Below are 47,921 nucleotides of genomic sequence, written 5' to 3'. Positions count from 1 at the left end.
GTCAAGGTCATCGGCCGGCTCCCCGGCGAGGCATCGTGCCTGTCGCTCGTGTGGGCCGTGCTCGACCGTGCCTCACGCGGCTGGCGCGGCCTCACCTACACACCCGCCATCACCCGCCACCTCACCGAGCTCCGCCATCAGCTCGACAGCTCCGCCGACACCATCGACGACCAGCCCGGCCAAGCCGTCACACCCGCCGCGTAACATGACCATCGGAGCCTGCGCCCCAGCCGCTGCTACACCAAACCTGGGACGCCACCGTCGCCGAGTAGCTATCTGAGAACACTTCTCAGTATAGTGAGAATCGTTCTTGATTCGTCACCGGCAGACCGCCGGCAGGACACCGATGAGGAGCCCGGCGTGCGACGAGGTTCGACGGATGTGATGACCCGAGGGGCGAGGCGCCGCCGCGGCGTCACGACGCTCGCCGCCGCCCTCGCGGTCACCACCCTGCTCGTCGCCGCGGTGGCATGCGGCTCCGATGGGGGTGGTGCCACCTCGGCGTCGAGCGGGCGACCTCGGTTGGTGGTGAGCTTTCCCGTGCTCGGTTCGGTCGTCTCCGACCTCGTCGGCGACCAGGCCGAGGTCACGGTCCTGATGGGACCGGGAATCGATCCACACGACTACCGCCCGTCCGCTCGGGACGCCTCCGAGCTCGACTCGGCCGATCTCATCGTGATCAACGGCCTCGGCCTCGAAGAGAGTCTCGACGACGCGATCGCCGTGGCCGAGGCCCGGGACGTCCCGGTGTTCCGGGCCACCGACCACATCGATGTGCGCCCGTTCGACGAGGGTGAGATCGCCTCGGGGGAGGAAGACGAGGAGCACGCACCTGGTGCGCCTGATCCGCATGTCTGGCTCGACCCAGTGGCGATCAAGCAGGTCGTTGCCGCACTGGCCGAGACCGTTCGGACCGATGTTGGGCTCGACCTCGGCGCCCGGGCTGCAGCGCTCGAACAGCGGCTCGGCGACCTCGATACGGAGATCCGCTCGATCCTCGAGGTGGTGCCCCCGGACCAGCGACTGCTGGTCACCGGACACGAGTCGATGGGGTACTTCGCCCGCCGGTACGGCTTCGAACTCGTCGGGGCGGTGATCCCTTCCGGTGGCACGCAGGCGGCACCCACCGCCGCGGGTCTCGCCCAGCTCACCGAGCTCATCCGCCGGCTGGGGGTCCGGGCGGTCTTCACCGAGACCGGCACCCCGCCGGACGTCGCTCGGACCGTGGCCTCGGAGACCGGCACGAAGCTGGTGGAGCTGCCGACGCACACCTTGCCACCGGACGGTTCTTACTTCACGATGATGCGTGAGATCGCCCACCGGGTGGCATCCGGTCTCACTGATGGGCCGAGCGGACCGTGAGCTGGTTCGTCGATCCGTTCACCAGCAACGAGTTCATGCAGCGCGCGTTGCTGGCCGGGGTGCTGGTGGCCGTGGCCTGCGCGGTGGTCGGCACCTTCGTCGTGTTACGAGGGCTGGCATTCATCGGTGACGCCCTGGCCCACGGGGTGCTCCCCGGTGTGGCAGCCGCTCTGCTGCTCGGATGGCCGGGCCTGATCGGGGCGCTCGCGGGAGCCATCGCCATGATCGCCGGGGTCAGTGTGGTGACCCGCCACTCACGCCTCTCGTCGGACACCGCGATCGGTCTGCTGTTCGTCGGGATGCTCGCCCTGGGGGTGGTGATGGTGTCGCACAGCCGGACCTTCACCGGGGACATCGTGAACATCCTCTTCGGGGAGGTCTTCGGCGTGGCGGTGGCCGACCTGTGGGTGCAGGCGGCCGCCACCGGCGCGGTCGTGGTGGTGGCGCTGGTGTGCGCTCGCCCCTTCTTGCTGCTCAGCTTCGACCCCGACCAGGCCGAGGTCTCCGGGTTCCGCTCCAGCCGGTACCACCACGTGATGCTGGGGCTCATCGCGGTGACGGTGGTGGTGTCGTTCCAGACCGTGGGCACCTTGCTGGTGTTCGGCATGCTGCTGGCGCCGGCCGGCACCGGGGCGCTGCTCGCCCATCGCATCGGGCCGATGGTGGCGTGGGCCACCGCGATCGGGGTCGGCTCCGTGTACGCCGGGCTGCTGGTGAGCTACCACTGGGACGTCGCCGGCGGGGCCGCGGTGGTGCTGTGCGCGGTCGGCACCTTCTTCGCGGTGCTGGCCGCCACCGGTGTGAGAGGGGCGTGGCTGGCGCGCCCGAGGGCCCGGCCGGCGACGACCGTGGCGGCAGGCGGATCATGACCGCCGTCCCGGCCACCCCGGCGGTCGAGGCCCACGGGCTCACCATCGGCTACGGGGCCACCCCGGTCATCGACGGGCTCGACCTGCGAGTCGCCCCTGGCGAGCTACTGGCACTGGTGGGCACGAACGGTTCTGGCAAGTCGACCTTGCTCAAGACCCTCGTGGGCTTGATCGAACCGCTCGCCGGGCAACTCCGTGTGCTGGGCGCCCCTCCTGGCCAGCAGCCGGCCCGCCTGGCGTACCTCAGCCAGTTCCACCCGAACGCGTTCGTCCTGCCCCTGCGGGTTCGGGATGTGGTGCGCATGGGTCGGTTCGCGAACCACGGCCTCCTCGGCCGGATGGGGCGTACCGACGAGGACCTGGTCGACGAGGCGTTGGATCGAATGGGGATCGCGGCCTTGGCAGGTCGTCCTCTGCGTGATCTCTCGGGCGGACAGCAGCAGCGCACCTATTTGGCGCAGGTGCTCGCCCGCCGGGCCGACCTGCTGGTCCTCGACGAGCCCACGGCGGGTGTCGACGCGGCGGGCCGCCGGGCGTACGACCAGGCACTCGACGAGGAGCTGGGGCGAGGGGCAGCGGTGGTGGTGGCCACCCACGAGGTCGCCGAGGCTGCCCGCGCCGATCGGGTACTGCTGCTCGCCGGCCGGGTGGTGGCGGCCGGCCCACCCGCGGAGGTCCTCGACGCGGACCGGCTCCTCGAGACCTTCGGCGTCGGCCTGCAGCGCCTTGGCGTGGACCTCGTGGCCACCGAGCACCCGCACGCGCACCGCCCGTCCGACGGGCACGGGCCGCCCGAGCACCGCCGCTAGGAGAGCGCCACGGGTAGGATTGGAGATTCCCCTGTCCCGGCTCGTCTCCGTCCAGGAGCCAGATGACCGTTCATCCCGATCTCGAGGCTGAGCAGGCGTACATCGACCACGCGTACGAGTGCCTCGAAGCCACCCGCCAGGCCGCTTCCCGGATGACGACCATGGTCGAGGTGGGCCGCGGGGGCACTGAGCAGGCCCGCTTCGAGCGCGACGTGATCTGGGACACGATGGTCCACCGGCTCGCGCAACTGGATCTGGGCGAGGCCGCGCTGTGCTTCGGCCGCATCGACTTCGAGCCCGGGGCCCGCAACGGCGACTCGGGCACCTACCACATCGGTCGCATCGCGGTGGCCGACGCCGACCAGGAGCCGGTCATCGTCGACTGGCGGGCCCCCGTGGCAGAGCCCTTCTACCGGGCCACCGGCCGGGAGCCGATGGGGTTGCGGCGCAGGCGCCACTTCGCCACCCGGGGCCGCAAGCTGCTCGGCATCGAGGACGAGCTGTTCGGTGACGCGCTCGACGCGCTGGGCCTGGCCGAGGACCGGGGCGGGGGTGAGGCCCGGATCAGCGGCTACGGCGCGCTCATCTCGGCGCTCGAGACCGCCCGCACCGGGCGCCTCTCCGACATCGTCGCCACCATCCAGGGCGAGCAGGACGAGGTGATCCGGGCCGAGATGCCAGGGGTGCTGGTGGTGCAGGGCGGTCCCGGCACGGGCAAGACGGTGGTGGCGCTGCACCGGGCCGCCTACCTCCTGTACACCTACCGCTTCCCGCTGGAGGGCCAGGGGGTGCTCGTGATCGGGCCGAACCGCCTGTTCCTCGGCTACATCGAGCAGGTCCTGCCTTCGCTCGGTGAGGCCGGGGTCGAGCTGGCGGTGCTCGCCGATCTGGTGCCCGACGTGCGCATCAACGCCTACGACACCGGTGTGGCCGCCCGGGTCAAGGGCGACCTGCGAGCAGCCACGCTGCTGGCACGGGCCATCCGCGATCGGGAACGCCCCTTGCGCGACGACCTGATCGTGCCCTACGGGGTGCAGCGTCTGGTGCTCGACCGGAGAACCAGCCGCCGGATCGTCGACGAGGCCCGCCGCCGCTACCGGCGCCACAACCCGGCGCGCCGGTTCGTGGAGGCCGAGGTCTTCGCGGCGCTGGCGGCCAGTGGCCGGGGCAACCTGCCCGTGGCCGAGGTTCGCGAGCGTGTCCGCCACGAGCCGCGGGTCCGGGAGGCTCTCGAGTGGATGTGGCCGGTGCTCACCCCTCCCCAGTTGCTCCACGACCTGTTCGGGTCGAAGGCCCTGCTGCGCAGCGCCGGCCGGGGCCTGCTCACCGACGAGGAGATCGACGCGCTGCACCGCGAGCGCTCCGATCGGATCGAGCACGTCGTGTTCACCCACGACGACGCGCCGTTGCTCGACGAGGCCCGTGAGCTGCTCGGCCCCCGCCCCCGCCGGAAGCGGGCGGGTGAGGCGCCCACCGACGACGAGATCCGCACGTACGGCCACATCGTCGTCGACGAGGCGCAGGACCTCTCGCCGATGCAGTTGCGCATGCTGTCGCGGCGCTCGCTGAACGGTTCGATGACCATCGTGGGCGACATCGCGCAGGCCACCGGGCAGTGGGCGCACGCCAGCTGGGACGAGGTCCTCGAGCACCTGCCGGCCAAGCATCCGGCCCGCCGGGCCGAGCTCACGCTCGGATACCGACTGCCCGCGCCGAACATGGCCCTCGCCGCGCGGGTGCTGCGCGAGGCCGCGCCCGAACTGCAGCCACCTCGGTCCATCCGCGAGGACGGCTCCCCACCTCGCATCATCCGATCCGGCTCGCCCGCCTCGCTGCTGGGCGACGTCGTCGACGCCACTCGCGAGGAGCTCGATGCCGTCGATCCCGGACAGGTGGCGGTGATCTGCCCGTCGTCACTGGTCGAGCAGGTGAGCGACGCCCTCGATGCGGCCGGCCTGGAGCACGGTCGCGCCACCCGGCACGGGTTCGACCAGCAGATCACGGTGGTGCCGGTGAGCCTGGTCAAAGGTCTCGAGCTCGATGCCACCGTGGTGGTGGAGCCCGCCGCGATCGTGGACGAGGAGGCGCAAGGTCCGCGGGCGTTGTACGTCGCGCTCACCCGGGCCACCAAGCGTCTGGCGCTCGTGCACCATCGCGCCCTGCCTTCCACACTGAGGGAGTAGGGAGTGAGGTGGCGAGGGTGAGCTCCCCGGCGCTCACCACCCGACCACTCGGCGCCCAACCCGTGGCGGTCGCCGGCGTGGACAAGTCGTTCGGCTCGACACCGGTGCTGCGCGGCGCGTCCCTCGAGGTCCAGCCGGGCCGCATGGTGGCCCTGCTCGGGCCGAGCGGGTGCGGCAAGACCACCCTGCTGCGGATCATCGCCGGGTTGGAGACCGCCGACGCCGGGACGGTCCGGGTGGGTGATCAGGTGTTGACCGGCCCAGGGGTCCACGTCCCTCCGGAGCGGCGCCGCATCGGCATGGTCTTCCAGGACTGGGCGCTGTTCCCGCACCTGTCGGTGGCTCGCAACGTGGCCTACGGGTTGCCCCGCGGCCCCAGGCGCGAGCGCGACCAGCGGGTCGCCGCGGCGCTGGAGATGGTCGGCCTCGGCGGGTTGGGGGACCGCCAGCCCGGCACCCTCTCGGGAGGGCAGCAGCAGCGGGTGGCACTGGCCCGGGCCATCGCGCCCGAGCCGCAGGTGCTGCTGCTCGACGAACCGTTCTCCAACCTGGACACCGCGCTGCGGGTCCAGGTCCGCACGGAGGTCCATCACCTGCTGGTCGAGCTGGGCATCACGACAGTGTTCGTCACCCACGACCAGGAGGAGGCCTTCGTGCTCGGCGACGAGGTGGCGGTCATGTACGGGGGGGTGATCGTGCAGCAGGCGACGCCGGCGGACCTCTACCGGGCGCCGGCCACCCGGTGGGTGGCCGGGTTCGTCGGTGAGGCCAACCTGGTTCCCGGTCAGGCCAGGGGCTCGCGGGCCGAGACCTCCTTCGGGCCCGTGCCGCTGCGCGAGGCGGCGTCGGGTCCGGTCGACGTCCTGGTTCGCCCGGAGGAGCTGCGGGTCGACCCGGGGGAGGAGGGGGAGGCGGCGCGGTCGCTCGCCCGGGTGGAGCTGGTCGAGTTCTACGGGCACGACACGGTGTACGTGCTCCGGCTGGAGGGTGGGCTCACCCTGCGCTGCCGCCAGGGATCGGCGCCCCGCTTCGCGCGAGGTGATCAGGTGGTGGTCCGCTACGACGGCCCGGCGACCATCGCTTATCCGGCGCACGCAGATCCATCGGGTCCCTGATCCGCCCTGGCAGGTTGTTAGGTGGGCTTTACACCTGCCCAAAGGGTCATCTACCCTTACCGTCCATGCGACTCGTCCCCATCTGGTTCTCCCGGAGAGCGGGCCGACGGCGGGCGACCCGGCCGGCCGCGCTGCTCGCGCTGGTGCTGCTCGCGGTCCCGCTGGCCGGTGCCGCCTGCTCCAGCGGCGGTGACCGCCCGAAGCTCGTCGTGTACTCCGGTCGCACCGAGGAGCTCATCCAGCCGTTGCTCGACCGCTTCCGTGACGAGACCGGTATCGCCGTCGAGGTCAAGTACGGCGACTCGGCCGACCTGGCTCTGCTGATCGACCAGGAGGGGGACCGGTCCCCGGCCGACGTGTTCATCTCGCAGAGCCCCGGGGCCACCGGCTTCCTCGCCGGAGCCGATCGACTTCGACCCCTCCCCGAGGAGGTCACCTCCCAGGTGGCGCCCGCGTACCGGGCAGCCGACGGCACCTGGGTCGGCCTGTCGGGGCGGGTCCGGACCCTCGTCTACAACAAGAACCTGGTCGACCCGGCCACCCTGCCGCGGTCGGTGCTCGACCTCACCGACCCCGCCTACAAGGGCAAGGTGGCGGTCGCACCGCAGAACGGCTCCTTCCAGGACTTCGTGAGTGCGATGCGGGTGCAGCTCGGTGACGAGCGCACCGCCGACTGGCTGCGGGGCATGGCTGCCAACCAGTCGCCGGTGTTCGCCAACAACACCGCCATCGTGGCGGCGGTGGGCCGGGGTGAGGTGCCCATGGGGCTGGTGAACCACTACTACAACGTCCGGGCCCAGGCCGAGGATCCCAACGTCGCCAGCGTCAACTACTTCTTCCCGGACGGCGACATCGGTTCGCTGCTGCTCGTCACCGCGGCCAGCGTGCTGCGTACCAGCGCCGAGTCCGACGACGCCGAACGGCTGGTGCGCTTCCTGCTGTCGGAGGACAGCCAGCGGTACTTCGCCGAGAAGACCCAGGAGTACCCACTGGCAGGCGGCGTGGCCCCTCCCGCGAGTCTGCCGCCGCTGGCGTCCCTCGACGTGGACACCGTCGACTTCGGCCAGCTCGGGGCGGAGTTCCGCAGCACGATCCAGATGATCAAGGACAGTGGCATCGAGCGCTGAGGTCGGCACGGCGCTGGGGGCCGAGCCGCTCGGGACCGCCCCGGCTCCCGCCGATCTCGGGCTCGCCGCCCGGTCGCCCGGATCCACCCCGGCCGCCACCCGGGCGGCGGCCCGGCGAGCCCCCTGGTTGCTCGCCCTCGTGAGCATCGGGGTCGCGTCGGTGTTCGCTGCTCCGACCGGCTACCTCGTGTGGCGGAGCACCGACCTCGAGTCCGACCTGTGGTCCACCGTCACCTCCTCGACCACCCTGGAGCCTCTCGCCCGGAGCCTGATCCTGGCGGTGTTGGTCTCCGTGACCGCCGCGGCCATCGGGACCGGCCTGGCATGGCTGCTCACCAGGACCGACGTGCCGGGTCGCCGGGTCTGGCGCATCCTCGCGCCGCTCCCCCTCGTGATCCCCTCGTTCGTGGGCGCGGCCGCGTTCCTCGCCGCCCTCGCTCCCGGGGGGCTGGTCGAGGAGCTGCTCGCCCCACTGGGGGTGGTGCGCATGCCGCGGCTGTCGGGCCTGCCGGGCGCGTGGTTGGTGCTGAGCCTGTTCACCTACCCCTACGTGTACCTGCCGGTGGCCGCCCGGCTGGGCGCGCTGCCGCCCTCGCTGGAGGAGAGCGCTCGCCTGCTGGGGCGCCGCCCGCCCGCGGTGTTCCGCACGGTGGTCTTGCCCCAGGCCGCCAGTGCCGTGTGGGCCGGGGCACTGCTGGTCTTCCTGTACGCCATCAGCGACTTCGGTGCGGTGGAGCTGATGCGCTACGGCACCCTCACCAGGGAGATCTTCTCCACCCGCCTCGACCCGGCGACCTCGGTGCCGCTGAGCCTGGTGCTGGCGGTGGTGGCCCTGGTGGTGGTGGCGGCCGAGCGGGCCGCGGGCCGGCGACGGGCCCGCACCGAGGCGGTCCGCCAGAAGCGACCGCTGAAGGTGCCCCTCGGGCGATGGCGGTGGCCGGCGACCGGTGCCGTGGTGGCGGTGCTCGGCCTGGCCCTGCTGGCGCCGGTGGCGGTGCTCGCCTACTGGGCAGGGCGAGGGCTCGCCAACCCGGGCAGCGGCACGGTCGAGTTGCGCACCGATCTCGGTGCCCTCGGCGCCCCGGCGTTCAACACCATCAGCGTGAGCCTCGTCGCCGCGGTGGTGGCGGTCGTGGTGGTGATGCCGGTTGCCTACCTCACGACCCGGCACCGGTCGCGGGTGAGCGGCGTGTCCAACGCCTTCGTGGTGGCCGGCTTCGCCCTGCCGGGGCTGGTGGTGGCGCTGGCGCTGGTGTTCTGGACCCTGTCGTCCGGCCAGTTGGCCCGCCTGTACCAGACCGTGCCGCTGCTGATCTTCGCTTACGTGGTGCACTTCGGGGCGCAGGCCATGCGCGCCGATCAGGTGGCCGTGGGGGCTGTGCCCCGGCGCCTCGACGACGCAGCCCGGATGCTCGGCGCGGGGAGGGTTCGGCGGTTCGTCACCGTCGAGCTGCCGCTGATGCTGCCGGGGCTGGCGGCGGGCGCCGGGCTGGTGCTGCTGTCGGCGATGAAGGAGCTCCCGGCGACCCTGTTATTGGCCCCGCCGGACTTCCAGACCCTCGCCACCAGGTTGTGGAGCGCCAACGAGTCCAACCACTTCGCGCAGATGGGCCTCACCGGGCTGGTACTGGTGGCGCTCTCGGGGCTGCTGACCTGGCTGCTGGTCGTGCGCCGGGCTGACCGGCTGGATTGAGCGCCCCGCCCGACCTGGTCCGTGAGCTGACCGCCGGTGTGCTCAGCGCCCGGGGCACCCACTCAGGTGGTCGTGACCAGGATCCGCCCGCTGGCGAACGAGCCGATGCCCACGTGCTTGCCGTCGATCTCCACCGTGGTGGTGCCGTCCGGCGACGACGCGGTGACGACACCGCTCATGCCGGGTTGCAGAGACGACTCTTCGAGGAACTCGAGCAACCCGGGCGTGAACTCGAGCTCCTCCGGGATGCGCGACACGGTGAACGCCGACCCGACCTCGACCTCGTTGAGGGCAACCGTGGCGGGCGGGGTGTAGGCGGTGCCGGGGATGGGATTGCCGTGCGGACAGGTGGTCGGCTCGCCCAGCAGCCGGGTCATCGCGGCCTCGACACGGTCGGAGATCACGTGCTCCCACTTCCCGGCCTCGACATGGGCCTCGGCCCAGGACAGCCCGAGCACGTCGGTGAGGAACCGCTCGGCGAGGCGGTGGCGGCGCACCACCCGCTCCGCGAGCTGCAGCCCCTCGTCGGTGAGGCGGATGGCGCCCCCGTCGACACCCACCAGGCCGGCCCGCTCCAGGCGGCGGATCATCTCCGAGACCGCCGGCCGCGACACCTCGAGGCGCTCCGCGATCCGGGCCTGGATGACCTCCACGTCGTCCTCGCGCAGCTCGAAGATCGCCTCGCAGTACTCCTCGAAGGCGGGGTGCCACTCCGGCGTGCGGTAGGTCGCCATCACGATAATTCTACGCCGCGGTCGGCTCCGAGCTCCCTGGTCCTCGTGCCCTTCGGCGTGGCACACGAGCGAGTGGTCCCGAGGAAGCGGCGAGACCAGAGTGCCGCAACATGCCCGCAAAGACATGTCCGATCACGTGTTTCTCTGATCGACGAGCAGGGGGAGGATCATCCAGCCGCCGAGCAAACAAGGCGCCACGTGGCGCAGGGTGGTCAGGCGGATGATCACTGAGGAAGGGCACCGGGTCGGAGGCCCGACGGTGGGGGAGGGAGTCCAGCGTGACGGTTGCCGAAGGGTCGGTCTGGAGGATTCAAGTCCCTGCTGGTCTCGGGGAGATGGTCGGAGTCCTGAGCGGTCTCGGTTTCGACGCCGAGTCGGCCCCCTCCGATGCTGGTGTGGGCGACTCGGCGGCGAGTCTGCTGCTCGGTGGTTACGGCTGTCGGATCCGCCTCCTTCAGGTCCCCGGAGGAACGGAGATGGAGGTGGCGTTCGATGATGACACGCTTCTGGCCGATCTCCGTGAACGGCTCACCGCCGCACTCGGCAGGAGATGGACGATCCTCGAGATCGAGGAATGTCTTGATGAGGACGGTCTTGATGAGGTGACACGAGCGCGCGGTGTGCTCACGTCGACGGAGCGGCCCGAGGGACGGTCGGATCAGGTCCACCAGGCCGTCACCTCGATCGAGCACCTCAACCGAACAAGCGCGACGACCGGTGTTACGGCGATCGAAGGTCTGCCACCACCACCCGCGAGCTGGCCTCGGGTCGCGCAGCTCCCGCCACCCCCGGTCCGGACCCCACGAGCACGACCGTCTCGTGACTGGGTGTGCCAGCTCGGTGGGGTGTTGGCCGTCGCCACCGGGAGCTTGGTCCTCGTCGGCGGGATCCTGCCGTTCTTCGGCGCTCCCGACAGCGGCTCTATCTTCCATGACCCTGGTACGTGGCCGCTGTGGGCGCTCGGCGGGTTCATGGTGGTAGCGGGGGCAGAGGCGGTCACCCGCCGGCGCGGCGCACTCGGGGCGGCGGCGGGCACGGCCATCGCCTTCTGTGCGCTCCAGCTCCTCTTGTTCGAACTGCTCTCCATCCTGCGGGACCTGTTCGAGCTCTTCGATGTCCAGTTGACCGCCGGCCTGGGTTTCGTTTGTTGGACGGTCGCTCTCGGGACTGGCTTGCTCACGGTGCTCGTTGCTCTCTTCGGTCTTGGAGCGAAGCCGGACGAACACAGACCGGGTGTGGCGGTGGGACTGCTTGCCCTGCCTTCGGGAGGCTTGGTGGCTGCGGGGACGGCGGGGCTGTTCGGTGGGCCACGGCTCGACGAGCTGTTCCGGGACGACCTACGAGCGGCACTACTTCTGACGTTGTTCCCCTTGGCTTGTATCGCATCGGCGCTGCTCGCCGTGATCGCCCGTTCGCAGGGCGCAGTGGGTCTCATCGGTGGCGTGGGCTGGTTCATGGCGCTGGTGTCCGCCACGAATTGTCTCCACGGGATCACGAGTGGTCTGGGGTTGTCGTGGCCGCTGCGAGAGCTCCTCATGAGCCTTGGGGCCGCCTGGCTCTTGGCTCTCGCAGGTGGGGCACTGATCAAGGGCTCGCGTCCGATGCTTGCCGCTTCCGAGCCCTGCTCCACGACCGGTTGGTCGAACGATCAGACCGTGCAGGTCAAGCGCTCCGTGGTGACGGGGGCGTTGCTGCTGGCGGTCTCGCCGTCTGTGGTCGTGCTCGCCGGCATCGCCGTGCTCATGAACCGATAGCCCTCGAGCCCTGTGTCTGGCTCGCTAGTTCCGATCCGGCAGACGGAGAGTCGAGGTGCTCCATCACGTCAGCAGGGCGCTGGCCACTGTGTCCGAACATGCGCGGGAGGACATGTGCTGGTGTTCGTTGCGCTCGCGCACCGAACCTCGTCAACCTTGGGCTGGCATGCGGACATCACCCCGGCACGTCGGCGGGCGGGCCGATGCCGAATCAGGCCATGAGCGCTGAATCCTCCCCCGGGCTGCTGGCCCACCTCGTTACCTTGACACGTACCCGATGGTCCGCGGTGGCGCTCGTCGTGGTGCTCGCGACCCCGATCGTGGTGGCCGCCACCAACTGGGAGGGTTTCCGGGCGACACGGATGAACCTGAACGACGCGGGCGTTTGGGTCGTGAACTGGCAGCGTGGCCTAGTCGGCCGACTCAACACCCAGCTCGGGCAGATCGAGGTGGTGGTCGGGGTGGCGTCCAGGGACTTCGATGTCTCGCAAGTGGACGAATCTGTGGCTGTCACGACCCCCGCCCCGTCGAGGATGGCGGCGATCGATGTTGGGCTGGCCGTCCTCGGGAGGGAGACCGAGCTGCCGGCTGGCTCCGCGGTGGAGCTGAGAGGCCCTACCGGCGCGATCACCCAGCCCGCCACTGGGCGCATCTGGGTCACGACGCGCTCGGCGCTGCCGACGCTCGACCCGGAGAAAGCTGCACCCTCCCTGGAACTCGGCGACGAGGGCCGTGGCGCGGTGACGGTGAGCGCGGTCGGGGAGGACGGAACGCTCTATGCCTACCGCGAGGGGGCCGACTCCATCTCCGTGCTGCCGCCGGGTGGCACGGCGACGACGCGGCGCGTCGATCCACAGGTGGGCGAGGTGCAGCTGACCGTCGTCGGTACCACTCCGGTCGTGCTGAGTAGCCGTGACGGCACGTTGGCCGTCCCGGATGGGCCGAAGGTCGATGTCAAGAAGCTCCATCCCGGGAGCCAGGATGGAGGCTTTGCCCTTCAGCAGCCCGGACCGGCGAGTGGCGAAGTGCTCGTCGGAGTCGACGACGCGGTGCTCGCAGTGTCGCTGCACAACCGAGATGTGCGGGTACTCATCGATGGTGGAACCCGCGGTCCGGTAGCACCGGTGCGGCTCGGCTCATGCGTGTTCGGGGCCTGGCGGGGCACGCCTCGGTATGCGCAGTTGTGCGAGGGGCGGCCACTGCTCACCGACTCCGTTGAAGGAGTGCGCGCCGGCGCCGTCATGGCGTTCCGGGTCAACCGTCAACGGGTCGTTCTCAACGACAACGCCAACGGCGTGAACCTGCTGTTCACCGATCACGATCCCATCGTGGTCGACAACTGGGACGAGGCGCTCGATCGGGACAAGGACGACCAGGAGCAGGACCAGCAGCTCGAGACGAAGCAGGTGTCACTCGATTGTCAGGGCTCCGCCGGCGCCGCTGTGCTGCGCGACGACGCGGTGGGCACACGGCCGGGTAGACCGGTGATCGTGCGGGTGCTCGACAACGACGAGATCCCGAGTTGTGAAGTCCCTCGGGTCGAGATCGTCGAGGGCACCGCCACCGCAGACGTCGCGGCCGTCGTCGAGAACGGCACGTCGGTGCAGGTGACGCCACCACCCGAGGCCGGCTCTCCCATCACTCTCCGATACCGGCTGGCGGCGACCGAGGGAGGCCCCTCGCCACAGGCGCAGATCAGGGTCGAGGTGGTTCCCCTCTCCCAGAACCGGGCCCCGACCGCCAACCCGGATCGCACCACCGTCGTCGCGGGACGTGTGGTGCAGCACAACGTGCTGGCCAACGACATCGACCCGGACGGGGATGCCCTGACGCTCACCGAGGTACGTGGCGGTACCGGTACGCTGCAGTGGCGGGCCGACGGGCTGCTCAGCTTCACCGCCCCTGGCGGGTTCACCGGCACACAGACCCTCGAGTACACGGTCGAGGATGAGCTGGGTGAGAAGGCCAGCTCGACGTTGCAAATCGACGTGCTCCCCGAGGAGGTCAACGTCGAGCCCATCGCTCGTCCCGACCGGATCGACGCGGTGGTGGGCCGCCCCACCACGTTCAACCTTCTGGCCAACGACAGCGACCCCAACGGCGACCGGTTGCTCCTCGCACAGGTCGAGCAACCGTCCGGGCTGGAGTTGCGTTGGGAGGAAGATGGTGACCTCATGGTCACCCCCAGCTCGGCGGGAACGTGGCAGTTCACCTACACGGTCACCGACGGGGAGAAGACCTCCCCAGCGAGGGTTCGGGTCGATGCCGTCCTCCCAGAGGGGAACCATCCGCCGGTGGCCGTTCGCGACGAGATCGTCGTGCGGGCCGGCGTCCCGGCGGTCACCGATCTCGTGGGCAACGACATCGACCGAGATGGTGACGCGCTCGCCGTGTCGGCTCTCGAGCTCCAGTCCGACTCCAAGCTCTCCGTCGAGCTGCTCGAGCTACACATCGTCAGGGTCATCGCGCAGGCTGGCTTCGAACGCTCCGAGGTCGTCCGCTACACCGTCAGCGACGGCTCGTCCGTAGCGGTCGGTGTCCTCGTCGTGCGCCCGTACCGGCAGATCGGAGTGAACCAGCCGCCGGTGACGGTGACCGACGAGGTGACCATCCGGGCAGGCCAGGTCACCGCAGTGCCAGTGCTGGCGAACGACTTCGATCCCGAAGGTGAGCGGCTGAGCGTGTCCCGGGTGGATGAGCTCCCGGAGGGCTCGGGCCTGGTCTTCGTGCAGCGTGACGAGCTTCGTTACCAAGCGCCGCCGGTCGGCCCGGCGTCGGTGACCTTCGCCTACACGGCCATGGACCCGGCGGGCAACATGGCTGACGGGCTGGTGCGGGTCCAGGTCCTACCAGCCGATCAGGCCAACCAGCCCCCCCGTCCCCCGGAGCTGGTGGCTCGCGTGTTCGCGGGTGACGAGATGGACATCCGGGTACCGCTGGCAGGCCTCGACCCCGACGGAGACGTCGTGTCCGTCGTTGCGGTGACCGAGCCCCCGGCGCAGGGTCACGCCATGGTGCGTTCCTACGGCTTTCGGTACCGAGCGGACCATGGGTCCAGTGGACCTGACAGCTTCACCTTCAGGGTGCGTGACTCGAGAGGGGCGGAGGCAACCGGTCGAGTTCGGCTCGTCATCATCGAACGCCCCGGGCGCAACTCGAATCCCGTGGCGGTGCCCGACCGTGCCAAGGTGCGTGCCGGGTCGAAGGTTCCGATCTCGGTGCTGGCCAACGACACCGATCCCGATGGTGACCCTCTGGTGTTGGCGGTCGACGGGAAGGACGCGCCGTCGACCCCACGCACCGGGCGGGTCGAGGCCGACGTCGCCGCCGGCGTGCTCGTGTACCACGCGCCGAGCGGCGAGCGCGGTGAGGTCGGGTTCAGCTACACGGTCACCGATGGTCGCGGTGGAGCGGCCCGGGGGGTGGTGGTCGTGCTCCTCGAAGCCGACCCGGCGAACGATCCGCCGATCGCCCGAGACGACTTCGTCGATCCCCAACCCCGTGGTGCCCAGGTCGACGTGGACGTCCTGGCGAACGATTCTGACCCCGATGGGGGTGTCGAATCGTTGTCCGTGCGGATCGTGTCCGGCGGTGATCAGGCCGAAGTCCTACCGAACCGGCAGGTCCGCATTCGGACAGGCGAGACCTCCACCGTGGTGGTCTACGAGGTGACCGACGGCCGAGGCGCCAGCGCTCGGGCCGCGATCTTCGTACCGGTCCTCGAGCACCGCGCTCCGGTGTGCGAGTTGCAGACGGTGAAGCTGCGCGCCGGGGAGTCGGTGACGGTGCCCGTGCTCGATCACTGCACCGCCTTCGACGGCACTCGCCTGACGCTCACAGAAGTCTTCGCGGCGCGTGGCGGCAGCGTGAGACTCGACGATTCGAAGACGATGGCAGTCTTCACGGCTGAGCAGGATGTACGCCGCGACGCCGGGTTCGCGTTTCGGCTCTTCGATGGCACAACGGACGCGGTGTTCGGTGTGGTGGTCGAGGTGGAAGGCCGGAACTTCCCCCCGCGTCTCGTCGCCACCACGGTCGAGGTCCCCGCGGGCGGCAGCCGATCAGTCGATCTCGACGCACTGGTGGAAGATCCGAACCGTGGCGATCGTCATGGTTTCTCCGATCTGCAAGGCCAGACGGCGAAGATCCGGGCCTCGATCGACGCCAGCAAGCTGACGGTGACGGTCACGGATGATGCACGCGGCGAGACCGCCGAGCTGACCCTCTCCGTCACTGACGGCACCGAAAGCGTCCGAGGAACGATTGCCGTGCGGGTCGGTCGTCACGATCAGCCGCCCCCCCTCGCCGTGGACGACACGTTCGAGACCTTGCAGGAGAAGCCTGTTACGGTCGACCTCACGTCGAACGACATCGACCCCCTCGGCCGGGGCCTCCGGGTCGAGGTGCTCGCCGCCAAGGGTGGTGCGGCGCAGGTCGAGGGCGGAGGACGAGTGCAGTTCAGCCCCGGGGCGGGATTCTTCGGCACGGCCGAGCTGACCTACCAGGTGCTCGACGCGACGAACGACCCTGATCGCGCCAGCCGAGCCACGGCTCGTATCAACGTCGTGGGCCGCCCTTCGGCGCCTGCGCCGCCGTCGCGCGACGGCCAGCAGGAATCACGGCAGATCCGCCTGCGCTGGGGAGCACCTTCCCCGAACGGCGCCCCGATCACGAAGTACTCGGTGGAGAGCGACACCGGGATGATGCAAGAGTGCCCGAACACGACCTGCCTCGTCGGCGGCCTCGAGAACGGGCGGCCGTACCGGTTCCGTGTCGCGGCGTGGAATCGGGCCGTCACCGCGTACGAAGAGTTGCAGTGGAGTGAGTGGTCGGCCGCGCTCCGACCCGTCCCCAGCGCACCACCACCACCCACGTTGACGTTCAACGACCAGCGGATCGACGTCGCCTGGCTACCCCCGGTGGACAACGACCTCCCGGCCGACCGCTACGAGCTCCAGATCGGTGGAACCGCGACCTCCCGGACCGAGTGGGCGGACGGGAGCGCGCGAACGCTGTCCGTCTCGGGCCTGCAGAACGGCACGCTGTACACGATCAGGGTGCGGGCGTGGTACGGGCCTGCCTTCACCGAATGGAGCGTCGCCCAGTCTGAGCGACCGACTGGCCCGCCGGGCGCGGTGGGCAACCTCCGCGCTCAGGAGACCTCCGGCGCCGGCCAGGTCGCGATGGTCGCGCTGAGCTGGACCGCAGCGAACCCGAACGGCGACCCGGCGGGGGTCAGCTCCTACGTGGTCTCCGTGAGCCCGCAGCCACCGGGCTTCAGCACCGGCACGCTGACCCTGCCCGGTACGACCACCTCGGCGGAGTTCCCGCTCGATTTCGGGACCTCGTACACCTTCCGGTTGCACGGGGTGAACCGTTACACGGACACCTACGGAGTCGTTCCGTCGCAGATCAGCGAGACGCTCTTCCGTCCGGACAACAACCCTCGCATCTCGCTGCAGAGCGTGAGCGCGACCACGAGCAGCATCAGGCAGGACTTCGCTGTGACCTGGCGCGGCGGCCAGGGCACGTGCGCGCTCACCGGGGACGGACCGGCAGGGTGGAGTGCCAGTTGCGATGCCGGCTCGACCGTCGCCGTGGCCTCGAACCTGTACGCCTCGAGCTCCTATTCGTTCCAGCTCTGCGTCACCAACGCCCAAGGGGTGTCGCGGTGCGAGTCCTTCCGTGCCAGTACCGATCGGGTGACCCGCACCGTCCAGGACGACATCCTGGGCGGAGTGTGCAAGCGGACCGGGACCACCAACCCGAGGTGGATCCAACGACCAGATTGCCCGACTGGGCTCTGGCTTGAGAACGGCACGTCGGTGGCGGTCACCTGTGCCAAGAGTGACACGTCTTACAACGTAAAGAACTACGGAAAAGAAGAGTGGTGGACTTGGTGGGCGAGGCTGACTGACGGCTACTGGATCCCGGTCGCGGTCATCGAAAGCAGCGACCACGCACCGTCGGGGGTTCGAACCTGTTGATCAGCCCCGGCGCGCCAGGGCCGCGTCCGCGACGGGCTTGTCCTGACCAACGAGGAGAGTCATGAGCATCACACCCGAACAGGCCAGTTGGTTCGCCCAGACGTTCGACAGTCTGGCCAGGAACGTGGAGCGGGCCCTGCTCGGCAAGCGACGAACGGTCGAGCTGGCCCTCACCTGTCTGCTGTCGGGCGGGCACCTGTTGCTCGAGGATGTGCCCGGCACCGGGAAGACCTCGCTGGCCAAAGCCCTCGCCAACACCGTGCAGGGCACTCGGTCGCGCATCCAGTTCACCCCGGACCTGCTGCCATCCGACGTCACCGGTGCGACCATCTACAACCAGCGGACCGGCGAGTTCGAGTTCCACCCCGGCCCGGTGTTCGCCACCATCGTGCTGGTGGACGAGATCAACCGGGCGTCACCGAAGACCCAGTCGGCGCTGTTGGAGGTGATGGAGGAGGGTCGGGTCAGCGTGGACGGGGTGCGCCATGACGTTGGGCGGCCGTTCATGGTGATCGCCACCCAGAATCCTGTCGAGCAGGCGGGCGTCTACCCCCTACCCGAGGCGCAGCTCGACCGGTTCCTGATGCGTGCCAGCCTCGGCTATCCCGATCACGACACGACGATCGCCATCCTGGCCGATGCGTCGATCACCGATCGAGCCGCCAACGTCCCGCCCCTGATCACGGCTGACGCCGTGCAGCAGATGGCGGACATGGCGGCGGCGGTGCACGTCGACACGGCGGTGCTGGCGTACGTCAGCCAGCTTGCCGAGGAGACCCGGCGAGCCCCGGTCACCAAGCTCGGCGTGTCGACTCGGGGATGCATGGCTCTGGTGCGATGCGCCAAGACGTGGGCCCTCGCCCAGGGGCGGGGGTACGTCATCCCTGACGACGTGAAGGATCTCGTCGCTCCGGTGTTGGCCCACCGTGTGCTGCTCACACCCGACGCCGAATTCACCGGCAGCTCGGTGAGCGTGCTGCTCGACAAGATCCTCAGCGACGTCGCTCCCCCTGCAGAGCGTGGCGTGGCGTGAGCAGACCCCACGCGATGGGCGCGCCGGGGCCGCAGCGCCTGGCAGTGTGGGAGGCGGTGACCCCCCTCGGTCGCGCCGTGGCCGTCACCGGGGTCGTCGCCCTCGGGGTCGCGTGGCGGACCGGTTGGACGGAGCTGGCGGTGTTGGGCGTCGCGTGCTCGAGTTCGCTCGCGATCGGGCTGACGTTCCTGGTCGCTTCCCGTGCCGGTCTCAGCGTGGCGCTCGAGCTCGGCACTCCCCGGGTCGTCGTTGGGAACCCGGCGTCCACCAAGGTCACGGCAACCAACATCGTCGGGCGCCGCACGATGCCGGTGACTCTCGAGACCCGCATCGGTGAGGGAGTGGCTCGTCACGACGTGCCCTCTCTCGCGGCCGAGGGCTCCTACGACGACCTGGTGGTGATCGCCACCTCCCGCCGCTCGATCGTGCCGGTGGGGCCGGTGCGCTCGGTCCAAGGCGACCCCCTCGGTCTGGTCCGCCGCGAGGTCACGTATACGGGGGAGGAGCAGCTGTTCGTGCACCCCAAGACCGTGCTGGTCGGCTCGCTCACCACGGGCTGGCGGCGCGACCTTGAAGGGGAGACGACCAACGAGCGATCGCCGAGCGACGTCGCCTTCCACACACTACGTGAGTACGTGATCGGTGACGATCGCCGCCACATCCACTGGCGCACGACAGCTCGCCAACCTGACGGCAAGCTGATGGTGCGCGAGTTCGTCGATACCCGTCGCGCACACCTCGGCCTTCTGTTGTCACTGCGCGGCGGGGACTATGCGACTGTGGACGAGTTCGAGCTCGCGGTGTCGAGCCTCGGCTCGTTCGGCCTCCGAGCCATCGCGGACGAGCAGGAGGTGAGCTGTGTCGCCGGCATCCGCGCGGTGCCGTCACACATGGGTACCTCCTTCCTCGACGCGCTGTCCTCCCTCGAGTTGGGTGCCGACAGCTCCGACATGGTCGCCATCGCCACTCGGGCTCGCGACCTTCTGGTGGGGGCGAGTGTCGTGGTGCTCATCTCGGGCTCGAGAGCCGACCGGGCGGCGATGCGCCAGGCCGCCGAGCGGCTTGGGTCTGGTGTGCGCCCGGTCATCGTGGAGGCTGCGATGGGAGAAGTGTCGGTGCTGCAGAACACCAAGCGGGGACCCTTCCTGCGGGTGGGTGCGCTCGAGGATCTGCCCCGGCTGACCTGGTCGGTGTCGCTGGCATGACCACCATGGGGCGCCTCCGTCTCAGTGGCTCGACTCGCGACGGGGTCGTGGACGGAGTCGTAGCCGTCTCGCTGTCGGCTCTCGCTCTCACCGCTCTGTGGCATGCGTACGGCGGAGTGTCCTTCCTGGCCATCGGGGTGTTCGGGGCTGCTGCCGGCGTCGCCATCGTGGCGGTCACGATCCGATTCCGCTTCCCACCCCTGGTCGTGGCGTTCGCACTGATCGTGGGCTTCTTCCTGCTCGCAGGCCCGGCGGTGCCGGGAGCCGCGCTGGCGAGGTTGCTGCCGACACCTTCCTCGGTCGTGGCCGCGGGACGGGCGCTGGTGCAGGTCTGGGTCGATTCGCTCACCACCTCGCCTCCGCTCGGGACCGACGGCGGGTTGGGCATGCTGCCCTACATCTGCGGGTTCTCGGCGGGGTCCATCGGCATGCTCCTGGCGCGGGGCACCGACCGGGCCCTCGCCCCCGCCCTGCCCTCGGCCGTCGCGATGCTGGTGGGCTTCACGTTCGGCACCAGCGAGCCGGTATCGGTCGTGCTCGATGGCGCGCTGTTCGTCGTGGTCGCACTCGGCTGGGGTGCAGTCCGGGCGAATCGCTCCCGGCGCAGCGCCGATGGGACCGTGCATTGGCACCGGCTCGGGGCCGGTGTGGCGATGCTCGGTGTGGTGAGCCTGATCGGTCTGGTGTTCGGCACCCATCTGCCGTTCGTCGACCCCACCGCCCGTTTCGCGCTCCGCGAGCAGGTCGAACCCCCGTTCGACCCCCGCAACGAGCCGAGCCCGTTGGGGGCCTTCCGGCGCTATCGTCTCGAGGAACGAGCCGGCGAGGTGCTGTTCCGGGTCACCGGTTGGCCCGAAGGTGCGAGGCTGCGACTGGCCACGATGGACACCTACGACGGTGTCGTGTGGGTCGTGGGCGGACCGACCGCACCCGGGTCAGGACGGTTCGAGCGGGTGGGTGAAGCGATCTTGCCCACTCCGCCGGGGGAGGCAGCCTCGATCGATACCGAGGTCGTGAGCGACGGAAGCGACGTCTGGCTCCCGACCGTCGGCACCACCCGCTCGGTCAGGTTCCGCGGAGACCGGGGGGCGAGCCTCGCATCGTCGTTCCGCTACAACCGCGACACCGCGAGCGGGGCGGTCCCGATCCGTCTCCAGCAGGGTGACCGCTACTCGCTCGACGCCCGCCTCTCTGCCGTCCCCGAGCGGGGACAGCTTGCGACGCGCGGCGTTGCCAACGCCGGTTCGCTCCCACCCATACCCGACCTGCCTGACGAGCTCAGGCAGCGGGCGAGCCAGTTCGTTTCCGGTGCGACCACGCCATACGAGAAGGCGGCCATGCTCGAGGAAGCGTTCCGAGCCGGCTACTACAGTGACGGAGGAACCGAAACGAGGGGGACCACGTCCGAGTCGCCCCCGGGGCACAGCCTTGTCCGGATCCAGCAGTTCCTCGACAACAAGGTCGGGCTGGTGGGCAACGCTGAGCAGTATGCGGCCACGATGGCGTTGTTCGCACGCTCGGTCGACCTGCCTGCCCGGGTCGTCATGGGGTTCGCACCGAAGGGGAGCGGCACGGTCGAGGTCCACGCTGATGATGTCGACGCCTGGGTTGAGATCGCGTTCGACGGCGTCGGGTGGGTCCCGTTCTATCCGACACCCGACAAGGAACGCAGACCTCCCGATGCGCCCCAGCCGCAGCCGAGGCAGACGGAACTGAATCAACAGGAACCTCCGCCGCCGACTTACCTCCCGATGCCTGACATCAGCCAGGAACTGGCGGAGTCTCCTGTGCCGCAGGCCTCACCAGCGTCGGGCCCGTTGGCCTCGGTGCTCCGGTTCCTCGCCGAGGTCGCGGTGGTCGCCGGCATCCCGCTCTCGGTCGTCATAGGGATCGCGGTGGTGATCATGGGCGCGAAATGGATGCGAGCCAGGAGGCGACGGACCAACGGCTCGCCGGCGAAGCGGCTCAACGGCGCGTGGCTCGAGACCTGTGACCGAGCGCGAGATCTGGGCGCGTCGGTGCCTGGTCGCCTCACCCGCCGCGAAGCCTTGTCGGTTGTCGATGAGCGCCTCCCTGGCGCCGGAGACTTGGCCGAGCAGATCGATGCTGCCATGTTCGGGCCGCAACCCATTGCCGAAGAGACCCTGCAGGACGTGTGGGATCGTCTCGAGGAGATCTCGGCTGCGGCCCTCGACCGGTTGCCGTTCGGGCGTCGGTTCTTGGCTCGTGTGAGTCTGGCGTCGTTGCGACCTGGCCGTTCCCGGCGGCGTCCGAGCCTTGCGACGGAGTCGGACCTGCCCGCCCCGTCGGGAGTCGCCAGCGTCGCGGCCGCGGGTGGGAAGGGGGCCGGCCTCGTGGGTGACACGGCCCGGCCCGTCGAGGAGTTGGTGTGAGTCCCGGCCGGCGTCGCGGCACGTTGCGCGACATGGCGGGAATCACAGGTCCCTCCAAGACGACGGGCCGAGCAGCCCGTGACGGGGGGGCCGCGCTCGAGCTGCTCTGGGCGGAGCGCACGCACCGGGGCCTGGTTCGCACCAGCAACCAGGATGCCGTGCTCGCCCGCCCGGGATTGTTCATCGTGGCCGATGGCATGGGGGGCCACGAGGCAGGCGACCTTGCCTCCACGTTCGTCGTCGAACGCCTCGGGACGCTCTTGGACGGTCGCGCCGCGACCCGCACGATGGTGCTCGATGCGGTACGGGACGCCAACGCCGGGCTCGTCGCGTTGGGTGCCAGTCGCGGAGGCTCGATGGGTACGACCCTCTGTGGACTCGTCGCGCTCCCTACTGCTGACCCTGGTAGAGCGAAGCTGGTGGTGTTCAACGTCGGCGATTCGCGCGCCTATCGCCTGCGCGACGGGTCACTCGTGCAACTCACTCGTGATCACTCGGTGGTTCAGGAGCTGATCGACCAAGGCGCGATCACCGAGGCAGAGGCGGAGGGGCACCCTGAGCGGCACGTGATCACCCGATCCCTCGGCGCTGATGAGATGCTCGAGATCGACTGGTGGCTGGTCGAGCCCAGGTTGGGCGACCGGTTCCTGGTCGCGTCGGATGGGTTGACCCGTTCCGTCGAGCGAAGCCGGCTGGAAGAAGCGCTGATCGGCGAAGTCGACCGTGAGCGGGCGGCAGATCGGCTGCTCGAGGATGCACTCGAAGCAGGCGGGCGGGACAACATCTCGATCATCGTGGTCGACGTGGTGTTACGAGCCGAGCCCTCGCAGGAGGCTCCGATCGTGGACCCGCTCGACGACGACACCGAGCCTCGCCCGGCGGGGGCATCCGGATGAGCCCGCACGTCCGGTACGTGATCGGGGATGCTACGGCGATCGCTGGCCCGCACGCAGCGGGGCTGTTCTGTTGCCCACCTGACGATGCCCGGGTGCATCCCATCGCGATCGCAGTGACAAGTGGCGCCGCGGTGAGCGAGCTCACTGATGCACTGTTCGCCGTCGGGGGTGAGCTACCGGCGTTCGCCCTCGTCATCCACGAGTCTGTTGGGGAGCGCGTACTCGTCCGAGGGACGAGCGAGGTGGTCGTCGGAGAAGCGTCGGGCGGTGAGCGGCGCTTCGATGGCCGCCACGCGGTGACCTGGCACGAGGCGCTGATCGAGGATGCGGCGAGGATCGTCCTTCGCGCTGATGGGGGCTCGTCGGAGGAGATCTCACCATCCACGGCCGGCCTGGCGCTGGTGGCTGGGATCGCGCCGGCGTCGATGGTGCTCGTCGAGCTTCGCGAGGTGCTGTCGGCCGTTCAGGCATACCCGCACTCCGCACGAGAGGCTGCGGTCAGCCTCGAGTCCATCGAGTCCACGGGGCACGAGCTGTCCGAGTCCCCTGCACATCCCCGCTTGTCGCCATCGTCTCCGCCGGTGACCGGGGAGAGCTCAGCTCCGTCGCCAGAGGGCTCGGGTGCCACCGCCCCAGCCGGGGCCGAGTCATCAGCGGGTGGTGTCCTGGATTTCGGTCACCTGCTCGGCGAGACCGTCTACCGGGACGTGGAGGAGAGTGCGGTCCGCCATGACACGGGTTCCGACGAATCGACTGGATCACCCGCGCCGACCGCCCCGATCACCGGGTCGTCTGCCGTGCCATCGGGTGAAGCTCCCGGATCGCCGCTGGGCGACCCCCCCCTGGGCGCGCCGACGATGACGTTCGCGACCACCACATCGACCCCGGCGGTGTCGACCCCGACCGATGAGGGGGATTCGTCCGGTCAGGCCGGGGCGGAGCCGGGCAGCAGCGGAATCATCACCTCGGTGCCGGGGTCGGTCTCGACACCCGAACCGCCACCCAGCGGGGAGTCTGCCATCCATGCTCCTCATGCAGTCGCGAGCGTTGAGGACGACGAGGCGGGCATGGGTGAGGCCACGATCGGTGCGGTCGCGCTCCGTGGGACAGGTGCGGTCGCAGGTTCCCCCTCATCGACCGGGGTGGCCGTCCAGGCCGTGCACTGCCCAAGGGGCCACCCGAATCCCCCCTACGCCACCTCCTGCCGCAACTGCCGCCGGGCGATCACGGATCGAACAGTCGCCGTCGTCCCCCGCCCGGTGATCGGCCGACTCCGCTTCGAGGGCGGCCCGCTCGTGCCACTGGACCGCCCGCTGCTCATCGGGCGCAAGCCACCCGAGAGCAGCACGATCCTGGGCGAGCCCGCCGGGGCCGTACGCTTGCCCGACCCGGAGCGACGGTTGTCCCGCATCCATGCCGAGGTTCGTCTCGTGGACTGGCAGGTCCAGGTCGTCGACCGCGATTCGATGAACCACACCTTCGTCGAGGTACCGGGCCAGTCTCCCGTGCAGTTGCGTCCGGCCGAAGCGTTCCCGATCCCCATCGGAACGGTCGTCTCGCTCGGCCAGCTCGTCAGCTTCGTGTACGAGGTGGAGCAGGATGACTGAGGTGCGCAGCGACCCGCCGGATCTCCCGGGATTCTCGCTGGTGCAAGGGATCGGCGGCGGGGGGTTCGCCGATGTGTTCCTCTACCGGCAGCATCATCCGAACCGGCCGGTCGCCATCAAAGTCCTGCGTGCCGAGCACCTCTCCGACGAGAGCCTCCGACACTTCTCCGCCGAAGCCGATCTGATGGCCCAGGTCTCGGCCCACCCGTACATCGTCACCATCTACTCGGCAGGTGTGGCGCCGGACGGCAGGCCGTACATCGTCATGGAGCACTACCCTCAGCCCCACTTCGGCCTCCGTGCCCGGGGTGGTCGTCTTGCGGTGGCGGAGGTGCTACGGGTCGGTGTTCAGGTCGCGTCAGCGGTGGAGACCGCGCATCGGGCCGGGATCCTTCACCGTGACATCAAGCCCGCCAACATCCTGACCAGTGACTACGGTCGACCCGGACTGACCGACTTCGGGATCGCGGGTGTCCAGGGCGGCGATGGTGTCAGAGCCGCGGAAGGAATGACGGTCGCCTTCTCCGGACCCGAAGTGCTTGCTGGTGAAGCTGCGGATGGCAGCGTGGCATCGGACATCTACTCACTGGCGGCCACCGTGTACGCGCTCCTCGCCGGGCGATCGCCGGTGTGGGTGCCGGGTGGGGCAAACACCGACCACGACCTGCTCACCCGCGCGCTGAACAACGAGATCACCCCGATGGACCGGCCCGACGTGCCCGCCTCGCTCCAGCATCTCCTCTCGGCTGGTATGGCCCAGGATCCTGTGCAGCGACCGGTCTCCGCCCTCGCGTTCGCCCGGGCGCTCCAGGATGTCGAACAGGAGCTGGCCTTCGCCCCCACCGCGCTCGAAGTGCGCGACGAGATCGTGGACCAGCCGGTGGTGGAGGTGACCCCCGCGGACGAGCAGGACGGCACCAGGCGAGCCAGCCTCCAGGTCGTGTCACCGGCCGTGACGCCGCTCGCGCCACCCCCGGCACCGCTGGCGTCCCCGTCTGTCACGCCGCCAGGACAGGCGGGCGAGCATGCACGCAGGAACCGACCCGGCGCCCCGCCAGAGGCGCAGAACCTCGAGGGTGCTTCGCCGTCATCCCACCGTGCGGCGGAGACCGCTGGACCCGGGACCACGGTGCCGAGCGGTGTACGACCGGTGGACGACCTGGAGGAGACGATCCGCCGACCGCAGGGGGTTGGCACGGTTGTTCCATCGTCACGGCCGGCGACAGCCGAGTCGATTGGCCCGGCGACCGGGACGCGTCATCGGCGCTTCGCTCTGATCGCCGCCGTGGCAGCAGTAGGCGTCGTTGGTCTCGGTTCGATCGGGTTTCTCAGCACGGGCAAGAGTGGTTCCCACCCCGCCGAGTCTCGAGCGGAGGTCGCCCCCGACCCGGCACCATCCCTGCCTCCACCGGCCCTCGCCGTCCCGACGGATGTCATGGTTCGAGTGCTGAAGGATTACAACGGGTCCCCGTTCGTCTTCATCACGTTCCAGAGCCCCTACACGGGTCCCGATGTGTCCTTCCGGATCGCTCGATGGGATGGCACGTTTCCCGACGGTTCAGCGTGGTTCGACGTGCCAGCCGACGGACTGATAGACGTAGCGGACGGTCTAGTTGTGGGCACATCGATCGACGTTGGATGGCCCCCTGAGATGCTCGCCATGCTGGATGGTGGCCGTCGAGGGACCTCGATGGTCGACTTAGGGATCGTGCCTGGCGAGGCCGGGTGTTTCCAGGTCGCCGCTGTGGTCGGCAGCCGGGTGTCTGACTTCACGGGACCCGCGTGTGCCGTCATGCCGGGGGGATGATCTGCATGCGATGTTCCGCCCCCTGGCACGGTTCGGCGCCGTTCGAGGCGGCACCCCGGTTGCGAGTCGATTTCTGCGGCGAGTGGCTGGACGTGGCTCCACCCGACCCGTTCGTGATCGGCCGTGAGGGCGACCTCGCTGTGGACGACAATCCCTACCTGCACCGTAGCTTCCTCCGGTTGTACTTCGACCGGTACTGGTGGCTCGAGAACGTGGGTTCTGCACTGGCGGCGACGGTCAGCGATGGTGATGGTGCCATGCATGCGTGGTTCGCTCCCGGCGCGGCACTGCCCTTGCTGTTCGGCGTGACGGAGGTGCGGTTCACGGCCGGGCCGACGAACTACCTGCTCACCTTGCACCTCGACGAGCCGGTGCTGCAGATCGCCAGATCGGTCGCGAACAACTCGGGTTGCACGACCTTGTACCCCACCAACCTCACGGACAACCAGCGTTTGGTCGTGCTCGCCCTGGCAGAGCGAGCGCTGATTGAGAGGCCAGGTGCTGCCAACCGGATTCCGACTTCGGCAGAAGCCGCAAAGCGCCTGGGCTGGACGCTCACCAAGTTCAACCGCCAGCTCGATGCGGTCTGCCAGAAGCTGAGCCGAACTGGGGTTCGGGGATTGCACGGTGGCCCCGGCCGGCTTGCTGCAGGGCGTCGGTCGCGGCTGGTCGAATACGCCTTGGCGGTACGCCTCGTGACGGTCGAGGACCTTCCCCTGCTCGAGCGTGAACGGATGGTCAGGCCATGACCGGCGTGCGTGACGCGGGCGCCCACCGGGTCGATCTGTGGCTGGCGTTCGTGGCTGGGCCGCGGGTGTGGATGGACGATGACGGGGATGATTCGCCCGGTTCGATCGTGGCCGAGCTCGCTGCTCCTGTCGAGGGTGCGGCGCTCCTCGCCGGTTCGTCGTGGCCGATCATCTGGACCGGGGCATCCGTTGCTGAGCTGAGCGCTCGAGCGGTCGTGCTCGTCGGTGGGCTCGCCACCGCGGGGGTGCTCGCGTTCGTGGTGAGCGTCCCCTCTCACCGGCTCGCGTCACGATGGGGGACGCCATGGCAGGTCGCGGCGCTCCGTGCAGTGACGGTGTTCTTGGGCTCGGCCAGCTTCGCGGGCTTGACCTCAGGTTGGGCGATGCTCGGTTGCTGGCCGTTCGGGGTCATGGTGGGCTGCGACCTGTATCGAACCGGGGCCACCCTCGGTGTGTTGCTGGGCGCGCGTTCGATGCTGCGACGGGTGACGCTCTCGCCGGTTCATCTCGGGATCGTGGTGGGCCTCGTCCTCACCGGTCTGGTGACTCGTACCTCTCCGACGCGGCTGGTGGTGCTGTACCTCATGGTGGTGGTGGTGGTCCTGGTGGCCGCGGTGACGCTCTCGGTTCTCCACGGCTCCCGAGGGCGTCTCGAGGGCCGGCAGCAGCGCAGGGAGCATCTCCTGATGATGCGCGAGCACCGACGCCGGAGCCACTGGCTCCACGACGACGTGTGCTCGGAACTGCGATTCCTGCGGATGCGCGTCGAGAGCGATGGGCGTCACTTCCTACCCGCCGATGAGATCGTGGGCGAGCTCGATGAGCTGGATCATCGGCTCCGTCTCCGTCAGCTCGACGAAGTCATCGGGAGCGGCGGGGTCCGTTTGGCCGAAGTGATCCAGCCGTTCCTTCGTCGAGCACAGCAACGGGGAGTCCAAATCTTCGAGTCCCCGACGCTGGAAGCCGGGAGCCTCGTCGTGGAGGCGGAGGTTGCGCGGCAGATCAAACGGATCCTGTCGGTCTTCGTGTCGAACGCGATGCACGCGCACACGCCGAGCCTCTGGCTGCGGATCGAGCAAAGACCCGAGCAAGGCTGCATCATCGTCGAGGTGGAGGACGAGGCGGGGGGATTCGATGTGACTGAACTTCCGGCGGGACGCGGGCTCGACACGCTAAGGGCCGAGCTGGGCCCGGATGCTCTGACCCTGGAGCGAACCGGGCGAGGCACTCGTGCCCGGGCTCTTGTTCACATGAGTCGTTACCCTCGGAGGTCGTTGCCATGACCGTGGCGCTTCTGGTCGACGACGCGACGAGCGTTGCCGGGCTCTTCGCCGACGTTTTGCGATCCCGGCTCGATTGGCAGGTTTTGATCGCTCGCAACCTCGTGGAGGTCAACTCGTTGCTCGATCTCGGCGAAGAGTTCCAGCTCGCACTGATCGACCTGTCCTACCCGCATGAGCAGCACAACGGACTCGACGTTCTTCTTGCCGTCGCGACCAACAACAGCGCGACGAGGTTGGTGGTGCTCACGCAGGGGGATGATTGGGTTGCGAACCTCTTGGCCGATGCATGGGAGGCCTTCCCGTTAGCGACCGTGATCTCCAAGAGCACTCCGCTCGATCAGCAGCTGGCGATGCTACGCCAGGTTGAGCAGGAGGGCTGGGCGGATCCCGATCCGGTACTGCGACCTTGGTTGCCCTCGTCACGATCTCCGTGGCGTCGTGCCGATCAGTACGGTCGCCTCGTCCAGCATGCGGGCCATGCGAAGCTCTGGACGGCGCTGTTGGAGGTGCCCACCGAGCCGTCATACCGTGAGCTCTCCCTGCGTACTGGATTGAAGCTCAATACGCTCAAGAACTATCGGAGCCAGCTGGTCTCCGAATTGACCCTGCACGGGCTCGACGACCCGTCTCTGCGGGCGATGCAAGAGTTTGCCAGGCGGTGCCGGCCGTTCCTGCAGCCGTTCCTCGACGCGAAGCTAGGCTTCGCCGACGCCGACCATTGAGGTCTCGCCTGGTTGCCGGACGCGGGCGGCGAAGCATCGTCGTTGTCTCGTCGGTGCTGCTGATCAGCCTGGCGCTGGGATGCTCCGGGAGCGAGGGCCCTCGCGGTGAATCGGCGAGACCTGGCGCCTCCTGCAGCCGCCCGGCCGGCGACATGGCCTCTGATCACCTGTGGGTCTGGTACGGCGTCGGATCTGAGTACCAACCAAAGGTCGCAGACCTCCTTCACCGCTTCGAAGTCGAACGAGGGATCCCAGTCGAGTCGGAGCTGGTGCCGCTGAGCGATGTCGAGGCACGCCTGCGAGCCCTCCCGGAGGGAGCCCGGGTGCCGGATCTTGTCTTGGCGGCTGAGGTCGACGTGCGGCGACTCGCCGACTCCGGCGCGTTCTTGCCCGCGGAAGGATGCCTCGAACTCATCGGCTCCTCGCTGGACCGCGAGCTGCTCGACGTGGCCAGGCTCACTTGGAGCCTGGACGGCGAGTTGTGGGCGATCCCGTTCAACCTATCTACCCCGCTGCTCTACTACAACCGTCACCTGCTCGCCGAAGCCGGGCTGTACGAGCCGCCTCAGACCATCGCTGATGTCGCGGCGGCAACACGCATGCTCACCGCGTCAGGCTCGAGTCAGGGACTCGTCTTCGACCAGAACTTGATCGTCTGGGTCGCTGAGCAATGGCCGGCGCGCCAAGGGCAGCCACTCATCGGTCAGGTCGGGCAAGAGGCGTTCGCACACCTCGACGCCCCCGAGCTGATCGCCGACCTCAGCCAGCTGCGTGACCTGGTCAACGAGGGGGCCGCGACTTACGTCGGGACGAACCCCTCGGGTGCTGAGGACCTCATGCTGTTGCTGAGCGAGCAACGTCCCGGTGCGATGGTGCCGCACACGTCCGGTTCGTTGGGAGCCACGATCGAGGTCGCCCGCGGCGTGGGCGTTTCGACCGACGACTATGCGGTGGGACCGCTTCCAGCACCAACTCGAGTTGGAGCATCGGACAGGGATGTTGCCTGGATGCACGGAAGCGGCGCGCTGGCAGGTGGGGCCGCCTGGTGGGTCACGGCTCGGGGGAATGCTGACCCTGCCGTAGCGGTTTCCCTGGCTGCCTTTCTCGCCTCCCCCAGACAGCAGGCAGAGCTGGCGCGGACCACGGGCTACGTGCCGATCTCACCGACCGCTACATTGGATCCAGCGCTCACCGAGCGTTGGTCGGCGCATCCCCAGCTTGAGGTCCCCTATGACATCCTCGCAGCAGTGCCCGACGACCAGGTCTTCGCTGGTCCGCAGGTGGGACCCCGTCGCGAGATCCGGGCGCTCGTCATCAGGGCCTTCGATCGGATTCTCGCCGGGGAGGAACCTGCTGAAGCACTGAGAGCTGCTCGGCTGGGAGCCGAGCAGCTCCTTCGTGCCTACCAGCTTGACGCTCCTCGGTGATCGTCCCTTCTGGCTCGGTCGATCTCTGTCACTCGGTCGAGCCTGAGCTGTTCCAGCCGTCGTTGACGTCGTTGGATGGCGCTGCGCCCTGGCCGGTCCCGACGGCGACGCTGACACCCGAGCCGGCTACGACCAGCGGCGGTGAATGAAGGTCCTTCTTCGCGAAGTGGTACGAGGCAGGGAACGAATCATCGTGGACGATCGTCCGGCGCCACGGACCCCAGCGGAGCTCGACGACGTGGATGCCATCGAGCATGGGGCGGACCTCGACATGCACCTCGCCGATGTAGCCGTCCGGCAGCTGGCTGACGAGCGTGGTGGTCGGTTCGCTCCCCACCCGTTCGGTAGGAACCGTTGCGCCGCCTTCCGCATTACGGTCGCTGCTCTCGACCTCGGCCAGGGCCGCCACTGTGGCGGCCACGACGACCGCGGCCACGAAGATCAGCACGGCACGCCGCCGTCGGATGGTCGGCGCTCTCGATTCCTGATCAGCCTGCTCGTGGTCCGCCATCAAACTGGCGATAGTAGATGGATCGTGCTCTCACTCGCAGCTGATGCCCTCGGGGTTCTGACGTGGAGGTCGAGGTGGCTCGATCCCCAGGCTGTGGCAGACCATCACCGGGTCGACAGGATCCAGCGACCAGAAGCCGTTCTGTCGTCCGGCACAGTTCCACCCTGTCCCGTCGAAGACCACCTCTGGATGAGTGAGTGCGCTGCTCTCTTGACAGAAGTCCTCGACGGCGCTGCGGTCTCCTTGGAGCGCCGACCGTTCCCGGTCCACGGCTCTCGGCTGGCCCGCGATCACCAGTAATGCGCCCCCGACCAGGCCGGTGATCGCGAGCAGCGCTCCTCGGGCCGTCCTGCGGCTCATCTCGGAGTGGGGACGCGATGATTGCTGACGTAGCCTCCCTCGGCGTATCCGGATGCGCTGTCGAGCCAGGATGCCAAGCGGGGGTGATCAGTGGCCTGCTGGAGCCAGGTCGCATAGACGGGGACATCGTGCCCGTACCCGGAACCGTCGGCCCATGTCGTTCGGCCGTTGAACTCGAGCGCGAGGTGATTGGGATGATGCGGTGACCAATCCGCGATGTTCCGGTCGAGCCATCGATCGTTGCCTTGGTCCTCAGCCTGATAGACCACGTCGTATCGATTGTTGAAGACCAGAGCATGGGTCTCTTTGGGAACACGAGACAGGTAATGCTCGGTGTCGGCACCTGCAGCCACCACGTGGGTCACGTTGACGTGGTATCCGGTGGCGTTCGTGCTCCCAACAGCGGAATTGAAGCTGGGATCTGTCGCGAGGTTCATCGCCGCGAACCCACCGTAGCTGTGGCCGACGAGCAAGACATCAGCACCCGCTGGGACCCCGGCTCGCTCCATCGCCTGCTTCACCTGAGCAGCATAGGTGTCGTAACCCCCAGGGGAAGCCCACTCACCGATCGCGTTGCGCATGAGCCTCGCGGTGTCTTCCTGGGTGGTCATCCAGGCAGCGGGCGCCACCAATGGGTTCTTCAACCCCTGGCTCAGATCGACGACGCCGGGTAGCACGACGATGAACTTCTCGTTGTCGAGACGGCGGATCTGGATCTCGTTCCGTCCCGTCTCCCGAGAATCGAGCATCGCCTGCACGATCGACTCCCGCGTTGAGTGAAAGCGTTGAAACAGCTTCTCGCCAGACTGCTCGATACTCCCGGTGCGACCGACCCAGCCCGGCAACCCTTCTGTGCCGTCGCCGACGCCGCTCGCGCGTCGCTGTTCGGTGGCGTTGTTGAGAGCGCTCTGGCCGAAGCCGTGAAGGTCTTCGGCGCAGGCGATGATCTGTGCCCGGGTCGCCGGCCACCATTCGTGCGTGAATCGCGTCGCGTCCGGTCCGACCCAGCCCGTGGACATGACGTTCCCGGTGATTTGGGAGACGAGCGAGCGGAGGCGTTCCGCGTGGCTCTGGAGCTGCCTACCGAGCTCTTCGACTTCATCGGGATTCATCCCGAGCATCTGGCCCGCCATGCCTACTCACTCACTTGGTCTTTTACCGTTGCTGGCGGCGAGGAGAACTTCGATAGCTTCCGTGATCTCACACGCATCCAGCGACGACAGTACGTTCACTATGCCATGGTCGAGGTCGACGCTGCAGCGCACGACCTCATCACGTCGCGCGGCGACCAGGGTCTTTCCTGTCGGACCGGACGCCAATGCGCAGAGCCACACCGGCGTATCGTCCTCTCTCTCCGGCGTCGGAGCGTGCCGACGCGCAGCCTTGATGAGGGATTCCAAGAACTGGCGATTGTCTGCCGCTGTGGCGCGCGCGAAGCGGTGTACCCCGATCACGTTGACAGTCTCGATGATCCAGGATGTCTCAGACCGGTGGTGGACGCTCGCGAAACCCCACGTCGCCCGCCGGTACTCGTCATCACCGAGGTAGAGCGTGATGCGTGCTGGCGCAGCCAACGCCTCCCAGGCGATAGCGAGCTCGGGGACGTCGCTCAGCGCTCCAGGATCGTATCCGCGTGCGATGAGCGACCTACAGCCACGGAAGACCGCGAACGACACGGACTCCTCATCAGCCTCGACGGTCGGTGCCCCGCCGGGCCACGGCATCGATGACAGCGCAGCGAGGGCGATGACCTCATCGTCCGTGAGTGTGAGCAACATCTCCTGCTTGATATCGGGGTTCGTCATTTGGCGTTTCACCACCCGAAGATCTTCCAGAGCTTCGTCGGCAGCTGCATGGAAGCTTCGCCAAAGGCGTCTGCCCAGTCACCCAGGCTGGCAGAGGTGATGTGCTGCAAGCCATCGCTGCTCCAATCCACTTCTCTGGCGGCGCGTCCCACTTCCACCCAGCTTTGCGTTGCTACGCCGAGCCCGTAACCGAGAGGAGTCCCGGTCCGCTTGAAGGAGTCGGCGGCGATGTCGCCTCCGAGTAGGGCCGCGCCGACAGCGGCACCGGTGCGGTCTCCACTAACAAAGGTGTTGACGACGTCGTAGACGTCCACCATGTAGCCGGGCACCGCCAAGGCATCTCCAAGCCGCCGGAGACCCGGGAGATTTCTGCTTTCCCCGTACACCGAAGTAAGCAATGAAGCCCATGAGCTGACGGTGTCGATCTGCGCGATCCGTGTGCTGAGCTGGGTGAGTGGGTCTCCGCTGTCGGATCGCTGCATTGCCGTGCCGTTGGGTGTGCTGATCGGCACCTGTTCGCCGAGTACGCCGCTCGCGCGTCGCTGTTCGGCGGCGTTGTTGAGAGCGCTCTGGCCGAAGCCGTGAAGGTCTTCGGCGCAGGCGATGATCTGTGCCCGGGTCGCCGGCCACCATTCGTGTGTGAATCGCGTCGCGTCCGGTCCGACCCAGCCCGTGGACATGACGTTCCCGGTGATTTGGGAGACGAGCGAGCGGAGGCGTTCCGCGTGGCTTTGAAGCAGCCTACCAAGCTCTTCGACTTCATCGGGATTCATCCCGAGCATGGGTGCTGACACCGTGACCACCCCTCCTACCCTCATGGGTCAGCAGGACCAGGGAGGCCGGGGACGGAGTGATCTCTCAGGACCCGCTCCGTCGCCGGTCCCCCATGGCCTACTCGAATCATCGGATCCTCGCGAAGTCAGTTGCTCACCTGACGCTGCTCGGCGGCGTTGTTGAGGGCGCTCTGGCCGAAGCCGTGGAGATCGTCGGCGATGCGGTGGAGGTTGGCTCGCTTTTCCGGCCACCACTGATCCTTGAAACGGGTGGCGTCCGGCCCCACCCAGGTGGTGGAGCCGATCCGTCCATTGAGCTCCGAGGTGAGCTGACGAACCTGGTCCGCGATCTGCTGGAGACGGTGTCCCAGACCCTCAACTTCCTCCGGGTTCATGCCGTGAGTGATGCTGGTCATTGACGGTTCCTTTCATGTCGTGTGTGCCCTTCGTGTCTCGAAGGACCTTCTGGATATCTGGACTGGCTGCATCGAGTAGGGTCGATGTTGACTATCCGATGCTTCTCCACTCCAGGGAAGGGGGAGGACTCCCCGGGGTGGTGTCATCGAGGGGAAGCGCGACCTGTACCTTCGTCACCCGCCCGGCGCGGACGTAGAGGCCACGACCAGGTGGGAAGTCGGCGCTGTTCATGCGTGGGAAAGGCGTCTTGAACACCGTGTCCCCATCGAACTGGTCGGGCGTGAGTGCCAGCCCGTGACGCATGGCTTTGATCGGCTGGAGCAAGGGCCACGCGCCGGTGAGTGAACTCGTCTCGCCGGCAGTGATGAGAGCCGCTCGGGACCGGCGGCAGGTCTTGAAGAGCTCATGGAGAGCAGGGTCCGCCCCGGTGCTGATCAGCTCGCCGACGTCATCGACGACGATCACCAGGTCCCGGTCGTCGTTGACCTCGGCCGTCAGTTTCGGCGCGAGTTCCGCGATGTTGTCCTCGCCCGTCACGACGAGCTTCCACAGCGAACGGTCCCCGATCGGAGAAGGGTCGGGCGTCACCAGCACCATGCGGGCCTCGGGCCGGATGCGAGTGATCGCCTGCGCCAGTGTGAGCAGCGTCGTCGTCTTGCCCGACTGGGGCGGGCCAGCCACGAGGAACACCTCGCGATCGGGGAACACCGCTGCTTGGAGCGTCTCGTCGCTCATCCCGAACACGGGCGAGCCCTCTACGGCAACCGGGAGCGATGCGAGTTCGACACGTTCGGGCAGTCGACCGATGGGGACGGCCGACGGGCGAACGACATCTTTCGCCATCCGCTCTGCGAGCTCCTCGATCGCTCGGGCTTGCGTTGCCACGTTAGGGCTGCCCCCGAGCACCGCCACCTGCACCTCGACTCCATCGATGACTCCACGCCCCGGCGGTCCTCCGGTGGCGAAGAAGTCGGCAGGTGCACCGAGAAACGTGTATTCGGTATCACCCGCGAGTCGCAGCACGAGCCGCTTCTGGATGACGGAGGCGAGTGAGGACGGGATGGCGGCTGATCGATCGGCGGTGACCACCAGATGTACTCCTACCGGCCGGCCGTCGCCAGCGATCGACAGCAGCATCTCGTGATAGCGGACGAGTGAGCCCGCTTCGAAGGCTTGCCGGAACGCCCCGATCCCATCGAGCAAGACGAGCAATCGAGGTTCGTCAGGAGCGTCGGCACGCTCTCGAAATTCGGTGATCGTGGCGGCGCGAACCCTGGAATATCGCCTCGCCCTCTCGTCGATCTGTTCGCGAAGCCATCGCAGGAGACGCGTGACGCGCTCAGTGTCATCGCCGGCGATCACCGAACCGACATGAGGGAGTGGTTCGATCATCTGCAAGCCACGTGACCCGAAGTCCAAGCCGTACACATGGCAGGGTCCACCGCGCAATCCCAAACCAGCGACAATGGCCAGGGTCTGCAGCACGGTGCTCTTGCCGGCCCCCGATGTTCCGAAGATCGCCATGTTGCCGTCGCGATCCGGGTGGAACGAAACGGTCCCCTGACGCTGCTCATCAGGCAGGTCGGCTACGGCGAAGACAAGATCGTCGTCGCGTCGCGACAAGTGCAGGCGTGAGAGATCGTAGACGTCAGCCAACTCGGGGAGCCATGGGCGGCGTGGAGGCGGAAGCGCTGCGGCCTCGGCCGCCGCCTGCGCGTTCTCCACCAGCCTCGCGAGGTCGTTGGGTCCTCGTTCCTGGCCATCGGTCACCGGCTTGCTACGGGCTGGCTTCTCCCAGGCCTTTCGATCGACGAGGGCGAGCTCGGCGATGTCGATCGTTGCTGGTGGCGGTTCGGAACCGGTCCAACCGCCCACGTAGGCAGTCTGGAACGTTCGCAGACGGCCCGGTCCGATCTTGGCGATCGCACGACCGGGAAGGTCGGGATCGAACGCCGCTGCGATCGGTTCCCCGACGACGTCGATGGAGTCATCTCGGTCCGCGACCCGCAGCGCCAGTCGGAGATTTGTGTTGGCGCGGAGATTGTCCTTGATCACGCCAGCTGGGCGTTGTGTGGCCAGGATCAGGTGCAGACCGAGTGAGCGGCCCCGTTGGGCGACGTCGACCACACCATCGACGAATCCCGGGACGTCGGTGACGAGGGCTGCGAACTCGTCGACGATGATGACGAGCGACGGGGGCGTTTCGGCATCGGCTTGCCGCTCGAGCTCGACCAGGTCCTTGACGCCTTTCCGGTTGAGGAGGTGCTCCCGGTACCGCAGTTCTGCGTGGAGCGAATGAAGGACCCTGTCCACGAGATGTGGCGAGAGGTCCGTGACGAGACCGACGGTGTGGGGAAGGTCCTTGCACTCGCGGAACGCGGCACCGCCCTTGTAGTCGACGAGGAGGAAGTTGACCCGGAGAGGGCTGTGGTTCACCGCCATGCCGATGATCCAGCTCTGCAAGAGCTCGCTCTTCCCGGAGCCTGTGGTGCCTCCGACCAACGCATGGGGACCGTGTCGACGCAGGTCCAGCACGAGAGGTTCCGACGCCATCAATCCGACGAGGGCTCCGAGCCCCGTGTCACGTGCAGAGGTGGTTGGGCCTGCTGCGGTGTCGGGGAGCGAACCGGACTGGCGCCACCGTTCCAGCATCGCTTCCGGAGACTGAGCGAGCTCCACCCCCAGGTGTGAGAGGAACGACACACTCGATGGCAGATCACTCGCATTGTCGACGCGTGCTCCACTGTCGACGACGGGGGCAAGGGCCAGCGCCAGCTCGATGGCGCTGCCGACGTCGAGCTGCTCACGAGCATCGAGGCGCGTCACGCCACCGCTCGATACGGCACCGACCTGGGCGCCCTGTCCGTCGCCGGCGATCTCGACGAACATCGTGCATGCTGCAGGGAGACGGTGTCGTGACGACGCGATCCAGATCACGTGGACCCCGCTTTTTGGACCACGTTCAGCCAGATCGACCACGCGACTCCGCTCGACGGCGTGGTCGTCCTCCACCAAGACGACCACGACGGGGAGAGGTGTCGGAGCGTCCGTTGACGCTTCCTTGGCCCGCATTGCCACTAGCTCTTCGAGCTCGGCGACTAGGACAGTGCAGCTTCCGGGAGTCGCGCTCAGATGCTCGGAATCGAGCGGGCTGTGCTCCGAGGTCGTGTGGGGCAGCCAAGCCAGCCACTCCCACGCACTGGCGGTCTCGGAAGAGAGCAAGGCCGCTACAACCACTTCCGCTGGACTGTGGAGCGTGACGAGCTGCGTGAGCAGTGCGCGGGCTGTTGCGAGGGCATCAGGTCGTGGTCCGGCGATGCCTATGCAGCCTGACGCCGTCAGCGAGGTGACGACCGGGACCGGCCCGACGGTGGCATGCCGGGCAATCAGCTCCTTCAACTCGTTCACCACCTCAGGGCGCGCCCGTCGTGGTGGCGGGAGATCGACGGTCACCCGGCTCGGCTGCATCCCCACGCCGAGGCGGATGTCGAGCCAGTGTGGGCGATCGGGGCGGCGACACCACAAGAGCTGTTGCCGTTGATGGGCGGCGGCTACGACCTCGCTCGTGTCGGGATGTTCGTGGTGGCGTCCTTCCACTTCGGTTGCTTGAAGCTCACCGAGCTGCACTTCGAGAGCCTCGAGTGCCCGGTGGAACTCTTGCAGCGCAGCTTGGTAAGCCTTGCGGCCAGCCCACCGACTCTCGATGACGCTCCCCATCATCAACAGGGGGCTGAACGCGACGAACAGGATCGACGCCGCCTGGCGAGTGATCAGGAAGAGCGTCGCGGCCATGAGTACCGGCACGACCATCGCGATGACGGGAAAGCGCTGCCGCTCCGGTGGATCGGGCGGCTCTGGTGCGGGGAGAGCCCGATCGGGAAAGATCGGATCGAGGTACGGCGATCGGTTAAACGAGACGACCGGGCCGGCCTGATGGGCCGCGGCGTTGCCATGGTGTTCTACGCGCAACACCGAATCGCCGATCACGATGCGGTCTTCTGATCGGATGACGCAGCGTTGCACTAGGTCACCGCCGACCGCGACCCCGTTGGCCGAGCCGAGATCGATGATCTCGACGGTGTCGGTCACGTTCACGCGGGCGTGGCGTTTCGAGACCATGGGGTCCGAGACCACGACGTCACAGCTTGGATCCCGACCGACGGTGTTGGCGCCGGTACGTAGTGGGAGAGAGAGCCCCGCATCAGGTCCGTCAAGGACGATGATCCTCGCCGGCGCCGCTTCTGGGTGCGGTGTCGCGAAGGTTTCGCTCTCGGTGACGAGTGAGATCCGGTTGCCGGATTGCAACCCGGCGTCCGCCAGCGTCAGATCGGGTGGGAGAACACGTGGTGGTCCAGGTCCGTCGACACGGATCGTGAGGTGGTCTCGATCGATCTGGTCGTTCGCGATCACGCCTCGCGAGTTGCGGTAGGGGTCACGGTCGTAGAGTTCACGCGCCAAGTCACCGATGCGGACGGTGAGGTCGGTGGTCACCCGCAGGTGGGTCACGGGGCCTGAACCAGGACGGTTGAGCGAGAGCTTGAGCTGCATCTGATCCCATGCCGGGGCAGGCCGCGCGACAACGCCCGCCTCGTGTGGACATGGTGTCCCGTCACCAACGTCCTGGTCAGCGTCAGGGGAGACATGTATTCGATGACATGTCTCGTCCACGAAGGCTGCGCCACGTCACTGACCTGACCCAAACGGTTCGTCGGTACCGTGGATGATGTGTCTCCCGGCTGCTTCTCGCCTCCGGTGCGCGACTGGTTCACGTCGTCGTTCCCGGCCCCGACGCCGGCCCAGGAGCGGGGCTGGCCCGCCATCGTCGCCGGCGAGCACACCTTGATCCTGGCGCCGACCGGCTCGGGCAAGACGCTCGCCGCGTTCTTGGCGGCGATCGACCGGCTGGCTCGTGAACCGCCACCCGACGACCCCACTCGGCGTACCCGCGTGGTCTACGTGTCACCGCTGCGCGCCCTCGCGGTCGACGTGGAGAAGAACCTGCACGCCCCGCTGCGGGGGATCGCCCTCGCCGCCGAGCGGCTCGGTGTGCCGCTGCACACCCCGACGGTCGGGTTGCGCACCGGCGACACGCCTGCGCAGGAGCGGCGGCGACTACGACGCCACCCGCCCGACATCCTCATCACCACCCCCGAGTCGCTCTATCTGCTGCTCACCTCGTCCGCTCGCGAGACCCTGCGAGGGGTGGAGACCGTCATCGTCGACGAGATCCACGCGCTGGCCCCCACCAAGCGCGGCGCGCACCTCGCCCTGTCCCTGGAGCGACTCGCCGAGCTGGTAGAGCGGCCGTTCCAGCGCATCGGGCTCTCCGCCACTCAGCGCCCGCTGGACGAGATCGCCCGGTTCCTCGGGGGCTTCGACGAGCCGCACCAGCCTCGCCCGGTCACGGTCGTCGACGTCGGGGTCCGCAAACCCATGGAGCTGGAGGTGGTGGTCCCGGTCGAAGACATGGGTGCGCTCGGGGAGTTGGTCGAGGACCCCGACGCGGGCCCGCTGGCGCCACGGGCCCGCCGTTCGATCTGGCCATCCATCCACCCCCGGCTGCTCGAGCTGGTGCTGGCTCACCGGTCCACGATCATCTTCGTGAACGCCCGCCGTCTGGCCGAGCGCCTCGCCACCCGGCTCAACGAGCTGGCACTCGAGGGCCGCAACCGCGCCGGTGAGGGCGACGGCACCGCCCCGGTTCCGGAGCAGGAGCTGGTCAAGGCGCACCACGGGTCGTTGTCGCGCCAGCGGCGCCTGCAGATCGAGGACGAGCTGAAGCAGGGGCGGCTGAGGGCGTTGGTGGCCACCAGCTCCCTCGAGCTGGGCATCGACATGGGCACCGTCGATCTCGTCGTGCAGGTCGAGTCGCCCGGTGCGGTGTCGACCGGATTGCAGCGGGTGGGGCGCGCCGGCCACCAGGTCGGGGAGCCCAGCCGGGGCAAGGTGTTCCCGAAGCACCGGGCCGACCTGCTCGAGACCGCGGTGGTCGTCGAGCGTATGCAGCAGGGGCTCATCGAGTCGACCCGCTACCCCCGCCAGCCACTCGACGTGCTCGCGCAGCAGATCGTCGCCATGTGCGCGCTCGACGAGTGGCCACTCGAGCGGCTCGCCGCCGTGGTGCGCCGAGCCGCGAACTTCGTGGAGCTCTCCGACGAGGTGCTCGAGCGGGTGCTCGACCTGCTGTCGGGTCGCTACCCCTCCGACGAGTTCAACGAGCTGCGGCCGCGGCTGGTGTGGGAGCGCGCCGCCGGTGTGCTGCGGGGCCGGGCGGGCGCGCAGCGGCTGGCCGTGACCAGCGGTGGCACCATCCCCGACCGCGGGCTGTTCGGGGTGTTCCTCCCCGACGGCACTCGGGTCGGCGAGCTCGATGAGGAGATGGTGTACGAGAGCCGCCCGGGGGAGACGTTCCTGCTGGGTGCCAGCACCTGGCGTATCGAGGACATCACTCCCGAGCGGGTCGTCGTGACTCCCGCCCCGGGCCAACCGGGGAAGATGCCGTTCTGGCACGGTGACGGGCCGGGGCGGCCGGTGGAGGTGGGTCGGGCGCTCGGGGCGTTCGTGCGAGCGGTGCGCGCCGACCCGGCCGGCCAGCGCCAGCGCCTCATCGACGAGCTCGGCCTCGACCGCTGGGCCGCGGACAACCTGATCGCCTACCTCGAGGAGCAGGCCGAGGCGTGTGGCGGAGTGGTGCCTGACGACCGCACGGTGGTCGTGGAGCGCTTCCGGGACGAGATCGGTGACTGGCGGGTCTGCATCCTGACGCCCTTCGGCGCCCCGGTGCACGCCCCGTGGGCCATGGCCCTCCAGGCCCGGCTCGCCGAGCGGCACGGCATCGACGTGGAGCTGCTGTGGAGCGACGACGGGATCGTCCTCCGGCTGCCCGAAGCCGTCGAGGCCCTCCCCTACGACGAGCTGTTGATCGACCCCGAGGAGATCGACGAGCTCGTCATCTCCCAGCTCCCGTCCACCGCGATGTTCGCCGCTCGCTTCCGGGAGTGCGCGGCCCGGGCCCTGCTGCTGCCCCGCCGCCGGCCGGACCGGCGCACGCCCTTGTGGCAGCAACGCCAGCGGGCGGCCGATCTGCTGGCGGTCGCCGCTCGGCACCCCGAGTTCCCGATCCTGCTCGAAGCCACCCGCGAGTGCGTGAACGACGTGTTCGACCTGCCGGCGCTGCGTGAGGTCCTCGCCGGTCTGCGCGCCCGGCGGATCCGGGTGGTGCCCGTCGACACCCCTCGCGCTTCGCCGTTCGCGCAGTCACTGCTGTTCGGGTGGATCGCGGTGTTCATGTACGAAGGCGATGCCCCGCTGGCGGAGCGCCGGGCGGCCGCCCTGGCGCTCGACCGGGACCTGCTGCGGGACCTGCTCGGTGCCGATGAGCTGCGCGATCTGATCGACCCGGTGGTGCTCGCCGAGCTGGAGCTGGAGTTGCAACGTCTCGCCGAGGGTCACCGGGCCCGAGATGTCGACGAGCTCCACGACGTGCTGCGCACGGTCGGTCCGCTGTCACGTGGGGAGCTCGAGGCCCGGGCCGAGGGGGTCGCTCCGGTCGGGCGGTGGGTCGACGAGCTGCTCGCCCAGCGCCGGGTGATCGAGGTGGTCGTCGCCGGCGAGCCGCGGGTCGCGGCGGCCGAGGATGCGGCCCGCCTGTGCGACGCCCTGGGGGCCGCCCTGCCGCTCGGGTTGCCGGCCGCGTTCACCGATCCGGTCGAGGACCCGGTGGCTGATCTGGTCGCTCGCTTCGCTCGCAGCCACGGCCCGTTCCTCACCGCGCAGGTCGCCCGGCGCTACGGCCTGCCCGCCGAGGGGGCCCGCGCCGCGCTGGAGCGCCTAGAGGGCGACGGCCGGGTGGTGCGCGGCGAGTTCCGCCCTGGCGGCGTGGAGCGCGAGTGGTGCGATGCCGACGTCTTGCGCACCCTGCGGCGACGCTCGCTCGCCGCACTGCGCAAGGAGGTCGAGCCGGTCGAAGCGGGCACCCTGGCCCGCTTCCTGCCCCGATGGCACGGGCTGGGCGTGCCCCGGCGGGGCATCGATGCGCTGGTGGAGGTCATCGGCACACTCCAGGGCGCGGCACTGCCCGCTTCGGTCCTCGAGACCGACATCCTCCCGGCCCGCCTCCCCGGCTACCGGCCGGCGGACCTCGACGCGTTGTGTACCGCCGGCGAGGTGGTCTGGATGGGGGCGGGGGCCATCGGGAGCACGGATGGGCGGGTGCGGTTGCTGTTCCGCGACCAGGCCGCGCTGCTCACCGACCGACCCGGGACGTGGGAACGGCCGGCCGCCGCCGACGCGATCGTCGCTCATCTGAGCGACGCGGGCGCGTCGTTCTGGCCCGATCTCGTGGCTGCGGTGCACCGAGCGGGTGAGCCCTACGACGACGACACCGTCCTCGACGCGCTGTGGTCGCTCGTGTGGGCGGGCGAGATCACCAACGACTCGCTGTCGCCCTTGCGGAGCAGGCTCGGAGGTACGCCCCGCCGGGGTGCCGCCCGGTCGAGGTCCGGTCTGCGGTCCGGGACCGGCGCCGCCCGGTCGCTCGGTCGCCGTCCCGACCTGCGACGACCGTCGATCGGATCGCTCAGCCGTCTCGGCCCGCCGGCCGCCGCCGGCCGCTGGTCCCTCGTCTCGCCGGTGCTCTCGCCCCCGCCCACGCCCACCGAAGCCGCGTACGCACAGGCCCTGCAGCTGCTGGAGCGCCACGGGGTGCTCACCAGGGAGGCGGTGCTGGCCGAAGGGGTGGAGGGTGGTTTCGCCGCCATCTACCCCGTGCTCCAGGCGCTCGAGGAACGGGGCCAGGTCCGCCGGGGCTACTTCGTCCGTGGTCTGGGCGGGGCCCAGTTCGCGCTCCCCGGCGCGGTCGACCGGTTGCGCGCCTGCCGCGAGCCCGGCCCTGACGACCTGGTGCCGCTGGTGCTGAGCGCGACGGACCCCGCGCAGCCCTATGGTGCGGCGCTGCCGTGGCCCGATGCCGCTGGCCGGCCTGCCCGGACCCCGGGCGCGCACGTGGTGCTGGTGGCCGGGGATCCGGTCGCGTTCCTCGAGCGCGGCGGACGTACCCTCCTCACGTTCCCTGCTGCGGCGGAGCACCCGCACTGGGTCGAGGGGTTGGCCGCGCTGGTGAAGGACGGCCGGGTCCGCCGGCTGGAGATCATCCGTGTCGATGGCGAGCCGGCGTCGGCGTCGGGGCTGGCGGCCCGGCTGCGTGAGGTCGGGTTCGCGCCCAGCCACCGGGGGTTGGTCCTGCGCGGCTGACGCGCCGGTTCTGCTGCCCGACGCGAACCGGGTGGATACGCTCGCCGGGGACACCAGCCCCCCGATGGAGGATCCGCCGATGCCGAGCCCTGAGGAGATCCGCGCCGTGGTCACCCGTTACCTGGAGGCGATGAGCGCGGGCGACAAGGAGGGCTACGTGGCCCTCTTCGCTCCTGACGCCACCATCGAGGACCCGGTGGGTACCGACGTACACCGGGGCCACGACGAGATCCGAGCCTTCTGGGACATGGTGCACACCCTGTCGTCGTCGATCACGCTCATGCCGACCGGCCCGGCGCGGGTGGCTGGCCGGGAAGTGGCGTTCCCGATGCAGGCGATCAGCGATGTCGGGGGCTCGAAGGTCGTCGTCGACATCATCGACGTGTTCGCCCTCGACGACGAGGGTCGGATCACCTCGATGCGCGCCTTCTGGGATCCTGCGGAGATGCGCCCCTACGAGGGTTGATCAGCCCGACCCGCTCCATTCCCTCGATGCCGGTCGCGCCGGTAGCGGCGCAGCTTGGCGATGGCGGATGCAGCCTGCAGGTTCACGTGCCGCACCGGTACGCGGCGCCGAGCGGCGATCTCTTCCGGCGCGCTGCCACCCGCGAGGCCTGCCAGCACCTCCTGTTCGTCCTCGGTGAGCGACGGTGCGGGCACGGGGTCGGCGGCCTCGGTGCTGAGCGCCTCGAGCTCCGCGAGCACCTGCTGCGCCCACCGCCGGCTCGGGAGCGCTTCCCCCCAGCCGACCCGCCGCAGGGCGTCGACCACCCGGTCGGCCAAGTCGGCTTCCAGCACGAATCCGATCGCGCCGGCGTGGAAGCCCCCGTCGGTGTCGTCGTCCGTGGGGGCGGTGAGCAGGAGCCGCACGGCGGGGAGCGACTCGGAGACCTGCGCACACACTTCCATGCCGTCGGGGTCCGGGAGCCGGACGTCGACGAGCGCCACGTCGGGGACCGTGGCGGTGATCCGTTCGAGCGCGTCACGCCCTGTTCCGGCTTCACCCACGAGCTGGAGATCGGGGCTGGCGGCGACGGCGTCGGCGAGCGCGGCGCGCTGGTGCGCGTCGGGCAACGCCAGCACGACCGTGGTCGTCATGAGCGCCGAGTCGGCGCCTCCATCGGCGATGTCGGACTCCGAGTCGTCGCCCATCGTTCGCTCGTTCATGCCCGACCGAGGACCCGGTCGACCTCGATCTCGATGGCCACCCGATCATCGCGCGGTCTGGGAGGTTGGTAGCGCTCGGCGTAGCGGCGGACCGCCTCGCTCACCCGGGCCGGATCATCGGTCACGGTGGCCGTCCCTTCCAACGTGATCCACCGGCCGCCGTCGACCTGGCACACCGCGGCGCGTGACCGGGGGTTCGCTCGCAAGTTGGCCGCCTTGCGACTCGACGCGAAGGTGATCACCCGTACGATCCCCGCGGCCCCGTCCCAGGTGAACCCGATGGCCACCACGTGCGGGCTCCCGTCCGGTCGCAGGGTCGTCAAGGTGCCGAGCCGGCGCTCCTCGAGGAACAGCCGCACACCGTCGGAGAGGTCGGAAGGGTCGAGGGACACGCCTCACTCACCGAAGCGCTTCATGCGATCGAGCACCCGCTCCGCGGTCGGGGCATCCATGCTGTCGACGATGCGCCCGTCGGCCAGGAACACGACGTGGTCTGCGTGCGCTGCCGCGGTCGGGTCGTGGGTCACCATCACGATGGTCTGTGCGAGCTCGTCGACGGCCCGTCGCAGGAATGCGAGCAGCTCGGCCCCGGACCGCGAGTCGAGGTTGCCCGTCGGCTCGTCCGCGAAGACGATCTGTAGCTTGCTGGCGAGGGCCCGGGCGACCGCGACCCGCTGCTGCTGGCCTCCCGAGAGCTCGCTCGGGCGGTGGTGCAAGCGATCGCCGAGACCGAGCGTGGCGATCACGGTGTCGACGTGGGACCGGTCGGGCTTGCGGCCGGCCAGGTCCATCGGCAGGGTGATGTTCTCGCCGGCGGTGAGGGTCGGCACCAGGTTGAACGCCTGGAAGATGAAACCGATCGTGTCGCGCCGGAGGATGGTGAGCTGCTTCTCGTTGAGCTGTGACAGGTCGACTTCACCGATGAGCGCGCGCCCTGCGCTCAACTGGTCGAGGCCGGCGATGCAGTGCATCAGCGTCGACTTGCCGGATCCGGACGGCCCCATGATGGCGGTGAAGCGGCCTCGTGCGAACTCGATCGTCACCCGGTCGAGCGCGCACACCGCGGTCTCACCCTTCCCGTAGACCTTCGTGGCGTCGATGGTCCGGGCGGCGATGCTCGCGAGGACCGGCGGGGGCGCAGTCGTGTTGCTCGCGGTCACGGCTGACCAGCCTAGGAGGTCACGCCGGTACGTGAGCTCGGCCTTCATCCTCCCCCGTGCCGGCGGGGCCTGCGGAGGAGATCTCGGGAAAACGACCGAGAGGGCCCTCGAGGGCCCTCTCGGGAGACCTCCGGTGGGGGGAGACCGGGAGGCCTAGACGGGCCGACCGGCGGGGGGAACGCCGGGGCCCGGGATGGGGGATGGGGGTTCAGGCTGCTGCCTTCTCCGAGGCGGTCTCGTCGGTGCCTGCCGGGCTGGCCGGCTTCACGACCTTCTCGGTGACCGGCTCGATCGCCTCGAGGATGGCGAGCACGAAGTCGTGCGAGACCTTGAGCATCCGGCTGGCGAACTCGAACTGGTTGTCGACCAGCTCCCGGGCGGTGGGGAGCTTCTCGGTGATGGCGTCGGTGGGGAGCTCGGGGATGCGCTCGTCGACCGTGTCGACGGCCTTGCGGACGGTCTCGACCACCGGCTCCTGGAACGAGGTCACGCTCTCGACGACCTTGTCCTGGAGCTCGGTGAGGCGTTCGATGACGGTGGACATGGGGGTGCCTCCGGTTCAGGCCCGCGTGGCGGGCGGCGGTCTGGTCAGCGGAGCGAGCGGAGGTCGCCGCTTGCTGGGCCGACCGATGTGCTAAGTAGATCAAGCACTGCTCGATTCGTCAACCCTATGCTCGCGATTGCAAGCGTGATAGTTGTCACAGGCGAGCCAGCCGGCCCGACGAGGGCTCGGGCAGTGGTGGCCACCGGCTCCGACGGGTCAACCCCTGCGGTTGTTCGCCTCCAGGTAGCTGCGGTACACGGCGAGCAGGGACTGGCGCTGCTCGTCGGTGAGGTTGGGGTCGGCTAGGATCGCCCGCTCCGTCTCCGCGGCCGAGGCCTCGCCGCTGTCGCCGAGCACCCCCGCCCGGGCCAGCAAGGCGTCGAGGGGGAGGTTGAGGGCACCGGCGATCGCCTTCAGCACCCGCATCGACGGCTCGTGCAACCCGCGCTCGAGCTGGCTGAGGTAGGGGTTGGAGATGTTGGCCCTGGCGGCGAGGTCGCGCAGGGACAGCTGGGCCTGCTGGCGCTGAGAGCGGATGAACTGTCCCAGCGCCTCGAGTTGCTCGCGGATGGCGTCGTCGGCGCGGGTCACGGGATCTCCTGGCTCACGTCGGCGATGGCGCGCCGGATGTCGGGCTCGACGAACACCCGCCGGGCGGTCGGCACCGCGCGGCGGATGTCCTCCTCGACGGCATCGATCGCCTTCGCCAGCTCGCGCATGGTGAGCGTGCCGTCGAACTCCACCTTGGCGGCGACGAGCAACTCGTCGGGGCCGAGGTGTTGGGTGCGCAGGTTGATCAGGTGGCGCACGCTGGGGTGCGCTCGGATAGTCGAGCGGATGGCGTGATCGTCCTCGTCGCTCGCGGCCTCACCGATGAGGAGGCTCTTCATCTCGATGGCGAGCACCACCGCGATGACCAGGAGCAGCGCGCCGATCGAGATGGTGCCCAGCCCATCCCACAGCGAGTCGCCGGTGATCGCGGCCAGCACGATCGCCGTGAGCGCCAGCACCAGGCCCACCAGCGCGCCGAGATCCTCCAGGAGCACCACCGGCAGCTCGGGAGATTTCGAGCGCCGCACGAACTGCACCCAGCTAGCGTCGCGCTTGGCCGGCCGTGACTCGACGACCGCGGTGCGGAACGACAAGGCCTCCAGCGCGATGGCCACCAGGAGGATCC

The 47,921-nt window shown here is 69.0% G+C and carries 36 protein-coding genes and 2 pseudogenes (1 of these 38 only partly in view); 23 read left to right on the top strand and 15 right to left on the bottom strand.

The window, feature by feature from the left end:
- The 8 genes and pseudogenes from HZF19_RS12360 to HZF19_RS12325 all read left to right on the top strand — a co-directional run.
- Positions 1-204, top strand: a pseudogene (locus tag HZF19_RS12360) (IS256 family transposase); the annotation flags it as partial.
- Between the two features lie 156 nt (positions 205-360).
- Complete coding sequence (locus HZF19_RS12355) at positions 361-1,362, top strand: metal ABC transporter substrate-binding protein (protein ID WP_208029093.1); 1,002 nt, start codon at positions 361-363, stop codon at positions 1,360-1,362.
- Positions 1,359-2,231: a metal ABC transporter permease gene (locus HZF19_RS12350; RefSeq protein WP_208029092.1), complete on the top strand. Its 873-nt coding sequence runs from the start codon at positions 1,359-1,361 to the stop codon at positions 2,229-2,231. The genes HZF19_RS12355 and HZF19_RS12350 overlap by 4 nt, the downstream gene beginning before the upstream one ends.
- The gene (locus HZF19_RS12345) at positions 2,228-3,040 is read left to right on the top strand and encodes a metal ABC transporter ATP-binding protein (protein WP_208029091.1); all 813 of its coding nucleotides are present in this window, start codon (positions 2,228-2,230) and stop codon (positions 3,038-3,040) included. Before HZF19_RS12350 ends, HZF19_RS12345 begins: the two co-directional genes overlap by 4 nt.
- Positions 3,041-3,102: 62 nt before the next feature.
- Complete coding sequence (locus tag HZF19_RS12340; protein WP_208029090.1) at positions 3,103-5,223, top strand: HelD family protein; 2,121 nt, start codon at positions 3,103-3,105, stop codon at positions 5,221-5,223.
- A 17-nt stretch (positions 5,224-5,240) separates the two neighbouring features.
- Positions 5,241-6,338 (top strand): ABC transporter ATP-binding protein, encoded by a 1,098-nt coding sequence (locus HZF19_RS12335; protein WP_208029089.1) that lies wholly within the window; start codon positions 5,241-5,243, stop codon positions 6,336-6,338.
- A 65-nt stretch (positions 6,339-6,403) separates the two neighbouring features.
- Complete coding sequence (locus tag HZF19_RS12330; RefSeq protein WP_208029088.1) at positions 6,404-7,465, top strand: iron ABC transporter substrate-binding protein; 1,062 nt, start codon at positions 6,404-6,406, stop codon at positions 7,463-7,465.
- Entirely contained in the window at positions 7,449-9,158 is a 1,710-nt protein-coding gene (locus HZF19_RS12325) for an ABC transporter permease (RefSeq protein ID WP_208029087.1), read from the top strand. Before HZF19_RS12330 ends, HZF19_RS12325 begins: the two co-directional genes overlap by 17 nt.
- A 62-nt stretch (positions 9,159-9,220) precedes the next feature.
- Here the strand turns inward: HZF19_RS12325 and HZF19_RS12320 are convergent, their stop codons facing one another.
- Positions 9,221-9,892: a metal-dependent transcriptional regulator gene (locus tag HZF19_RS12320; RefSeq protein ID WP_208029086.1), complete on the bottom strand. Its 672-nt coding sequence runs from the start codon at positions 9,890-9,892 to the stop codon at positions 9,221-9,223.
- A 335-nt stretch (positions 9,893-10,227) separates the two neighbouring features.
- Here HZF19_RS12320 and HZF19_RS12315 point away from each other — a divergent pair, with 335 nt between their 5' ends.
- The 12 genes from HZF19_RS12315 (at position 10,228) to HZF19_RS12260 (ending at position 30,755) form a co-directional block, all read left to right on the top strand.
- On the top strand, positions 10,228-11,646 hold the full coding sequence (locus HZF19_RS12315) for a hypothetical protein (RefSeq protein WP_208029085.1): 1,419 nt from the start codon (positions 10,228-10,230) through the stop codon (positions 11,644-11,646).
- Between the two features lie 218 nt (positions 11,647-11,864).
- The gene (locus tag HZF19_RS12310) at positions 11,865-17,633 is read left to right on the top strand and encodes an Ig-like domain-containing protein (protein ID WP_208029084.1); all 5,769 of its coding nucleotides are present in this window, start codon (positions 11,865-11,867) and stop codon (positions 17,631-17,633) included.
- Positions 17,634-17,694: 61 nt separating this feature from the next.
- Positions 17,695-18,666: an AAA family ATPase gene (locus HZF19_RS12305; RefSeq protein ID WP_208029083.1), complete on the top strand. Its 972-nt coding sequence runs from the start codon at positions 17,695-17,697 to the stop codon at positions 18,664-18,666.
- Positions 18,663-19,871: a DUF58 domain-containing protein gene (locus HZF19_RS12300; RefSeq protein WP_208029082.1), complete on the top strand. Its 1,209-nt coding sequence runs from the start codon at positions 18,663-18,665 to the stop codon at positions 19,869-19,871. Before HZF19_RS12305 ends, HZF19_RS12300 begins: the two co-directional genes overlap by 4 nt.
- Entirely contained in the window at positions 19,868-22,264 is a 2,397-nt protein-coding gene (locus HZF19_RS12295; protein WP_208029081.1) for a transglutaminase TgpA family protein, read from the top strand. The genes HZF19_RS12300 and HZF19_RS12295 overlap by 4 nt, the downstream gene beginning before the upstream one ends.
- Before the next feature lie 32 nt (positions 22,265-22,296).
- Positions 22,297-23,160, top strand: coding sequence for a PP2C family protein-serine/threonine phosphatase (locus tag HZF19_RS12290; protein WP_208029080.1), 864 nt, complete (start codon positions 22,297-22,299; stop codon positions 23,158-23,160).
- A 131-nt stretch (positions 23,161-23,291) separates the two neighbouring features.
- On the top strand, positions 23,292-24,767 hold the full coding sequence (locus HZF19_RS12285) for an FHA domain-containing protein (protein WP_208029079.1): 1,476 nt from the start codon (positions 23,292-23,294) through the stop codon (positions 24,765-24,767).
- Positions 24,760-26,574 (top strand): serine/threonine-protein kinase, encoded by a 1,815-nt coding sequence (locus tag HZF19_RS12280; protein ID WP_208029078.1) that lies wholly within the window; start codon positions 24,760-24,762, stop codon positions 26,572-26,574. The genes HZF19_RS12285 and HZF19_RS12280 overlap by 8 nt, the downstream gene beginning before the upstream one ends.
- A 5-nt stretch (positions 26,575-26,579) precedes the next feature.
- Positions 26,580-27,323 carry a hypothetical protein gene (locus tag HZF19_RS12275; RefSeq protein ID WP_208029077.1) on the top strand — a complete coding sequence of 248 codons (744 nt, stop codon included), beginning with the start codon at positions 26,580-26,582 and terminating at the stop codon, positions 27,321-27,323.
- Complete coding sequence (locus HZF19_RS12270) at positions 27,320-28,606, top strand: sensor histidine kinase (RefSeq protein WP_208029076.1); 1,287 nt, start codon at positions 27,320-27,322, stop codon at positions 28,604-28,606. The genes HZF19_RS12275 and HZF19_RS12270 overlap by 4 nt, the downstream gene beginning before the upstream one ends.
- A complete protein-coding gene (locus tag HZF19_RS12265) occupies positions 28,603-29,328 on the top strand; it encodes a hypothetical protein (protein WP_208029075.1) in 726 nt (241 codons plus the stop codon). Before HZF19_RS12270 ends, HZF19_RS12265 begins: the two co-directional genes overlap by 4 nt.
- Before the next feature lie 152 nt (positions 29,329-29,480).
- Positions 29,481-30,755, top strand: a complete 1,275-nt coding sequence (locus HZF19_RS12260; protein WP_208029074.1) for an extracellular solute-binding protein — start codon at positions 29,481-29,483, stop codon at positions 30,753-30,755.
- 28 nt (positions 30,756-30,783) lie between these two features.
- On the opposite strand, the gene HZF19_RS12255 is transcribed toward HZF19_RS12260, so the two are convergent.
- The 7 genes from HZF19_RS12255 to HZF19_RS16460 all read right to left on the bottom strand — a co-directional run bounded on the left by HZF19_RS12255 (position 30,784) and on the right by HZF19_RS16460 (position 37,510).
- Positions 30,784-31,266 carry a hypothetical protein gene (locus tag HZF19_RS12255; RefSeq protein ID WP_208029073.1) on the bottom strand — a complete coding sequence of 161 codons (483 nt, stop codon included), beginning with the start codon at positions 31,264-31,266 and terminating at the stop codon, positions 30,784-30,786.
- 30 nt (positions 31,267-31,296) lie between these two features.
- Positions 31,297-31,626 (bottom strand): hypothetical protein, encoded by a 330-nt coding sequence (locus HZF19_RS12250; RefSeq protein WP_208029072.1) that lies wholly within the window; start codon positions 31,624-31,626, stop codon positions 31,297-31,299.
- Positions 31,623-32,759 carry an alpha/beta fold hydrolase gene (locus tag HZF19_RS12245; RefSeq protein ID WP_208029071.1) on the bottom strand — a complete coding sequence of 379 codons (1,137 nt, stop codon included), beginning with the start codon at positions 32,757-32,759 and terminating at the stop codon, positions 31,623-31,625. The genes HZF19_RS12250 and HZF19_RS12245 overlap by 4 nt, the downstream gene beginning before the upstream one ends.
- Before the next feature lie 6 nt (positions 32,760-32,765).
- Entirely contained in the window at positions 32,766-33,431 is a 666-nt protein-coding gene (locus HZF19_RS12240) for a hypothetical protein (protein WP_208029070.1), read from the bottom strand.
- A gap of 8 nt (positions 33,432-33,439) precedes the next feature.
- Positions 33,440-34,225 (bottom strand): WXG100 family type VII secretion target, encoded by a 786-nt coding sequence (locus HZF19_RS12235; RefSeq protein WP_208029069.1) that lies wholly within the window; start codon positions 34,223-34,225, stop codon positions 33,440-33,442.
- A 125-nt stretch (positions 34,226-34,350) separates the two neighbouring features.
- The gene (locus HZF19_RS12230; RefSeq protein ID WP_208029068.1) at positions 34,351-34,620 is read right to left on the bottom strand and encodes a WXG100 family type VII secretion target; all 270 of its coding nucleotides are present in this window, start codon (positions 34,618-34,620) and stop codon (positions 34,351-34,353) included.
- A 91-nt stretch (positions 34,621-34,711) separates the two neighbouring features.
- Positions 34,712-37,510: an FtsK/SpoIIIE domain-containing protein gene (locus tag HZF19_RS16460; RefSeq protein WP_235979949.1), complete on the bottom strand. Its 2,799-nt coding sequence runs from the start codon at positions 37,508-37,510 to the stop codon at positions 34,712-34,714.
- Between the two features lie 651 nt (positions 37,511-38,161).
- On the opposite strand from HZF19_RS16460, the gene HZF19_RS16455 reads away from it, so the two are divergent.
- Positions 38,162-38,623, top strand: a complete 462-nt coding sequence (locus HZF19_RS16455; protein ID WP_235979948.1) for a hypothetical protein — start codon at positions 38,162-38,164, stop codon at positions 38,621-38,623.
- A gap of 9 nt (positions 38,624-38,632) precedes the next feature.
- Here HZF19_RS16455 and HZF19_RS17465 read toward each other — a convergent pair.
- A pseudogene (locus tag HZF19_RS17465) lies at positions 38,633-39,169 on the bottom strand (FHA domain-containing protein); the annotation flags it as partial.
- Positions 39,170-39,346: 177 nt separating this feature from the next.
- Between HZF19_RS17465 and HZF19_RS12220 the strand changes: the two are divergent.
- Both HZF19_RS12220 and HZF19_RS12215 read left to right on the top strand, forming a co-directional pair.
- Positions 39,347-43,873: an Lhr family helicase gene (locus HZF19_RS12220; protein ID WP_208029066.1), complete on the top strand. Its 4,527-nt coding sequence runs from the start codon at positions 39,347-39,349 to the stop codon at positions 43,871-43,873.
- Between the two features lie 79 nt (positions 43,874-43,952).
- A complete protein-coding gene (locus HZF19_RS12215; protein WP_208029065.1) occupies positions 43,953-44,339 on the top strand; it encodes an SgcJ/EcaC family oxidoreductase in 387 nt (128 codons plus the stop codon).
- Here HZF19_RS12215 and HZF19_RS12210 read toward each other — a convergent pair.
- From HZF19_RS12210 to HZF19_RS12185, 6 genes are all read right to left on the bottom strand, one after another.
- The gene (locus HZF19_RS12210) at positions 44,327-45,025 is read right to left on the bottom strand and encodes a response regulator transcription factor (RefSeq protein WP_208029064.1); all 699 of its coding nucleotides are present in this window, start codon (positions 45,023-45,025) and stop codon (positions 44,327-44,329) included. The two genes, HZF19_RS12215 and HZF19_RS12210, sit on opposite strands and share 13 nt — an antisense overlap.
- An 11-nt stretch (positions 45,026-45,036) precedes the next feature.
- Entirely contained in the window at positions 45,037-45,432 is a 396-nt protein-coding gene (locus tag HZF19_RS12205) for a pyridoxamine 5'-phosphate oxidase family protein (RefSeq protein ID WP_208029063.1), read from the bottom strand.
- Positions 45,433-45,435: 3 nt separating this feature from the next.
- Complete coding sequence (locus tag HZF19_RS12200) at positions 45,436-46,200, bottom strand: ABC transporter ATP-binding protein (RefSeq protein WP_307781216.1); 765 nt, start codon at positions 46,198-46,200, stop codon at positions 45,436-45,438.
- 208 nt (positions 46,201-46,408) lie between these two features.
- Positions 46,409-46,744, bottom strand: coding sequence for a hypothetical protein (locus HZF19_RS12195; protein ID WP_208029061.1), 336 nt, complete (start codon positions 46,742-46,744; stop codon positions 46,409-46,411).
- Between the two features lie 216 nt (positions 46,745-46,960).
- The gene (locus HZF19_RS12190; RefSeq protein ID WP_208029060.1) at positions 46,961-47,335 is read right to left on the bottom strand and encodes a helix-turn-helix domain-containing protein; all 375 of its coding nucleotides are present in this window, start codon (positions 47,333-47,335) and stop codon (positions 46,961-46,963) included.
- Positions 47,332-47,921 carry the 3' portion of a cation diffusion facilitator family transporter gene (locus tag HZF19_RS12185; protein WP_208029059.1) on the bottom strand. The gene runs 349 nt beyond the window's last position, so the window shows 590 of its 939 coding nt (coding positions 350-939); its start codon lies off the right edge, out of view; it ends in the stop codon at positions 47,332-47,334. The genes HZF19_RS12190 and HZF19_RS12185 overlap by 4 nt, the downstream gene beginning before the upstream one ends.

Origin of the sequence: Rhabdothermincola sediminis, from assembly GCF_014805525.1 — a bacterium.
Lineage (GTDB): Bacteria > Actinomycetota > Acidimicrobiia > Acidimicrobiales > Acidimicrobilacustridaceae > Rhabdothermincola > Rhabdothermincola sediminis.
The sequence above is the reverse complement of the archived record's forward strand: the minus strand, read 5'-3'. Positions and strand labels throughout refer to the sequence as shown.

Bases quoted from the DNA above. Each gene is read 5' to 3' on its own strand.
- HZF19_RS12345 (WP_208029091.1), top strand. From the start codon at position 2,228: ATGACCGCCGTCCCGGCCACCCCGGCGGTCGAGGCCCACGGGCTCACC.
- HZF19_RS12320 (WP_208029086.1), bottom strand. From the start codon at position 9,892: ATGGCGACCTACCGCACGCCGGAGTGGCACCCCGCCTTCGAGGAGTAC.
- HZF19_RS12240 (WP_208029070.1), bottom strand. From the start codon at position 33,431: ATGACGAACCCCGATATCAAGCAGGAGATGTTGCTCACACTCACGGAC.
- HZF19_RS12340 (WP_208029090.1), top strand. From the start codon at position 3,103: ATGACCGTTCATCCCGATCTCGAGGCTGAGCAGGCGTACATCGACCAC.
- HZF19_RS12230 (WP_208029068.1), bottom strand. From the start codon at position 34,620: ATGACCAGCATCACTCACGGCATGAACCCGGAGGAAGTTGAGGGTCTG.
- HZF19_RS12195 (WP_208029061.1), bottom strand. From the start codon at position 46,744: ATGTCCACCGTCATCGAACGCCTCACCGAGCTCCAGGACAAGGTCGTC.
- HZF19_RS12260 (WP_208029074.1), top strand. From the start codon at position 29,481: ATGGCCTCTGATCACCTGTGGGTCTGGTACGGCGTCGGATCTGAGTAC.
- HZF19_RS16455 (WP_235979948.1), top strand. From the start codon at position 38,162: ATGGGCGGCGGCTACGACCTCGCTCGTGTCGGGATGTTCGTGGTGGCG.
- HZF19_RS12295 (WP_208029081.1), top strand. From the start codon at position 19,868: ATGACCACCATGGGGCGCCTCCGTCTCAGTGGCTCGACTCGCGACGGG.
- HZF19_RS12310 (WP_208029084.1), top strand. From the start codon at position 11,865: ATGAGCGCTGAATCCTCCCCCGGGCTGCTGGCCCACCTCGTTACCTTG.
- HZF19_RS12245 (WP_208029071.1), bottom strand. From the start codon at position 32,759: ATGGCGGGCCAGATGCTCGGGATGAATCCCGATGAAGTCGAAGAGCTC.
- HZF19_RS12290 (WP_208029080.1), top strand. From the start codon at position 22,297: ATGGCGGGAATCACAGGTCCCTCCAAGACGACGGGCCGAGCAGCCCGT.
- HZF19_RS12270 (WP_208029076.1), top strand. From the start codon at position 27,320: ATGACCGGCGTGCGTGACGCGGGCGCCCACCGGGTCGATCTGTGGCTG.
- HZF19_RS12315 (WP_208029085.1), top strand. From the start codon at position 10,228: ATGGTCGGAGTCCTGAGCGGTCTCGGTTTCGACGCCGAGTCGGCCCCC.
- HZF19_RS12210 (WP_208029064.1), bottom strand. From the start codon at position 45,025: ATGGGCGACGACTCGGAGTCCGACATCGCCGATGGAGGCGCCGACTCG.
- HZF19_RS12280 (WP_208029078.1), top strand. From the start codon at position 24,760: ATGACTGAGGTGCGCAGCGACCCGCCGGATCTCCCGGGATTCTCGCTG.
- HZF19_RS12305 (WP_208029083.1), top strand. From the start codon at position 17,695: ATGAGCATCACACCCGAACAGGCCAGTTGGTTCGCCCAGACGTTCGAC.
- HZF19_RS12250 (WP_208029072.1), bottom strand. From the start codon at position 31,626: ATGAGCCGCAGGACGGCCCGAGGAGCGCTGCTCGCGATCACCGGCCTG.
- HZF19_RS12265 (WP_208029075.1), top strand. From the start codon at position 28,603: ATGACCGTGGCGCTTCTGGTCGACGACGCGACGAGCGTTGCCGGGCTC.
- HZF19_RS12215 (WP_208029065.1), top strand. From the start codon at position 43,953: ATGCCGAGCCCTGAGGAGATCCGCGCCGTGGTCACCCGTTACCTGGAG.
- HZF19_RS12275 (WP_208029077.1), top strand. From the start codon at position 26,580: ATGCGATGTTCCGCCCCCTGGCACGGTTCGGCGCCGTTCGAGGCGGCA.
- HZF19_RS16460 (WP_235979949.1), bottom strand. From the start codon at position 37,510: ATGTTCGTCGAGATCGCCGGCGACGGACAGGGCGCCCAGGTCGGTGCC.
- HZF19_RS12330 (WP_208029088.1), top strand. From the start codon at position 6,404: ATGCGACTCGTCCCCATCTGGTTCTCCCGGAGAGCGGGCCGACGGCGG.
- HZF19_RS12255 (WP_208029073.1), bottom strand. From the start codon at position 31,266: ATGGCGGACCACGAGCAGGCTGATCAGGAATCGAGAGCGCCGACCATC.